The sequence below is a fragment of the Ectothiorhodospira magna genome (genome assembly GCF_900110965.1).
In the GTDB taxonomy this organism is placed as follows: Bacteria; Pseudomonadota; Gammaproteobacteria; order Ectothiorhodospirales; family Ectothiorhodospiraceae; genus Ectothiorhodospira; species Ectothiorhodospira magna.
Map to the genome: position 1 here is coordinate 1 of NZ_FOFO01000007.1, position 57671 is coordinate 57671.

General features: G+C 61.1%; 52 protein-coding genes, 2 tRNA genes and 3 pseudogenes (1 of these 57 running past the window's edge). 7 read left to right on the top strand and 50 right to left on the bottom strand.

Annotation, left to right across the window (positions count from 1 at the left end; genetic code table 11):
- Positions 1-420 precede the first annotated feature (420 nt).
- The 11 genes and pseudogenes from BMX62_RS03940 to BMX62_RS03985 form a co-directional block, all read right to left on the bottom strand.
- Entirely contained in the window at positions 421-5577 is a 5157-nt protein-coding gene (locus BMX62_RS03940; RefSeq protein WP_090204589.1) for a RecQ family ATP-dependent DNA helicase, read from the bottom strand.
- Positions 5568-5804, bottom strand: a complete 237-nt coding sequence (locus BMX62_RS03945) for a hypothetical protein (RefSeq protein ID WP_090204592.1) — start codon at positions 5802-5804, stop codon at positions 5568-5570. The genes BMX62_RS03940 and BMX62_RS03945 overlap by 10 nt, the downstream gene beginning before the upstream one ends.
- A gap of 139 nt (positions 5805-5943) precedes the next feature.
- Complete coding sequence (locus tag BMX62_RS12810; protein ID WP_156055372.1) at positions 5944-6504, bottom strand: hypothetical protein; 561 nt, start codon at positions 6502-6504, stop codon at positions 5944-5946.
- Between the two features lie 202 nt (positions 6505-6706).
- Positions 6707-7558 carry an Abi family protein gene (locus BMX62_RS03955; protein ID WP_202906197.1) on the bottom strand — a complete coding sequence of 284 codons (852 nt, stop codon included), beginning with the start codon at positions 7556-7558 and terminating at the stop codon, positions 6707-6709.
- A 136-nt stretch (positions 7559-7694) separates the two neighbouring features.
- A pseudogene (locus tag BMX62_RS13055) lies at positions 7695-7910 on the bottom strand (SAM-dependent DNA methyltransferase); the annotation flags it as partial.
- 105 nt (positions 7911-8015) lie between these two features.
- Positions 8016-8342 (bottom strand): annotated as a pseudogene (locus tag BMX62_RS13230) (Hpt domain-containing protein); the annotation flags it as partial.
- 92 nt (positions 8343-8434) lie between these two features.
- Positions 8435-8707: pseudogene (locus BMX62_RS13355) on the bottom strand (response regulator); the annotation flags it as partial.
- Positions 8708-9184: 477 nt separating this feature from the next.
- Positions 9185-10477 carry an arsenic transporter gene (locus tag BMX62_RS03970; RefSeq protein ID WP_090204602.1) on the bottom strand — a complete coding sequence of 431 codons (1293 nt, stop codon included), beginning with the start codon at positions 10475-10477 and terminating at the stop codon, positions 9185-9187.
- A gap of 36 nt (positions 10478-10513) precedes the next feature.
- On the bottom strand, positions 10514-10999 hold the full coding sequence (locus BMX62_RS03975) for a CBS domain-containing protein (RefSeq protein ID WP_090204605.1): 486 nt from the start codon (positions 10997-10999) through the stop codon (positions 10514-10516).
- Positions 11000-11019: 20 nt separating this feature from the next.
- Positions 11020-11256 (bottom strand): thioredoxin family protein, encoded by a 237-nt coding sequence (locus BMX62_RS03980; RefSeq protein ID WP_090204610.1) that lies wholly within the window; start codon positions 11254-11256, stop codon positions 11020-11022.
- Positions 11257-11298: 42 nt separating this feature from the next.
- Entirely contained in the window at positions 11299-12297 is a 999-nt protein-coding gene (locus tag BMX62_RS03985) for a permease (protein WP_090204614.1), read from the bottom strand.
- A 99-nt stretch (positions 12298-12396) separates the two neighbouring features.
- Here BMX62_RS03985 and arsC point away from each other — a divergent pair, with 99 nt between their 5' ends.
- Complete coding sequence (gene arsC / locus BMX62_RS03990) at positions 12397-12828, top strand: arsenate reductase (thioredoxin) (protein WP_090204617.1); 432 nt, start codon at positions 12397-12399, stop codon at positions 12826-12828.
- Positions 12829-12892: 64 nt separating this feature from the next.
- Here arsC and BMX62_RS03995 read toward each other — a convergent pair.
- The 23 genes from BMX62_RS03995 to rlmE all read right to left on the bottom strand — a co-directional run bounded on the left by BMX62_RS03995 (position 12893) and on the right by rlmE (position 34722).
- Positions 12893-12969: transfer RNA gene (locus BMX62_RS03995), tRNA-Met, on the bottom strand.
- 67 nt (positions 12970-13036) lie between these two features.
- Positions 13037-13363, bottom strand: a complete 327-nt coding sequence (locus BMX62_RS04000) for a DUF2818 family protein (RefSeq protein WP_090204622.1) — start codon at positions 13361-13363, stop codon at positions 13037-13039.
- A gap of 10 nt (positions 13364-13373) precedes the next feature.
- Positions 13374-14810, bottom strand: coding sequence for an NADH-quinone oxidoreductase subunit NuoN (nuoN, locus tag BMX62_RS04005; RefSeq protein WP_090204627.1), 1437 nt, complete (start codon positions 14808-14810; stop codon positions 13374-13376).
- An 18-nt stretch (positions 14811-14828) separates the two neighbouring features.
- Entirely contained in the window at positions 14829-16343 is a 1515-nt protein-coding gene (locus BMX62_RS04010; RefSeq protein ID WP_090204630.1) for an NADH-quinone oxidoreductase subunit M, read from the bottom strand.
- Between the two features lie 57 nt (positions 16344-16400).
- Complete coding sequence (gene nuoL, locus BMX62_RS04015; protein WP_090204633.1) at positions 16401-18401, bottom strand: NADH-quinone oxidoreductase subunit L; 2001 nt, start codon at positions 18399-18401, stop codon at positions 16401-16403.
- Between the two features lie 3 nt (positions 18402-18404).
- Positions 18405-18710: an NADH-quinone oxidoreductase subunit NuoK gene (gene nuoK, locus BMX62_RS04020; protein ID WP_090204636.1), complete on the bottom strand. Its 306-nt coding sequence runs from the start codon at positions 18708-18710 to the stop codon at positions 18405-18407.
- A 149-nt stretch (positions 18711-18859) separates the two neighbouring features.
- Entirely contained in the window at positions 18860-19453 is a 594-nt protein-coding gene (locus BMX62_RS04025) for an NADH-quinone oxidoreductase subunit J (protein ID WP_090204639.1), read from the bottom strand.
- Positions 19454-19471: 18 nt separating this feature from the next.
- Positions 19472-19963: an NADH-quinone oxidoreductase subunit NuoI gene (gene nuoI, locus BMX62_RS04030; protein ID WP_090204644.1), complete on the bottom strand. Its 492-nt coding sequence runs from the start codon at positions 19961-19963 to the stop codon at positions 19472-19474.
- Between the two features lie 15 nt (positions 19964-19978).
- On the bottom strand, positions 19979-21031 hold the full coding sequence (gene nuoH, locus BMX62_RS04035) for an NADH-quinone oxidoreductase subunit NuoH (RefSeq protein ID WP_420795804.1): 1053 nt from the start codon (positions 21029-21031) through the stop codon (positions 19979-19981).
- Positions 21032-21058: 27 nt separating this feature from the next.
- Complete coding sequence (gene nuoG / locus BMX62_RS04040; protein ID WP_090204653.1) at positions 21059-23443, bottom strand: NADH-quinone oxidoreductase subunit NuoG; 2385 nt, start codon at positions 23441-23443, stop codon at positions 21059-21061.
- Positions 23444-23475: 32 nt separating this feature from the next.
- A complete protein-coding gene (gene nuoF, locus BMX62_RS04045; RefSeq protein WP_090204657.1) occupies positions 23476-24756 on the bottom strand; it encodes an NADH-quinone oxidoreductase subunit NuoF in 1281 nt (426 codons plus the stop codon).
- 6 nt (positions 24757-24762) lie between these two features.
- Positions 24763-25269 (bottom strand): NADH-quinone oxidoreductase subunit NuoE family protein, encoded by a 507-nt coding sequence (locus BMX62_RS04050; RefSeq protein WP_008931999.1) that lies wholly within the window; start codon positions 25267-25269, stop codon positions 24763-24765.
- Positions 25269-26522, bottom strand: coding sequence for an NADH-quinone oxidoreductase subunit D (locus tag BMX62_RS04055; protein WP_090204660.1), 1254 nt, complete (start codon positions 26520-26522; stop codon positions 25269-25271). The genes BMX62_RS04050 and BMX62_RS04055 overlap by 1 nt, the downstream gene beginning before the upstream one ends.
- Positions 26515-27240, bottom strand: coding sequence for an NADH-quinone oxidoreductase subunit C (locus tag BMX62_RS04060; RefSeq protein WP_090204663.1), 726 nt, complete (start codon positions 27238-27240; stop codon positions 26515-26517). Before BMX62_RS04060 ends, BMX62_RS04055 begins: the two co-directional genes overlap by 8 nt.
- 27 nt (positions 27241-27267) lie before the next feature.
- Positions 27268-27744: a NuoB/complex I 20 kDa subunit family protein gene (locus tag BMX62_RS04065; protein WP_090204666.1), complete on the bottom strand. Its 477-nt coding sequence runs from the start codon at positions 27742-27744 to the stop codon at positions 27268-27270.
- On the bottom strand, positions 27735-28091 hold the full coding sequence (locus tag BMX62_RS04070; RefSeq protein WP_008931995.1) for an NADH-quinone oxidoreductase subunit A: 357 nt from the start codon (positions 28089-28091) through the stop codon (positions 27735-27737). Before BMX62_RS04070 ends, BMX62_RS04065 begins: the two co-directional genes overlap by 10 nt.
- A gap of 354 nt (positions 28092-28445) precedes the next feature.
- A tRNA-Leu gene (locus BMX62_RS04075) sits at positions 28446-28530 on the bottom strand.
- Between the two features lie 108 nt (positions 28531-28638).
- The gene (gene secG / locus BMX62_RS04080) at positions 28639-28989 is read right to left on the bottom strand and encodes a preprotein translocase subunit SecG (RefSeq protein ID WP_090204669.1); all 351 of its coding nucleotides are present in this window, start codon (positions 28987-28989) and stop codon (positions 28639-28641) included.
- Between the two features lie 7 nt (positions 28990-28996).
- Positions 28997-29758: a triose-phosphate isomerase gene (gene tpiA, locus BMX62_RS04085; RefSeq protein ID WP_090204672.1), complete on the bottom strand. Its 762-nt coding sequence runs from the start codon at positions 29756-29758 to the stop codon at positions 28997-28999.
- Between the two features lie 75 nt (positions 29759-29833).
- On the bottom strand, positions 29834-31186 hold the full coding sequence (glmM, locus tag BMX62_RS04090; protein WP_090204675.1) for a phosphoglucosamine mutase: 1353 nt from the start codon (positions 31184-31186) through the stop codon (positions 29834-29836).
- Between the two features lie 4 nt (positions 31187-31190).
- Positions 31191-32045: a dihydropteroate synthase gene (folP, locus tag BMX62_RS04095; RefSeq protein ID WP_202906198.1), complete on the bottom strand. Its 855-nt coding sequence runs from the start codon at positions 32043-32045 to the stop codon at positions 31191-31193.
- 88 nt (positions 32046-32133) lie between these two features.
- Positions 32134-34050 carry an ATP-dependent zinc metalloprotease FtsH gene (gene ftsH, locus BMX62_RS04100; RefSeq protein WP_090204679.1) on the bottom strand — a complete coding sequence of 639 codons (1917 nt, stop codon included), beginning with the start codon at positions 34048-34050 and terminating at the stop codon, positions 32134-32136.
- A gap of 48 nt (positions 34051-34098) precedes the next feature.
- Positions 34099-34722 carry a 23S rRNA (uridine(2552)-2'-O)-methyltransferase RlmE gene (gene rlmE / locus BMX62_RS04105; RefSeq protein WP_090204683.1) on the bottom strand — a complete coding sequence of 208 codons (624 nt, stop codon included), beginning with the start codon at positions 34720-34722 and terminating at the stop codon, positions 34099-34101.
- Between the two features lie 186 nt (positions 34723-34908).
- Here rlmE and yhbY point away from each other — a divergent pair, with 186 nt between their 5' ends.
- Positions 34909-35199, top strand: a complete 291-nt coding sequence (gene yhbY / locus BMX62_RS04110; RefSeq protein WP_090204686.1) for a ribosome assembly RNA-binding protein YhbY — start codon at positions 34909-34911, stop codon at positions 35197-35199.
- Positions 35200-35246: 47 nt separating this feature from the next.
- Here yhbY and greA read toward each other — a convergent pair whose 3' ends face one another.
- The 8 genes from greA to hrcA all read right to left on the bottom strand — a co-directional run bounded on the left by greA (position 35247) and on the right by hrcA (position 46163).
- Positions 35247-35723 (bottom strand): transcription elongation factor GreA, encoded by a 477-nt coding sequence (gene greA / locus BMX62_RS04115; RefSeq protein WP_090204690.1) that lies wholly within the window; start codon positions 35721-35723, stop codon positions 35247-35249.
- Positions 35720-38941 (bottom strand): carbamoyl-phosphate synthase large subunit, encoded by a 3222-nt coding sequence (gene carB, locus BMX62_RS04120; RefSeq protein ID WP_090204692.1) that lies wholly within the window; start codon positions 38939-38941, stop codon positions 35720-35722. The genes greA and carB overlap by 4 nt, the downstream gene beginning before the upstream one ends.
- Before the next feature lie 83 nt (positions 38942-39024).
- Positions 39025-40167 (bottom strand): glutamine-hydrolyzing carbamoyl-phosphate synthase small subunit, encoded by a 1143-nt coding sequence (gene carA, locus BMX62_RS04125; RefSeq protein WP_090204695.1) that lies wholly within the window; start codon positions 40165-40167, stop codon positions 39025-39027.
- Between the two features lie 142 nt (positions 40168-40309).
- On the bottom strand, positions 40310-41122 hold the full coding sequence (dapB, locus tag BMX62_RS04130) for a 4-hydroxy-tetrahydrodipicolinate reductase (protein ID WP_090204698.1): 813 nt from the start codon (positions 41120-41122) through the stop codon (positions 40310-40312).
- On the bottom strand, positions 41119-42264 hold the full coding sequence (gene dnaJ / locus BMX62_RS04135) for a molecular chaperone DnaJ (RefSeq protein WP_090204702.1): 1146 nt from the start codon (positions 42262-42264) through the stop codon (positions 41119-41121). The genes dapB and dnaJ overlap by 4 nt, the downstream gene beginning before the upstream one ends.
- Before the next feature lie 125 nt (positions 42265-42389).
- Positions 42390-44324 carry a molecular chaperone DnaK gene (gene dnaK, locus BMX62_RS04140; protein WP_090204706.1) on the bottom strand — a complete coding sequence of 645 codons (1935 nt, stop codon included), beginning with the start codon at positions 44322-44324 and terminating at the stop codon, positions 42390-42392.
- Between the two features lie 115 nt (positions 44325-44439).
- Positions 44440-45006, bottom strand: coding sequence for a nucleotide exchange factor GrpE (gene grpE, locus BMX62_RS04145; RefSeq protein ID WP_090204711.1), 567 nt, complete (start codon positions 45004-45006; stop codon positions 44440-44442).
- A 98-nt stretch (positions 45007-45104) separates the two neighbouring features.
- Complete coding sequence (hrcA, locus tag BMX62_RS04150; protein ID WP_090204714.1) at positions 45105-46163, bottom strand: heat-inducible transcriptional repressor HrcA; 1059 nt, start codon at positions 46161-46163, stop codon at positions 45105-45107.
- A 116-nt stretch (positions 46164-46279) separates the two neighbouring features.
- Between hrcA and BMX62_RS04155 the strand changes: the two genes are divergently transcribed.
- Both BMX62_RS04155 and recN read left to right on the top strand, forming a co-directional pair.
- The gene (locus BMX62_RS04155; RefSeq protein ID WP_090204717.1) at positions 46280-47161 is read left to right on the top strand and encodes an NAD(+) kinase; all 882 of its coding nucleotides are present in this window, start codon (positions 46280-46282) and stop codon (positions 47159-47161) included.
- A gap of 93 nt (positions 47162-47254) precedes the next feature.
- Positions 47255-48925: a DNA repair protein RecN gene (gene recN, locus BMX62_RS04160; RefSeq protein WP_090204720.1), complete on the top strand. Its 1671-nt coding sequence runs from the start codon at positions 47255-47257 to the stop codon at positions 48923-48925.
- On the opposite strand, the gene fur is transcribed toward recN, so the two are convergent.
- On the bottom strand, positions 48926-49360 hold the full coding sequence (fur, locus tag BMX62_RS04165) for a ferric iron uptake transcriptional regulator (protein ID WP_090204725.1): 435 nt from the start codon (positions 49358-49360) through the stop codon (positions 48926-48928).
- A gap of 110 nt (positions 49361-49470) precedes the next feature.
- Here fur and BMX62_RS04170 point away from each other — a divergent pair, with 110 nt between their 5' ends.
- Complete coding sequence (locus BMX62_RS04170) at positions 49471-49806, top strand: outer membrane protein assembly factor BamE (RefSeq protein WP_090204728.1); 336 nt, start codon at positions 49471-49473, stop codon at positions 49804-49806.
- Between the two features lie 3 nt (positions 49807-49809).
- Here the strand turns inward: BMX62_RS04170 and BMX62_RS04175 are convergent, their stop codons facing one another.
- From BMX62_RS04175 to BMX62_RS04185, 3 genes are read right to left on the bottom strand one after another with little or no spacing between them, the layout of a single operon-like run.
- Positions 49810-50109 (bottom strand): RnfH family protein, encoded by a 300-nt coding sequence (locus BMX62_RS04175; protein ID WP_090204731.1) that lies wholly within the window; start codon positions 50107-50109, stop codon positions 49810-49812.
- Complete coding sequence (locus BMX62_RS04180) at positions 50099-50536, bottom strand: type II toxin-antitoxin system RatA family toxin (RefSeq protein WP_090204734.1); 438 nt, start codon at positions 50534-50536, stop codon at positions 50099-50101. Before BMX62_RS04180 ends, BMX62_RS04175 begins: the two co-directional genes overlap by 11 nt.
- Positions 50537-50552: 16 nt before the next feature.
- Positions 50553-51944: a sodium-dependent transporter gene (locus BMX62_RS04185; protein WP_090204738.1), complete on the bottom strand. Its 1392-nt coding sequence runs from the start codon at positions 51942-51944 to the stop codon at positions 50553-50555.
- Between the two features lie 221 nt (positions 51945-52165).
- Between BMX62_RS04185 and smpB the strand changes: the two genes are divergently transcribed.
- Positions 52166-52648, top strand: coding sequence for an SsrA-binding protein SmpB (gene smpB, locus BMX62_RS04190; RefSeq protein ID WP_090204741.1), 483 nt, complete (start codon positions 52166-52168; stop codon positions 52646-52648).
- A gap of 8 nt (positions 52649-52656) precedes the next feature.
- Here smpB and dnaQ read toward each other — a convergent pair whose 3' ends face one another.
- Genes dnaQ through BMX62_RS04205 form a run of 3 tightly spaced genes read right to left on the bottom strand, consistent with a single transcriptional unit; the run spans position 52657 to position 54584 of the window.
- Positions 52657-53376: a DNA polymerase III subunit epsilon gene (dnaQ, locus tag BMX62_RS04195; RefSeq protein WP_090204744.1), complete on the bottom strand. Its 720-nt coding sequence runs from the start codon at positions 53374-53376 to the stop codon at positions 52657-52659.
- Positions 53377-53383: 7 nt separating this feature from the next.
- Positions 53384-53833 carry a ribonuclease HI gene (gene rnhA, locus BMX62_RS04200; protein WP_202906199.1) on the bottom strand — a complete coding sequence of 150 codons (450 nt, stop codon included), beginning with the start codon at positions 53831-53833 and terminating at the stop codon, positions 53384-53386.
- Positions 53826-54584, bottom strand: a complete 759-nt coding sequence (locus tag BMX62_RS04205; RefSeq protein ID WP_090204749.1) for a class I SAM-dependent methyltransferase — start codon at positions 54582-54584, stop codon at positions 53826-53828. Before BMX62_RS04205 ends, rnhA begins: the two co-directional genes overlap by 8 nt.
- Before the next feature lie 113 nt (positions 54585-54697).
- Between BMX62_RS04205 and BMX62_RS04210 the strand changes: the two genes are divergently transcribed.
- Entirely contained in the window at positions 54698-56341 is a 1644-nt protein-coding gene (locus tag BMX62_RS04210; RefSeq protein ID WP_238375847.1) for a LysM peptidoglycan-binding domain-containing protein, read from the top strand.
- Between the two features lie 47 nt (positions 56342-56388).
- Here BMX62_RS04210 and BMX62_RS04215 read toward each other — a convergent pair whose 3' ends face one another.
- A protein-coding gene (locus BMX62_RS04215) for an ABC transporter ATP-binding protein (RefSeq protein ID WP_090204872.1) crosses the window boundary here: on the bottom strand, positions 56389-57671 show its 3' portion. The gene runs 406 nt beyond the window's last position; 1283 of the gene's 1689 nt are visible here — the last part of the coding sequence; its start codon lies off the right edge, out of view — the gene reads right to left on this strand; it ends in the stop codon at positions 56389-56391.

Sequence of the window (57671 nt, forward strand, 5' to 3'; positions counted from 1 at the left end):
GCTCAGGGGCAGAAGACACCAGAATAGGGCCGCTTGCGCGGCCCCCGCTGACCTCCCCGCCCGAGTGGGCGAGGGTTCACGCGGGTTTTTGCTGAGCAAGCAGCAGCAGGGAGCTTCGACGCCATCCCGGACAAGTTCAAGCTTCGGCATATCCGGTTGATGGTGGGACCCAAAGAGCCAAAGAGTCGAACGTCGGTGATGGGGAAGGTATATTCGGCAGTCGAGTCTAACCCGGGCATCACAGGCGAGGAGCTGTTGCGATTGCTACAGAACGAGGATTTCACCGACAACAAGTCGGCATACACGCAATCTGGGCAAGTCTGCGCTGCTTGGCTCGTGGGCTACATCGACGGTGCCTGCTTCCATCCACGTGCGCGGCATATCCAGCCGCACAACGATCTGAGCTGATCTTCTCCTTACTCAGATCTCGCCATCCCGCCTTCGAGCGTTTTCCCTCCACCGCAGCCGTGGCACGACCACTTCCCACTGCTCGCATCGTACACTGGCGCGAAATGCCGGCTCGCTGTCCTCTTGGTAGCGTGTCACAATACCGGCGACCTCACAGGCCTCGGGCGCGTATGCTCCCTTGAATGCTTTCGCGGTCCGTCCTACCTTGCGGCCATCCCCATCGAATAGCGCATAGCGATCCCCGTCCACTCGCCATTCCAGAGGATCACCGGGTTCGAGTCTGCGTATTGCCTCATGCACCGGTGCATCCGGGGCCTGCCGGCCGGCCCAGCCGATGTCGACCTCACCGAGGGAGAGCGTTTGGTAACGGGTCTCCAGTGCCTGATCATGCTGCCCCTCAAAGCAGCGAGACTGCACACGGTCACCAAGTGATCTCACAAAGGCATTGCCCGGTTCAAAATCACACAGCGTCAGCGTTTCCTCGGCGCGCGTCATCCCCACATAGTACAGTCGTCGGGCCTCCTCCACCGATTCGCGGGATACCTCCCAGCATCCATCCAGCAACACGACGTGACAGAACTCGAGCCCCTTGGCCGCATGAACCGTGCCGAGGAACAACCCCGGCCGCGCTTGCTGCCGGATCTCCCGGGTATAGTCGTAGAGCCACCCAATCACGGTCTCAGGGGAGAAATGGCAATCGCCATACTCACCGGACAGTTGCTCGAAGGCCGTATCGAAGAAGCTGCGCCAGACCGGATCCAAAGCCAGGTTTTTGACCATATCCACCACCCTGGCCGCGGTGAGCCAGGACTCAGCAGTCTCGCGAAGATGGGCAACAAGCGTCACGAACGGGCGCTGACGTGTCAGCGGCAGGGTGCCCTGCTTATCCGACGCCATGAAGTAGGCGATCCCATCGCGCTCACATAACGCCTGTACCGGCCACAGGTAACGGTGGCTCCGTGCAAGCACGGCAAGACCCTGCCAGTCGTGCCGTGGCGCCAGATCATTGAGACGCCGCAGTTCCGCGATGGCCGCTTGAGCCTGCAGGTTGCCGCATGATCGGTCTGTTGCCGGCAAGGTGATTCTCAGGACACACCCCTGCCGCTGTGCGTCCCTCCCCTCCCATTCTCCCCCCAGCGACTCATTGGCCCGCGCCTGGTTGATGCGAATCGGATGGTCGGCCTTCAGCCGCGCGGTATGGGTCTCGATCAACCGGTTGGCGGCAAGAATAATCGCTCCGCTGGATCGGTAGTTCTCGACCAGATAACTGACTGCCGCGCCATACTCCTCGCAAAACCGCTCGATATGCCGGTTGCTGCCGCCGCGCCACTGGTAGATGTTTTGATCGTCGTCGCCCACGGCCAGAATGCACAGGTCGCCCTCCTGGTCCTCATGCCGCTTCGACAGCGCGCTGACCAGGCGGTACTGGCGGTCGTCGATGTCCTGATACTCATCCACCAGGATGTAGCGATACCCCCGCAACAACCGTTCGCGCAGATCATCCTCACCCTCGACAGACGCACGCCCCTCAAGCAGATCCGCCGCGCGATCCAGGATGGCCTCAAGTTCCCCGGATTCCACCGCGTCCCGGCGGTCAAAGCTCGTGCCGGTGAGTCGCATTGCCATGGCATGATAGGTGAGCACGGTGAGCCCAATGGCGTCGTGACCCACCAGGGCGAGCAGTCGTTGCCGAATCTCATTGGCCGCATGTCGGTTGAAGGTGAGCGCGATGATGGCCGACGCGGGCACGCGCCGCACGCGTAGTAAATAGGCAATGCGATGGACCACTAACCGCGTCTTGCCCGAGCCAGGCCCCGCCAGGACCAGCCGGTTGTGATCCTGATGGTCGGTAACAATGGCCTTTTGGGTGGCGTTGAGTGTGTCAATGATCGACCTCCAGGAACACTCGCTGGTGGACAGCTGGAGGATATCTTCCCTGCCCGCGAAGTACTGCCGTAGAAAATCGTCCTTGGTCTGCGTGAAGTAATGCATGACCAGGCGGAGCGCATCGGCCATCTCCTTGAGGGCCACTTCGGCATACTCGCGCATCACGTGCACCTGAATACGCCGCTCGCGATAGTGTTCGTCCAGCCATCGGTAGTCGTCCTTGAGATAGCGCTGCCCCTGCTTTTCGGGGTTGATATCGATGGTCATTGCCCTGCGCATCACCGTCATGCCGTGGTTGAGGGTCAGCACTTCCTGGTTGTGCAGGTACAGCAGGACATGCTCGATGGCCTTTTGCCGCTGCTCGGGCTTGATGGTGGCGGCCAGACGCGTCCCGTCTCTGAACAGCTGCAACAACTCACCGAAGGTGGTCTGAACCAGTAAATCCTTGCCGCGTTGCCCGGACGGCAGCTTGGCGAGCACAAAGGGCAAGAGAACCGCCGCGATGTCACGGCGTTTTTCACCCAGCCCCTCGATTTGCGACCAGCGGTATCCACCGCGAATGCGCAGTTTGAGATAGTCACGGTTGATCTGCTTGAGCTCGAAGCTGCTGCGTTGTTGGCTGTCGCCATCACGGTCGAGCGCGAGGCTGTGTAGCAGGCGGGTCACATGCAGTGGCAGCAAATTCGGCTGGCCGCATTGCTCGCGTAACAGCGTCGTCAGTGGTTGCAGGTTCAGATCCTGCCAACTGCCATCTTCGGCATCTGGCGCCAGTTCCCGCAACGTCTTGAACAGGCCTTTTTCCAGAGCCAGGCAGCGATTGAGACGTTCACTGGACGCACCCGCGATGCCATGGCGCAGATAGAGGGTGAGTTGTGAATCGTTCTCCAACAAGCCCAAGGCTTCGAGCTGCCTGAGTGCGCCAGTCACCTCCTCGTTGGTCTGCCCAGTGAGCCGCATCAACTGGTCCGTGTTGATACGCTCATCGGCGTCAGCCGCGTACAGATACCGCAGGAGCGCAAGAAATTCCTCTTGCCTGCGCTGTGGCAGCTGTGCGCGTTTTAGCCGGTTTTCGGCCTCCTCCGCGGTCAGGCGCAACTTGGCGGGAAAGACCCTGGTATGGTTTTCCTCACGGCGCAGGAACTGTCTGCGTTCCAGCCAGGCAATGGCGGTGACCACCTTGGTTTCGGCATCCCGGTCGTCCGCCTCAAAGCTGGTGTGTACCCCTTCGTCCTGCAGAATCTCGCCGGCGGTGATCACCACATGCCCGCCCTTTCGCCGAGCCGCCTCATGGCGCAGCTTCTTGAGGATTTGCTGGATATCCCTGAAGCCGAGCTGTGAGCGCTCGCTGAGCCCGAACTGGGTTTCGATATCCTGCGGATCGTAGAGCAGCACACAGCGTGCGTCTTCCTGATCTCGTCCGGCGCGGCCGGCCTCCTGCAGGTAGTTTTCCAGTGAGCCAGGGATGTCCGCGTGGATCACCACGCGCACATCCGATTTATCAACCCCCATCCCGAAGGCGTTGGTGGCCACGATCGCCTGTAAATCCCCCCGGATGAAATCGTCCTGGATATCCTTCTTCTCGTGGGGCTGCAAACCGGCGTGAAAATGCTTGCAGGTCCATCCCTGGCCTATCAGAAAATCGGCCAGTGCCTCGGCTTTCTTCCGGCTGGAGACAAACACCACCGCGCCACCCCCGCGGCCTCTTAACTCCTCGGTGAGCAGTTGATGCGTGCGCGCAAACTTTTCACCTGCCTGCACTGGAAAAACCTCGAAATGCAGGTTCGAGCGTTCGGGTGTGCCAATAAACGAGGTGAAGTGGATGCCCAGCTCCGTCAGGAAATGGGTGCGGATATCGTCCAGCACATCCTGCTTGGCGGTCGCGGTGAAACACCCAATCGGCGCAAGCGCACCGCCCCCGGTAAATTCCCGGATGAAGCGGGCCGCGTACAGATAATCCGGCCGAAAGTCATTGCCCCACTTCGACAGGCAGTGCGCTTCATCAAAGATCCAGGCGCCAACCTGCCGATTGGCGATCGCCTTGCGAAAAGCCATATTCCGGAATTGCTCGGGTGACACCAGCAACATGCCCACATCACCCAGCTGGATCTTCTCCAACACATCCGAGCGCTCTGGCATGGTCAGCAGCCCATTCAATGCCGCGGCGCACTGCACGTTGCGGGCAAGCAAGCCATCCACTTGGTCCTTCATCAGTGACTGCAGCGGAGAAATAATGACCGTCAGACTCCCATTACGGTGGTAGCGACTGAGGGCCGGTAGCTGGTAGCAGAGGGATTTCCCACCCCCGGTGGCCAACACCGCCAGCACGGACTGACCACGCATCCCAGCCAGCACAATGTCATGCTGCATGCTTTGACCGCTTGCCTCGTAACGGAAATCGTCGAAACCGAAGTAGCGCTTGAGCGCCTGTCGAGGGTCATGTGTTGTGCGGCAGTAACTGCAGGACGGATCATCGCAGGGTTGATCGCGCAACTCGGCAATCAGCTGACCCACCACCGGAAACTGGTAGCGCACCCAGGGCGCGAGCACTGAATTGCCACCTGATACCCTTAGCCAGGCCAGTACATAGGCAATCGGCCAGTGGAGTTCTGGCCGGTGCAGATTCTGTTCAACCAATGTCGTCAGACGAACTCGGCAAACCTTGAGCTGACGATCTAATCCCGGGTCGGTTTCAGCCAACAACGTCGGCAGGGATGAGGCTACTGTCTCAATGGATCTCGGCGCCTGCCGGGTCAGAGAAAAGAAAAAATTACCCAGGCCGGGCCCTGGCCGCGGTGCGATCAAGGCTTGGTAGCAGAGCAATTCTTCGGCATTGGCCTGAAAAAGCCTTTCGAAGGCCACTTTCTGGTCGGTAAAGAGCGTCAGCGTTGAACGGCAATCCGACAGGGGCGAATTGAGGCTGTCACGGATCAGCTTGTAATCCTTGATCAGTCGATGGTAGGGGTTTTGTGGAAATGCCAACGGCGACAGGCGCAACGTGTCGATGACCGGTCGCCGCAACAATGCCAGATCGGGCGCCACCTCACGCAGCAACGGCAGGTCATGGGCCAGGACATTGTGACCCAGCACGAAGCTGGCACCGGCACACATCGCATCCAGTCGTGCGAGCGCGGCCTCGAGTCGGGTGCCTGTATTCAGCTCCAGTGTTTCGCCGGTATCGGGCCTCAGGGCGCCGATCTTGATGACTTTTGGATTATCACCGTCCTGATGCGGAACGGTTTCCAAATCGAAGATCAGGCATTTAGGCTGCGGTGTCAGTGCCATCCTGTCGTCTTTCGTGCCCCCAATCTTGCGGCGCCCTTGCTCTGAACCGACGACCCTTTTGCGTCCAGCCGCGGGTGGATGTGCTCGATCACGCCATCACGGCTGACCACAATCGCCGTACCGGTTTGCGCGGCGAGTTCCCGTGCCCGCCGTGCGGCGCGCTGCATGGCTTGCGGCGACAGGCGCAGGTCGGCATCGCGGGCGGTTTCGATGGGTTGTTTGTTCACGGTTTTTCGCTCCAATCCAGCAGCACCGGTTGTTGGCCGGAATTGTTGTACAAAGCCCACGCATCCACCAAAAATTCGGCGCGGGTGCTCCCACCATAGCCCATCGGGCCTGGTGGGAGGGGAAGCGCCGTCTCTTGCTTTAGACATAAGTGTAACCGTCACTCCGCTGCTGCACGATCAAGTCGCGGGGGTGAATCCCGTCTATTCTGTTAATCGCCTGCTGCAGTACGAAACAGGGCCGGAATCGGATGGAGGCCCGGCCAGCACATCCTTTCGCCTTGCCGGCTACGGCTTTGACCTGATCGCCAGTGCGAAAGCCGCGATAGGAGCGCGCCTGCGGCTTATGGCCCCGAGGGAATCCGAACCGGTTGAGTCGCGCATGCTGGCGCTTGCCATGGCCAGTGGCTTTGATGGTGAGAGGGCGCTGTTCCGGGTTCAGCCGGACGACTTCTCCGGACGCTCCAAGACAAGCCGCGTCAATCCAGTGGCCCTTCGGGTAACCGAGCTGGGTCCGGTTGTACTTGGTCTGACCGCAGGTACCATACTCGACCGGTAGGCCGGTGGCTTGCATCCGCTCGGCCAGGGTGTTGCGCGTGGCATTGATGGCTGCTGTGTCCTTGAGGCTGGGCCGCTGTCCTGCCTGCACAGCTTCGGCGAGTGTGTCCAGACTCCAGTTTAGCGAAATAGCGAACTTTACCAAAATCCCAATGCGCCGGCACCTCCCCCAACCACTCAACGCCGGAGTCCTTGTACTCTGGATACATTGGAAAACTCATGACCCCACTCCCTGTCTCGCATTAGTGACCGCATCTCGCCAGAAAGGCTCCGTGTCCCAGTGGCCTGGGAAACCCATGTGCGGGCGTGAAACCTGGGGATACTGGTCCAGCAACATCACAAGTCGTTCAGACCATTGGTCTGCCGGGTGATACAACCCGCATCAGGGATTCAATCACAATCAGCTGCAGGTAAAGCCGACGCCGGGGATCAAGACGCTGCTCTGGATGCTCACGAGAACCTGTTGTAATAGCGGTGGGGATGTCGGGCCAGTCAATCTGAACCTTCTTCGGCATCTCAGGACGACTGCCGAATTCGCGGTTCCATACGCGACCGTGGTGAGCGCAGACGTTGCGCAGATCGGAGAGGCTGCGGAACCAAGAACGCAACACCGGCATCTTCCAGCCAAAGTGACGTTCGATGCGCTGGGTGTCTTTGGGAAGCCGTAGATTCGCAAATAGCGTCGAGGCCTCTTTGAAGGTCAGCAGTTCGACTGCCATCCAGATGGGTGGTTGACTGGGTGCCTTATGGTAGGTCTTGCGGTAATGGTCCAGGAAGGACTCAATCTCGCGCCCTTGACTGACTTTTTCCAGCCTTTCCAGTAGCCAGCCATGCTTGTAGCGGGTGTCGAAAAGATCTGGATTCAGGTAACCATGCGGACCATGATGCTCGGCGAGGGTATTGCCTAACTGGGCGCGGAGAGCAACTTCCAGCCGCTCAATGGCGTCCAGCAGCAACAGACGCAATTCGCGATCGAAGACGTACAGCTGCAGCACATCGTCGAAGCTGACCCCCTCTATGAATCGGTGTTTCTGGAGGCCGGGTTGATAGAAGGGGCGCGTATAGGCCGACAGACGGAAATAGCTGATATTAGACAGGTAATGATGTGCCCGATCTTGGTCGGGTATCACTAAGCCGCGTTTGCGCAGGGTTTCAATCTGCTCCTTTATGCTGTGTGCTGGCTTGCAGAAGTCGTTCATGAACGACCTCCGGGCACAAAAAACCCGCCAAAGTGTGCTTCAACGAGAGGCATGGCGGGTGCGTTAACCACCATGCTATGCAATGTCCCACCCACTGTCAACGATTGTGGCCGAAAACCCGTTTCAAACCCATGCCTCACGCCGACAACGCCTCAATCATCCGCTTGATCCGATCCGTGCAAGCCTTCAGATCCGCATCGATCTCTTCCAGCGGGCGGGGCGGGGTGAACGTGTAAAAATGCCGGTTGAAGGGAATCTCAAAGCCAACAATGCCGATTTCTCCGTCCAGCGGGTCGCGCTTGCCCTCGTCGATCCAGGCATCGGGGATGTGGGGCTTCACCTCCTCCAGGTAGCCTCGCAATTGCAGCAGTATCGACGTCAGATCCTCGGACGACGAGGATGGAATGGCCACAGGGTCAGGGGTTACCAGAATGCCCTGAAGGGCATCCACGAGCGCCTGCAGCTGTTCGTCCAACTGGGCCAGCAGCAGGGTGCACTGTCCTGCTTCATCCCCCCTGCGGGCGGCCTTCTCCAGCGCACCAGCCAGAGACTGAATCCGGATGGCCCCCAGGGTACCGCTCGCCCCCTTGAGGCTGTGGGCCTGACAGGCCAGACCAGGTAGATCTTCGCATTCCACCGATTGCCACATGTCCAGGGCATCATCGCCGTGCAGTTCGATGAACTGCCGGAGCAGTCCCTGATAGCGCTGACCATCGCCGCGCAGCATGCGCAGCCCCACCCCAGTGTCCAGCCCCTCCACTTCAGCCAAGCGGGCCAGCACCATGCCCTGAGCAGGCTTTCCAGCATGGCGGTATTCATGTCACGGGCCGGTGATGGCCCGGTATTGCTGCAGAGCAGGGTGCCCAGTGCATCCTGCAGGGAGGAACGGGTGACGGGTTTGGGCAGCACCAGGTTGATGCCCGCCGAAGTGGTTTCCTCGTGGGTGAGGTCGCTGCCGTAGGCGGTGACCATGAGGAAGTCCGGTCGATGCTTCAGATCCAGGGCCTGGATCTTCTGGACCGTGGTCAGGCCGTCCATGGCGGGCATGCGCCAGTCCACGATCACCAAGTCATAAGCCCTGTCCTGGTCATCGGCCTTGCAGATGGCTTCCACCCCGGCTTCTCCAGAATCGAGGCTGTCCAACTTCATATTCTCTCCGCAAGGAAACCCGCGATTTCAATCGTGGGAGGAATTGCGGCTGCGGACTGCAGTCGCCGAAAAAGGGTGTGGGCCTTTCACCCACAGGGCCGCAAAGCTCTGCCCCGTAAAGGGCACCAGTGACGCAGGGCTTTGGCCCTGTCTCCCCTCGCCAATGTCTGCAACCGGCTCCCGCCTTGCGGCGGCGACTGGAACCTTCGGCGCTTTACCTTTCGCCAGCATGATCCCAACCTTCCAGAGCGGCGGACTGAGGAAGCATCCGCCGGTGGGTCTTGACGACCTGTTACAAACGTAGCCCCTTTCGAGCGTCCTGCTCAGGCGGGCTCAGGCTGGTCAACCCAGCTTGCTTTCACAAGCCCCCGACTTCAGTCGGGGGTAGTTGACCAGATAGCCGATGAACAGCAAAAGCGCCGAAAGGATCTTGGACCAAAGGATTGTACCTCGCTCAATCTCTGCCTGCCGGGTTGATCAGCGAATCAACGACAGCCACCCGGCCAGGGCCAGCAGCGTGACCAGCAGCACCGGCGGCGTGATCAGGATGCCGATCCTGAAATACTGCCCCCAGGTGATCTTGATGCCGCGCCGTGCCAGCACATGCAGCCACAACAGGGTGGCCAGACTGCCGATGGGGGTGATCTTCGGCCCCAGGTCGGAACCGATGATGTTGGCATAGATCATTGCCTCCTTGACCACGCCGGTCACATTGGCCTCGTCGATGGACAGGGCCACCACCATCACCCCGGGCATGTTGTTCATGATGGAGGAAAAGAAGGCGGCGATGAAGCCGGTCCCCACCGCCGCCGCCGTCACGCCATACTGGCCGATCCAGTCCAGGACAAGGGCGATGTCCGCCGTCAGCCCGGCATTGCGCAGGCCGTAGACCACCAGATACATGCCCACGGAGAAAATCACGATCTGCCAGGGGGCACTGACGAAGATCCGGCGGGTGGAAATCACATGTCCCCGGGCGGCCACGGCCAGCAGGATGGCGGCACCCAGACCCACCATGGCGGAAATGGGCACGCCCATGGGCTCGATCACCAGAAAGCAGAACAGCAGCAGGGCCAGCACGCCCCAGCCCGCCTTGAACACGGCCGGGTCCTTGATGGCCTGTTCGGGCCTGCGCAGGCCATCCAGGCTGTAGGTGCGGGGGATCTGTTTGCGGAAGAACAGATACAGGATAGCCAACGAGGCGGTCACCGAGACGGCGTTGACCGCCATCATCACGGCGGCGTACTCGCGGAAGTTGATGCCGAAGAAGTCCGCCGAGACGATGTTCACCAGATTGGAGGTGACCAGAGGCAGGCTGGCGGTGTCGGCGATGAAGCCCGCGGCAATGACGAAGGCAAAGGCCGCCCCGGCGGTGAAGCCCAGGGCCAGGAGCATCTCCAGCACAATGGGGGTGAGCATGAGGGCGGCGCCGTCGTTGGCGAACATGGCGGCCACCACTGCGCCCAGCAGGATGATGAAACAATACAGGCGCAGGCCGCTCCCCCTGCCCCAGCGGGCCACATGCAGGGCCGCCCATTCAAAGAAACCGGCCTCGTCCAGGATCAGGGAGATGATGATGATGAAGACAAAGGTGAGCGTGGCGTTCCAGACGATATCCACCACAATGGGTACGTCGGAAAACTGCACCACCCCCGTGGCCAGGGCCAGGGTCGCGCCCCCCAGGGCACTCCAGCCGATGCCCAGCCCCTTGGGCTGCCAGATGACAAGGGTGATGGTGACGATGAAGATCGTCAGGGCGGTCAACAGCATGGAGGTGTCCTGGGATCGGGTTGGGTGGTTACGGGGTCAGGTATCGGCACGAAACGGATTGCAGCAGCCGGGGTCATCCGCCAGGCATTTGAGCAGATCAAAGCGGGATACGATGCCCACCAGCCGCCCCTCCACCACCACCGGCAGCGCCTGGATACCGTGGTTGATGAACAATCGGGCGGCCACGCTCATGTCATCTTCCGGTTGCAGGGTGAGTAGCTGCCGGGTCATCACCTCGCCCGCGGTCCGACCGCCGATGCGGTTGGGGTCGTCGCTGGAGGCATCCCCCAGGGGAGAACGGTACAGGGACTCCTTCCACCAAGCCGTCCGCGTCTCCACTCGCGCATCCGCCATGCGGTGGGTCAGGTCGCCGGAGGTAATGATGCCCACCAGCACATCGCCTTCATCCACCACGGGCAGGCTGTTGACGCGGTGCTTCACCAGCAGGCGGGCCACCCGCTGAATGGGAGTATCCGGTCTGACACCGAGCGGGTCCGGCGTCATCAGATCCTGTATGCGCATGGTTGCCTCCTCGGTCTGGATCAGTCAGAAAACCACTGCCGCACCTGTTCGGCTTTCGGCATGGAACCGCTGTGTATCAGGGTATCGTCGATCACCACGGCCGGGGTGGACATCACTTTGTATTCCACCAGGGCCTCGGGACGGGTGTCCTTGGTGACCCGAGCTTCCACGCCCATCTCCCCCACCACCTGCTCGATGAGCCGGGCGGTATCCTGACAGCGGGCGCAGCCGATGCCCAACACCTTGATCTCTTTCATGATTCACCTCCAGTCATTGAAAAAATGGCCTGTCCCCTGGGGCTACATCATGCCCGACAGCAGCGGCCCCAGGGCATTGAGAATCCACCCGATCAGGGTGAAGGACACCAGCAACATGGCGAACACGATCACCAGCAACCGCCACTGCATCACCTGTTTGAGCAGCACAAACTCGGGGAAACTGGCCGCCACCGTGCTCATGCAGAAAGCCAGCGTGGTGCCGATGGGCAGGCCCTTGAGCAACAGACTCTCCATCACCGGCACCACACCGGTGATATTGGTATACAGTGGAATCCCCATCAACACCGCCAGGGGCACCTGCCACCAGGCCCCATCCGCCAGGTGGGTCTCCACCCAGTCGTCGGGGACAAAACCGTATAAGGCCGCCCCCAGACCCACGCCGATGAACACCCATTTCCAGACCCGCCGCAGGATCTCCAGGGTTTCATCGCGGGCGAACTCATGACGTTGCTTCAGGCTCAGACGACGACGCTCCGGTGCCTCCACGTTATCCGTCGAAGCCTCGGCGTAAGCCTTGGCCAGAAACGGCTGCAGCCATCGTTCGGCACGAATGGCATCGAGAAAGGCCCCGCCCAACATGCCCACGGCAAACCCCACCGCCACATACAGCAGGGTGATCTGCCAGCCCAACAGCCCCCAGAGCAGGACGATAGCCACCTGATTGATCATGGGCGAGGTGATCAAAAAGGACATGGTGATGCCGATGGGAATCCTCGCGGTGGTAAAACCGATGAAGACCGGCACACTGGAGCAGGAGCAGAAAGGGGTGATCGCCCCGAAGGTGGAACCCATCAGGTAACCGAAAAAGCGGTTGCGTCCGGCCAGGAAGGCTCGCATGCGTTCCAGGTCCAGGGAGGCACGCAGCAGGGCCAGCACGTAGATGAGCACCAGCAGCAGGGCGAAGATCTTGGTGACGCTGGCAACAAAAAAATGGGCCGCGACGCCCAGGGCCGTCGAGGGATCCAGGCCCGCCAGCGTGAAGACCAGAAGGGTGGCCAGTTGATTGAAGATTTCCAGCATGCCCTCTCTTAGGTCATTCTCGAGTCATGGAGACAAGATATGCTTCATACCACATATTCGCAATAACAAATATCCAGCCATCCACCAGAGTCCCTGTCCATGACTTCATCCAACACGCCCAGCATCCTGTTTCTCTGCACCGGCAACGCCTGCCGCTCCCAGATGGCCGAAGGCTTTGCCCGCCACCTGGGTGGTGACGCCTTCCGGATCCAGTCGGCAGGGATCGAGGCCCACGGCAAGAACCCCCGGGCCATTCTGGCCATGGCGGAACTGGGGATCGACATCAGCGGCCAGGAATCCACCCGTGTCACCGATGCCATGCTGGCGGAAGTGGATCTGGTGGTGACGGTCTGCGGGCACGCGGACGAACATTGCCCCCTGCTGCCCCCGGGCACCCGTCGTCTGCACTGGCCCCTGACGGACCCGGCCAAGGCCACCGGTACTGAAGAAGACATCACCCTGGCCTTCAGACAGATACGGGACGAGATCCAGGCCCGGGTGAGCGCCCTGCTGGCGGATCTGAAGCGCTGAAGAAGCTGAAACGAAAAAACCCGCGCCTAGATAACCGGACGCGGGTTTTTTCTTACTTCGAATGTGGTAGCGGGGGCAGGATTCGAACCTGCGACCTTCGGGTTATGAGCCCGACGAGCTGCCAGACTGCTCCACCCCGCAACTGAGGCTGTGTATATTAATGACCTTGCCCGGATAATGCAAGGGTTTTATCTCATTTTTTTGCAACTCATGCACCACGGTGGATCAGGTGCCGGCGCAGATCGTGCCGATAGATGAATCCGGGCATGGCAAACACGGCAAACATGGACAGGGTGATGGCATAGAACTGCCAGCCCTGAGCATGGATCGTGCCGGTGACCAGGCGCTCCAGCCCGAGGCCAATGGCCACCACCACGACGTAGAGTACCCCCCATTCCAGAAAACGGATGAAGGCCGGCTTTTCATTCCCTCGCGGCGTCAGGACAAACAACACCCGCTCGTTGAGCCACGGCAGGTTGGCCGCCACCAGGGCAATGAGAAGATAAAGCCATACAGTCACCTGCAAGAGATCCATACCCCCTCCCCTATCGAGCCGCTGCGGCAAGAGACATCAGGATGCCAGGAAAGATCCCCAGTCCCAGCATCAACAGACCGTTGACCGACAGCACTACGTTCACATCCATGCCCCGGGACAGCGGGGTCTGGTCTTCCGGCTTGTCGAAGTACATGAACTTGATGATGCGCAGGTAGTAGAAGGCGCCGATCACCGACATCAGCACGGCGAACACGGCCACCCAGATGAAGCCCACCTGCACCACGGCCTGGAGCACCGCCAGCTTGGCATAGAAGCCCAGGGTGGGCGGCAGACCCGCCATGGACGCCATCAGCAGTAGCATGATGAAGGCAAACCAGGGACTGCGCTCATTGAGGCCACGGAAATCCTGGATATTGTCTGCCTCAAGGCCCTGGCGGGAGAGATACAGCACCATGCCAAAACCGCCAGCGGCCATCAGGGCATAGGCGATCACGTAGAACAGGGCTGCCGCGTTCCCCTCCGTGGTCCCGGCCATGACCGCCAGCAGGACGAACCCCACATGGGAAATGGTGGAGTAGGCGAACATGCGCTTGATATTGGTCTGGGCGATGGCCACCACGTTGCCCACCGCCAGGGACAGCACCGCCAGGATCAGCAGCATGCCCTGCCAGTCCGCGTGCAATGGCCCCAGGCCATCCACCAACAGGCGCATGACGATGGCCAGACCGGCGATCTTGGGGGCCGTGCCGATGAAGAGGGTCACCGGCGTGGGGGCGCCGTGGTATACGTCCGGCAACCACATGTGGAAAGGCACCGCCCCCAGCTTGAAGGCCAGGGCCACCACCACGAAGGCCAGGGCAAACACCAGGGCCATGTTGAATTCACCGGAGGCGGTGAGGATGCCTGCCGTCACGCCGGCGATGTCCAGGGTGCCCGTGATGCCATAGAGCATGGACATGCCGTAGAGCAGCACCCCCGAGGCGATGGAACCGAGCACGAAATACTTCATGGCCGACTCCGCCGCCTGGGTGGAATCCCGGTTGAAGGCCACCAGGGCATAGAGGCACAGGGAAAGCAGTTCAAGCCCCAGATAGAGGGTGATGAGATTGTTGGCCGAGATCATCACCATCATGCCCAACACACCGAACAGCCCCAATACATAGAACTCACCCTGATATAAACCCCGGGTCATCAGGTAGGGCCGGGCGTAGAGAAACACCATCGCCGAGATCAGCAACACCACCGACTTGAGCAGATCCGACATGGGATCGGCCACGAAGGTGCCGGACATGGTGATGCGCACCTCCGGCGCGGCCAGCCACAGGGTCAGCATCAGGGTGCCCAGCAGGGTGAACTGGGTCAGTCCGTAGGTGATGTCCCGACGGGCCTGGGGGATGAACAGATCCGCCACCAGGATGAAGCAGGCCATGCCCAGCAGGAAAAGCTCGGGAATGACGGGGATGAAATCCGGAATCTCAAAGGTCATATCGGCATCCAGGAGAGCTTAGAGCTTGGAAACGGCGATATGCCGCACCAGGTTGTCCACGGTGGCGTCCAGCACATCCAGCAGGGGCGCCGGCCAGACCCCCAGAAGGAGCACGGCAAAGGCCAGCACGCCCAGCACCCAGAACTCACGCCGGTTCACATCCGTCAGTTTGGCCACGTTGTCATTGGCCACCTCGCCGTAGACCACCCGCTTCACCAGCCACAGGGTATAGGCCGCGGCCAGGATCAGGGTGGTGGCGGCCAGCAGGGCAATCCAGAAGTCGGCGCGGAAGGCGGCCAGGATCACCATGAACTCGCCCACGAACCCCGAGGTACCCGGCAGTCCCGTGTTGGCCATGGCAAACAGAACGAAGAAGGCGGCAAACCAGGGCATGGTGTTGGCCACGCCGCCGTAATCGGCGATCTGGCGGCTGTGCATGCGGTCATAGAGCACCCCCACACTCAGGAACATGGCTGCGGAAATCAGGCCGTGGGAGATCATCTGCACCATGCCGCCGCTGATCCCCAGGGCAGCCCCCTGCCAGGAACCGGTGTTGTTGTAGATCATGAAGACGATGAAGAAGCCCAGGGTCACAAACCCCATGTGGGCGATGGAAGAGTAGGCGATCAGTTTCTTCATGTCCTGCTGCATCAGGGCCACCAGGCCGATGTAAACCACGGCGATCAGGGACAGGGTGACCATCAGCCAGTCCAGGGCCATGGCCGCGTCCGGGGCGATGGGCAGGGAGAAGCGCAAAAATCCGTAGCCACCGATCTTGAGCATGATCGCCGCCAGGATCACCGACCCCCCGGTGGGGGCCTCCACATGGGCATCCGGCAACCAGGTATGGACCGGGAACATGGGAATCTTCACCCCGAAGGCCAGCAGCATGCCCAGGAAGATCAGCATCTGGGCGGTCATGCCCAGGGGCAGATGGTGGAAGTCCAGGATGGCGAAGCTGCCGGACTGGGTGTACAGATAGATCAGGCCGATGAGCAGAAACACCGAGCCCAGGAAAGTGTAGAGGAAGAACTTGAGGGTGGCGTAGATCCGGTTGGGGCCGCCCCAGATGCCGATCACCAGGAACATGGGGATCAGCATGGCCTCGAAGAAGACGTAGAACAGCACCGCGTCCAGGGCCGAGAAGACCCCGTTCATCAGGCCCTCCATGATCAGGAAGGCAGCCAGGTACTGGGACACCCGATGCTGTATCACTTCCCAGGCGGCAATGACCACCAGCACCGTGATGAAGGTGGTGAGCAGGATCAATGGCATGGAGATCCCGTCCACGCCCAGGTGGTAATGGATGTTGAAGGTGCTGATCCAGGGGATCATCTCCACGAATTGCATCTCGTGGGTGCCGCGGTCGAACTGGGTGAACAACGGGATGCTCACCAGGAAGGTCAGCACCGCGAAGGCCAGGCCCACGCGCCGGGATGCCTCGGGCATCCGGTCACCCATGGTCAGGACGATCAGGCCGCCGAGAATCGGCGTCCATATCACAAGAGAGAGCAGTGGCCAGTCAGCGAACATTATTTCTTCCCAGTGGAATCCTGCGTTGATCCTGTCGTTGCACTCAGCACGACCGCGCTAGAAGGCAAACGCCATGATGAGCACCAGCAGACCGATGATCATGGCGAAGGCGTAGTGATACACATAGCCCGTCTGCACATGACGCACCTGCCGGGACAACCAGCCCACCGTCCTGGCACTGCCGTTGACGATGGCCGTATCGATCACCAGGGTGTCACCAAAGCGCCACAACCACTGCCCCAGGCGTTGGGTGCCCCTGGCGAACACCACGTCATTGAACTGGTCAAAGCCATAGCTCCGGCTGAGCAGGTTGTAGGCCCAGGGGGCACGGCGACGGGCGCTGTCAGCCAGGTCCGGGCGTTTCATATAGATGAACCAGGCCGTGGCCAGACCCGCCATCGCCAGCCAGAAGGGGGGCATCACCAGGCCGTGGGCGATGAAGCCCATGACGCCGGTATAACCCTCGCCCAGAAGGGCCAGTACATCCCGGGTCTCGTCCACATGAATCACCCCGGCAAAGACATCGCCAAACAACAGGGGACCGACGAAGTAGCCCGCCAGCACCGAGGGGATCGCCAGCAGGATCAGGGGCACGGTGACCACCCAGGGTGACTCCTTCGGATCTCCCTTGAGGCCGTGACCATGGCCCTCGTGATCATGTCCATGATCGTGGTTGGTGCCGGGTGCCCCATGGCGGAAACGCTCCTCGCCGTGGAATACCAGGAAGAACATGCGGAAGGTGTACAGGGCGGTGACGAACACCCCCAGCAATATCAGCACGTAGGCAATACCCGCCCCCGGAATCTCCGACAGGGACACGGCCTCGATGATGCCGTCCTTGGAGAAGAAGCCGGCCAGCCCCGGGAAACCGATCAGCGCCAGGGAACCGATCAGGGCGGTGGCATAGGTGATGGGCATGTACTTGCGCAGCCCACCCATGCGACGGATGTCCTGCTCATGATGCATGGCCATGATCACCGAACCGGCGGCCAGGAACAGAAGGGCCTTGAAGAAGGCATGGGTCATGAGGTGGAAGATGCCCGCCGCATAGGCGGAGGCGCCCAGGGCCACCGTCATGTAGCCGAGCTGGGATAGGGTGGAATAGGCCACCACCCGCTTGATGTCGTTCTGCACCAGCCCCACCAGCCCCATGAAGAAGGCGGTAATGGCACCGATGATGAGCACGAAGCTCAGGGCGGTCACGGAGAATTCGTACAGGGGCGACATGCGCGCCACCATGAAGATCCCCGCCGTCACCATGGTGGCGGCATGGATCAAGGCCGAGATGGGGGTGGGGCCTTCCATGGAGTCGGGCAGCCACACATGCAGGGGCACCTGGGCCGACTTGGCCATGGCACCGATGAACAGCAGGATGCAGGCCACGGTCAGCAGGGACCATTCAGTACCCGGCAGCACCCTGATGGTGGCCTGGGACATGCCTTCGGCCTGACCGAAGACGGTGGCGTAGTCCAGGCTGCCGGTGTAGAAGACGATGGCGGCAATCCCGAGCACGAAGGCAAAGTCCCCCACCCGGTTGACGATGAAGGCCTTGAGGTTGGCATGGATGGCGGTGGGCCGCTTGAACCAGAAGCCGATGAGCAGGTAGGACACCAGGCCCACGGCCTCCCAGCCGAAGAACAGCTGCATGAAGTTGTTGGCCATCACCAGCATCAACATGGAGAAGGTGAACAGGGAAATCAGGGCGAAGAAACGCTGATAGCCTGGGTCCTCACGCATGTAGCCGATGGTGTAGATGTGCACCATGAGGGAAACGAAGGTCACCACCAGCATCATCAGAGCGGTGAGATTGTCCACCAGGAACCCCACCTCGAAGCGGATGCCGTCACTGACCAGCCAGGTGTAGACGGTCTCGTTGTAGACCTCGGCCCCGCCGATCATGTGGTGCCAGAACACCACCAGCGAGAGCAGGAAGGAGACGGCCACCCCGGCGATGGTGGCGGTATGCGCCCCGGTCCGCCCGAGCTGCTGGCCGAACAGACCGGCGGCGATGGCCCCGAACAGGGGGGCGAGTACGATGAGCAGATAGATAGTATCCATGCCCTACCCCTTCATCTCGTCCAGATCCTGGACGTTGATGGTCTGTCGATTACGGAACACCAGCACCAGGATGGCCAGGCCGATGGCCGCCTCCGCCGCTGCCACGGTGAGGATGAAGAACACGAAGATCTGCCCCGCCAGATCCCCCAGGTAATGGGAGAAGGCAATGAAGTTCATGTTCACCGCCAGCAACATGAGCTCGATGCACATGAGCAGGAGGATCAGGTTTTTCCTGTTCAGGAAGATCCCGGTGACGCTCAGCGCGAACAGGATCGCCCCAAGGATGAGGTAATGCGACAGAGGAATCATGCTTGGTCCCGTTTTTGGCCCAGCGCAGGTCTCGCCACGGCGCCCGCTTGGGTGTTTTCGTTCAGCCCTGTAGATTCAGTCCTGAAATCCGCCCGCCATGCCGATCCGGCCATGACAACAGGATCCAGGGTCCATCGGCCCATGTGACGCTACTTCTTTTCCGCTTCCATCTTGATCAGGCGCACCCGATCCTTTCGCTGCACCTTGATCTGCTCCGCCGGGTCCATGTAAAGGCTGTCGGGCCGGCGCCGCAAGGTCAGGGTGATGGCGGCGATGATGGCCACCAGCAGGATCACGGCGGCAATCTCAAAGGGATAGACATATTCGGTATAGAGCAACTCACCGATGGCCTTGGTGTTGCTGTAGTCCCCATCGGCGCGGCCGGGGGATTCCACCTGGAACACCCTGGCCCCCACCACCATGGCCATCACCACCATCATGCCCACGGCCACCACCAGTCCCACCGGCAGCAACCGGACAAAGCCTTCCCTGACCCTGGCCACGTTGATGTCCAGCATCATGACCACGAACAGGAACAGCACCATCACCGCCCCCACGTACACCAGCACCAGCAGGATGCCGAGGAACTCCGCCTCCAGCATGATCCAGTGGGCGGCGCTGGTGAAAAAGGCCAGCACCAGGAACAGGGCCGCGTGCACCGGGTTGCGCACCGTGATCATGGCCACGGCCGCCCCCACCAGAACGACGGAGAAGAAGTAGAACAAAAACTGTTCGAAACTCATGAAAGGCAGTCCCCCTGATCAGCGGTAGGGCGCATCGACGGCACGGGCGGCGGCAATCTGGGCCTCGTATTTGTCACCGATGGCCAGCAGCTTGTCCTTGGTCATGATCTGCTCGCCACGGTTTTCGAAGTGGTAGTGCATGATGTGGGTCTCGACGATGGAATCCACCGGGCAGGCCTCCTCGCAGAAGCCGCAGAAGATGCACTTGAACAGATCGATGTCGTAACGGGTGGTGCGGCGGGTGCCGTCGTCCCGCGCTTCCGACTCGATGGTGATGGCCAGCGCCGGGCACACCGCCTCGCACAGCTTGCAGGCGATGCAGCGCTCTTCCCCGTTGGGATAGCGGCGCAGGGCATGCAGGCCGCGAAAACGGGGCGAGATCGGCGTGGTCTCGTCCGGATACTGGATGGTGATCTTGCGGGAGAACAGATGCCGTCCCGTCAGTTTCAGGCCCAGCAGCAGTTCCCACAGCAGGAAGGTCTTGAAGAACTGGCGAATCGCCGTGCTCATGATGAAATGCCTCCCTTACGCGAACCAGGGGCCGATGCCCAGGGCAACCGCCACGCCCAGCACAAACAGCCACAGGATGGTCACGGGAATCAGCACCTTCCAGCCCAGCCGCATGATGTGGTCATAGCGGTAGCGCGGGAAGGTGGCGCGGAACCAGAGGAAACAGAACAGGAAGAAGGCGGTCTTGATCAGCAGCCAGTGAATGCCGCTGCCCAGCAGCCAGCCGATCACCGGCAGGGCAAAGACACTCTCGGGCAGGATGCCTTCAAAAGGCGACAGCCAGCCCCCCAGGAACAGCAGGGCGGTCAGTGCCGAGATCAGGATCATGTTGGCGTATTCGGCCAGGAAGAAGATGGCAAAGGCCATGCCGGAGTATTCCACATGGAAACCGGCCACGATCTCCGACTCCCCTTCCGCCACGTCGAATGGGGCACGGTTGGTCTCTGCCACCCCGGAGATCAGGTAGACCAGAAACAGGGGGAACAGGGGCAGCAGGAACCAGTGATAGACACTGCCCTGCTGGGCCATGACGATCTCACCCAGATTCAGACTGCCGGCGGCCATCACCACCCCCACCAGGGCAAACCCCATGGCAATCTCGTAGGACACGATCTGGGCGGCGGATCGCATCCCCCCCAGCAGGGCGTAACGGGAGTTGGAGGCCCAGCCGGCGATGATGATGCCGTAGACACCCACCGAACTCAGGGCCAGCAGATACAGCAGGCCGGCGTTGATGTCGGCCAGCACCATGCCATCATCGAAGGGGATCACCGCCCAGACCGCCAGGGCCGGGGCAATGGCCAGTACCGGGGCGATCAGGAACAGGTACTTGTCCGAGTTGGTGGGGATGATGACTTCCTTGAGCAGCAGCTTGAGGGAGTCGGCGATGGGCTGCAGCCAGCCCCGCGGCCCCACCCGGTTGGGGCCAACCCGCACCTGCATGTAGCCGATCACCTTGCGCTCGGCGAAGGTGGTGTAGGCCACCACCAGCAACAGGGGGCCGACGATCATCATGATCTTGGTCATGATCTGCATGATCACTGGCAACCCGTCCCAGAATTCCATCATGGCTTGCTGCATGCTCGGACCCCGACCTTAAACCTTGTGCAGTTCCACCGGCCCGTATGCGGGGCCGAGGGTGCTTGTTTCCGTGATGCCACCCGGCAGCCAGACACAGCCAGCGGGTACCGTATCGTCGATCACCAGCCTCATGCGGGCCGTCAGCTTGCCCTGGCGCACCACCACTTCCTCGGCCCCCAGCAGTTCCAGGCCACGGGCCTCGGCCTCGCTGATGTGGGCCGCCCGATCCAGGGCCTCCGGCGTCTGCTGCAGAGGCAGGGACCGGCGCACCAGGCTGTCCACCCCATACATGGCGGTGGCGGAAACCCGTTGCAGCCCGGCGGGCCTGGGCGGGAGGGCCAGGGTACGGCCCTCCAGGGACACCCGGTTGTCGAAACCGGAGATGCCCGCCTCGGTCAGGCGGGCCTTGAGTTCATCCCTCACCTCTTCCGAGGACAGGTATTCAAATCCGGCCAGATCGCTCATGTTGCCCAGTACCCGCAACACCTTCCAGGCGGAACGGGTGTCCCCCGGCGGGGTGGCGGCGCCGGGCACGCTCTGCCAGCGGCCCTCCCCATTGATCCAGGTGCCGGAGGTCTCGGCAAAGGTGGCAATGGGCAGCAGCACATGGGCATGGCGACGCAGGGTCTCGGTGACGAACGGTGTCATGGCCACCACGAACGCTGCCCCCTGCAGGGCCTGCAGGGCCTGGGCAGGATTGTCGCAATCCAGGTCCGGCTCCACGTTCAGCAGGACACAGCCCTTGATCCCGTTGGCCAGCAAGTCCTGTATATGACGGCCCTGAGTCTGCAGACCCACCCCGGCCACGCCCCGGTGAGGCACCGCGCCCGCCAGCCAGGCACCGGCGGCATTGCCGCCTTCGGGCAGGTATCCCAGGCGGGCACCGGTGACCTCGCACAGGGCACCCGCCAGCGCGCGCAGCAGGGCAAACCGGGGATGGTGCATGGCCTGGGTACCCAGCAGCACCTGCCCCCGCGCCCCGGCCTGGGCCAGCATCCCGGCCATGGCGGTATCGACGGCATCGGGCTTGATGTCTCTGAGCACCTCGGCCAGGGCGGTCGGGGCAGATTGTCCCGCGCCGGCCAGGGCCGCTTGCAATACCCCGGCCAGGGCCGTGAGCATACCGTGAGGGTCAGTGACCCGCTGGTGCGCGAGGGGGAAGTGAAAATCGAAATCCCGGGAATTGATGGCCATCACTGGCTGTCCCGCCAGGGCCGCCTTGCGCAGACGATGGGCCAGCATGGGCTGTTCCCTGCGGACATCCCCACCCACCAGTAACACACCTCCGGTCTGCTCCAGATCCTCCAGGCTGCTGCCCAGATAGGGGAACAGGGGCGCCTGATCCTGATCCGAAAAATCCGTCTGCCGCAGGCGATGATCCACCGACTGAATCCCCATGCCCCGCAACCACTGCTGGGCCAGATAGAGTTCTTCCAGACTGGACTGGGGGGACAACAGGGCGCCACATTCGGCAGCCGGCTGCGCCCGTAGCCCGTCAATGACCTGGGTCATGGCCGTTTCCCAATCGGTGCGCACCCACTCGCCCCGTTCGCGGATCATGGGGGTGGTGAGGCGATCCTGGGACTGTAGACCGGCATAGCTGAAGCGGTCACGGTCGGCAATCCAGGTTTCGTTCACGCCGTCATTGCGGCGGGGCACCACCCGTTTGGCCTGGCCGTTGTAGGTGTGCAAAAACAGGTTGGAACCCACGCAGTCATGGGGAGACACGGTGGGATGCTGGATCACTTCCCAGGCCCGGTAGGTGAAACGGGACGGCTTGGCGGTCAATGCCCCCACCGGACACAGGTCGATGACATTGCCCGAAAGCTCGGACATCACGGTACGCTGGACAAAGGTCCCGATCTCCACCCGCTCGCCACGGCCGGTGGCCCCCAGTTCCCGCATGCCGGCGATCTCCTCACCGAAACGCACACAGCGGGTGCAGTGAATGCAGCGGGTCATCTCGGTGGCGATCAGGGGACCGATGTCCTTGTCCCTGACCACGCGCTTGGCCTCGCTGTAGCGGGACAGGTCCTCGCCATAGCCCATGGAGACATCCTGCAGTTCGCACTCCCCGCCCTGGTCACAGACCGGGCAGTCCAGGGGGTGATTGATGAGCAGGAATTCCATCACCGCCTTCTGGGCGGCCAGGGCCTTGGGCGACCGGGTGTAGACCTTCATGCCCTCGGCCACCGGGGTGGCGCAGGCCGGCATGGGCTTGGGCGCCCGCTCCACCTCCACCAGGCACATGCGGCAGTTGGCCGCCACCGACAGCTTCTCGTGGTAGCAGAAGCGCGGGATACGGATACCGGCGGCATCCGTCGCGGCGATCAACAGGCTCCCCTTCCTGGCTTGCAGGGGGATGCCGTTGACCTCGAAGTTGACCAGATCGTCACTCATGCTTCACTTCCCGTTGCCCCGTTCCGCACCCGTCAGGCCGCGTCCGCCACCAGGCTGCGACCGTGCTGAATGTAGTGTTCGAACTCGTGTCTGAAGTGCTTGACAAAACTGCGCACCGGCATGGCGGCGGCATCGCCCAGGGCGCAGATGGTGCGGCCCTCGATCTTGGCGGCCACGTCGTCCAGCCGCGCCAGGTCTTCCATGCGCCCCTGACCTTCCACAATGCGCGTGACCATGCGATAGAGCCATCCCGTGCCCTCGCGGCAGGGCGTGCACTGGCCGCAGGACTCGGCAAAATAGAAGCGGGAGATACGCTGCAGCACCTTGACCATGTCGGTGGTCTCGTCCATGACGATGACGGCACCGGAACCCAGCATGGAACCCACCTTGGTCACGCCGTCATAGTCCATGGTGGCGGTCATCATCAGATCCCCCGGCACCACCGGCACGGAGGAGCCCCCAGGGATCACCGCCTTGAGCTTGCGCCCCTTCCAGACCCCGCCGGCCATGGCCAAAAGATCGGCAAACGGCGTGCCCATGGGCACCTCGTAGTTACCGGGGCGTTCCACGTGCCCGGACACCGAAAACAGCTTCTCGCCGCCGGAGCGTTCCACCCCCAGGGCGGCAAACCACTGGCCGCCCTCGCGGATAATGGCGGGCACCGAAGACAGGGTCTCGGTGTTGTTGATGGTGGTGGGCCGGCCGTAGAGACCGAAGTTGGCCGGAAACGGCGGCTTGAACCGGGGCATGCCCTTCTTGCCTTCCAGGGATTCCAGCAGGGCGGTTTCCTCGCCGCAGATGTAGGCGCCGGCGCCCAGGGTGGGATACAGATCGAAATCAATGCCGCTGCCCTTGATGTTCCGCCCCAGCCAGCCGTGGTCATAGGCTTCCTTCACCGCCTGGCTGAAGCGCTGATAGGGCTCGTCCATGAATTCGCCGCGCATGTAGTTGTAGCCGACGGTGGCGCCGATGGAATAACCGGCGATGATCATGCCTTCCACCAGGGCGTGGGGATTGAAGCGCAGGATGTCCCGGTCCTTGCAGGTGCCCGGCTCGGATTCATCCGAATTGCACACCACGTACTTCTGGCCCGGCGCCGTGCGCGGCATGAAGCTCCACTTGAGACCCGCGGGGAACCCGGCCCCGCCGCGGCCCCGCAGATTGGATGCCTTCACCTCTTCGATGACCTGGTCCGGGGTCATCTTCTCGGCGATGATCTTTTCCAGGGCCTTGTACCCGCCCACCTTGAGGTAGTTCTCATAGGTCCAGGGTTCATCGAACTGGCGGGTGATGAAGCAGATGCGGTTGGTCATGGGCGTCTACTCCAGCTTGTCCAGGATCTCATCCACCTTCTCGGGGGTGAGATGCTCATGATAGACGTGGTTCACCTGCATCATGGGGGCGCCGCAGCACCCCGCCAGACACTCCTCTTCCTTCTTGAGGAAGAAGCGGCCATCGGGGGTGGACTCCCCCAGCTTGATGCCCAGCTTGTTTTCCACGTGGTCGAGGATCTTGTCGGCGCCGCGCAGCATGCAGGAGACATTGGTGCAGACGGAGATGCTGTGACGCCCCACCGGCTCCAGCTCGAACATGGAGTAGAAGCTGGCCACCTCGTAGACGGCGATCTCGGGCATGCCGATGTACTCGGCCACCGCATCCATCATCTCGGTACTCAGGTGCCCCTGCTCATGCTGGACGGCCCGCAAGGCCCCCAGCACCGCGGAGCGGCGCCGGTCTTCCGGATAGCGGGCCAACCACTGATCGATTTCCTCGCGCAGATGCGCATTGAGCAGGCTGGCCTTCCCCTTGGTCTGGTTGGCTGACATCAGCGGTCAATCTCCCCGAACACGATATCCAGGCTGCCGATGAGGGTGACCACGTCGGCGAGCATGTGACCCCGGGACATTTCATCCAGGGCTGACAGATGGACAAATCCCGGTGGCCGGACCTTGACCCGGTAGGGCTTGTTGGCCCCATCGGAGATCAGATACACCGCAAACTCCCCCTTGGGATGCTCCACGGCGGAATACACCTCGCCCTCGGGCACACAGTAACCCTCGGTGAAGAGCTTGAAGTGATGGATCAGGGACTCCATGTCCGCCTTCATTTCCTCCCGGGGCGGCGGTGCGACCTTGTGGTCGTCGATCATCACCGGACCCGGATTGGCCTTGAGCCAGTCCACACATTGACGAATGATGCGGTTGGACTGACGCATTTCCTCGATCCGGACCAGATAGCGGTCATAGCTGTCGCCGTTGACCCCCACCGGAATATCAAAATCCATACGGTCATAGACCGCATAAGGCTGTTTTTTGCGCAGATCCCAGGCCACCCCCGAGCCGCGCAACATGGGACCGGTCAGACCCAGCTGGAGGGCACGCTCCGGGCTGACCACACCGATGCCCACGGTACGCTGTTTCCAGATACGATTCTCCGTGAGCAGGGTTTCATATTCGTCCACACGGGTGGGAAACCGGCCAGTGAAGTCCTCGATGAAATCCAGCAAGGTACCGGAGCGACTGGCATTGAGGCGTTGCACATCTGCCGGGGTCTTCCAGCGGGAAGGCTCGTACTGGGCCATGGTGCCGGGCAGATCCCGATGAACACCGCCAGGACGATAATAAGTGGCATGCATGCGGGAGCCACTGACGGCCTCGTAGCAGTCCAGCAAATCCTCCCGTTCCCGGAAACAATACAGGAACATGGTCATGGCACCCACATCCAGGGCGTGGGTACCCAGCCATAGCAGATGGTTCAGGATCCGCGTGATTTCGTCGAACATGACCCGGATGTACTGGGCGCGCAGGGGCGGTTCGATCCCCAGCAGCCGTTCGATGGCCTTCACATAGCCATGTTCGTTGACCATCATGGACATGTAGTCCAGACGATCCATGTAGCCGATACTCTGGTTGTATGGCTTGCTCTCGGCCAGTTTCTCCGACCCCCGGTGCAACAACCCGATATGGGGGTCGGCACGCTGAACCACCTCCCCATCCATCTCCAGCACCAGCCGCAGCACCCCGTGGGCAGCCGGGTGCTGGGGGCCGAAGTTAAGCGTGTAGTTGCGAATCTCAGGCATCGGTGGACTTCTCCTCGGCGGCATCGTCCAGGTAGCGATGGTCCTTGCGGATGACCCTGGGCACCAGCACCCGTGGGGTGATGGTCACAGGCTGGTAGATCACACGGCGCTGTTCCGGGTCGTAGCGCATCTCCACATGGCCCACCAGGGGGAAATCCTTGCGGAAGGGATGGCCGACAAAGCCATAGTCGGTGAGGATGCGACGCAGGTCCGGATGACCATTGAAAACGATGCCGAACAGGTCAAAGGCCTCCCGCTCAAACCAGTTGGCACTGTTCCAGACCTCCACCAAGGAGGGCATGGTGGGAAACTCGTCATCCTCGCAGTACACCCGAATCCGCAGGCGGTGATTATGGGCCACCGAAAGCAGATGGTAGACCACGGCGAAACGGGGACCGGAGCGGCCAGAGGCCGGTGGGGCTTCGTCGAAGGTGAAGCGTCCAAAGGTAGCCTGTTCCACCCCGCGGCCAAAACCCTCGGCGGTGGAGGACTCGGTGGCCCATTCTGTCACCCCGTAGGCGGAATAGTCCACCCCGCAGACATCCACCAGCATGTCGAACCCCAGTTCCGGGTCCTGGCGCAAGATTCCGGCAATATCCAGCAAGTCCCCGGCGGAGATGTCCAGGGTCAGCTCATCACAGGCCCGATGCAGGCGCCTGATCCGGCCCTTGATCTTTTCTTCCAGGCACGCGGCCAGTCTGTCGAGTTTCTCGCTCATCGTGAAATCCAGGCTGGGGACCACCGGCTAACGGGCAATGGTCTGAGTGCGACGAATCTTGTTCTGCAACTGCAAAATGCCGTACAGCAGGGCTTCCGCGGTGGGAGGACATCCGGGGACGTAGACATCCACCGGCACAATGCGGTCACAGCCACGCACCACCGAGTAGGAGTAGTGATAGTACCCTCCCCCGTTGGCGCAGGACCCCATGGAAATGACCCAGCGGGGCTCGGCCATCTGGTCGTAGACCTTGCGCAGGGCGGGGGCCATCTTGTTGCACAGGGTACCGGCCACCACCATGACATCGGACTGGCGCGGACTGGGACGGAAGATCACCCCCAGCCGGTCCATGTCGTAACGGGCGGCACCGGCATGCATCATCTCGATGGCGCAGCAGGCCAGGCCGAAGGTCATCGGCCAGAGCGATCCGGTCCGTGCCCAGTTGATGAGCTTGTCCGCAGAGGTGGTGACAAAGCCCTTTTCCAGGACGCCTTCTATTCCCATTCCAAGGCCCCCTTCTTCCACTCGTAAATGAAGCCGATCACCAGGATGCCGAGAAACATGGCCATGGCGAGCAGGCCGAACATGCCGATCTCATCCAGGGCCACGGCCCAGGGGAAAAGAAATGCAATTTCCAGATCGAAGATGATGAAGAGAATGGCCACCAGGTAGAACCTGATGTCGAATTTCATGCGGGAGTCTTCAAAGGCCTCAAAGCCGCACTCATAGGGTGAGTCCTTGGCACTATCGGGCTTGCGTGGCCCCACGGCCATGCCAATGGCCAGGGGAATGACGCCGACAAGCAATCCGATGCCAATGAACACCAGTATTGGCAGGTAGTTTTCCAGCATTGTCCTCTCCTCCTGACCTGGCGCTGAATGACCCAGGGCAGGACTTGGTGATTTTCGTGTGCCCGTGCGTTGAAATCCAGGCACATCTTTTTATTAGTTATTTGAGCCGGCGTAAAGTGCCAATGCTTTAAAAGTCCGGGCGAGTCTAGGACACCCATAAAAAAAGTGTCAAGCTCCCAATAAAACTAATGCATTGATAAAACAGCGAATTATTTTGACAAATCGCAATTTTAACCGCCCATTCAGGCAGACAGAACCCGATGAAAACCCATCGGACACGACCAAGGCCGGTCCAGGGCAAGGGGTCCGGCATATGATCATGACTTGAATTCGGTACGAATAAACGGATAAGGATGGTGCAGATGGTCGGACTCGAACCGACACGGCTTTCGCCACCGCCCCCTCAAGACGGCGTGTCTACCAATTCCACCACATCTGCAATGCCTGAAATCGAGGTGCCGGCAGCCTGCACATTGAATCAGCCTGCTGCCGGGACCGGCATTCTAACAGAAACTCAGATAAAACCAACCCTGAATCTGCACCCAGATCAGTTGGGTACGTCGGCGGGCACATCAGGCGCAGGATCAACAGGTGCCAGGTCTGCCGGCTGTTCGATGATCCGGGGCGCTGTTTCAATCAGATCGATCACACTGGGGGCTTCAGGGCGATTGGCCACCAGATAGGCCAAGGCCAGACTGTTGACAAAAAAGGCCGTGGCAGTGATGGCGGTGGCGCGACTGAGGGCATTGGCAGACCCTCTGGCACCAAATACGGTGGCCGAGGCACCACTGCCAAAAGCCGCTCCTGCGTCCGCTCCCTTGCCATGCTGCAGCAGGATCAGCGCAATCAGTCCAATGGCCAGAATGACCTGAATAACGAGCAAAATGCCATACAGCATGACGGTTTTAACCTGCTTGTTCTGCGGCCTTGCAGATTGCCAGAAAATCCGAGGCCTTGAGTGAGGCGCCGCCGATCAGGCCGCCATCGATGTCGGGTTGTGTAAACAATTCGGCGGCGTTATCGGCTTTGACGCTGCCGCCATACACAATGCGTATCTTCTGTGCCACAGCCGGATTCTGGTGCTCCAGCCGGGTACGAATAAAGGCATGTACCGCCTGAGCCTGCTGAGGCGTAGCGGTTTTGCCGGTGCCGATGGCCCAGACGGGTTCGTAAGCAATCACGGCCTCAGCCAGGGCCTCAATGCCCTCCAGCGCCAGTACCGCATCCAGCTGACGGGCAACCACGGACTCGGTGATTCCTTCTTCACGCTCCCAGAACTGTTCACCCACACATAAAATGGGGATGAGTCCATGCTGCCGGGCAGCCGCAAACTTGCGTGCCGTGAAGGTGTCATCCTCGCCGTACAGGGTGCGGCGCTCGGAATGCCCCACAATCACATAGGTACAGCCCATTTCCCGCAGCATGTCGGCAGCCACTTCGCCGGTGTAGGCACCACGGTCCTGGTCCGATACATCCTGGGCACCCAGGGCAATGGATCCACCGTGGCACAGCTTGGCCACCTGGTCCAGATAGACAAAGGGCGGGCATATGGCCACGTCCACCCGGCCCAGCTCGCCCACAGGCCCCATCAGATCTGTGATCAGGGTTTGATTGGCGGCATACGAGCCATTGGACTTCCAGTTACCGGCTACCAGGGGCTTGCGCATCAGTCTGCTCCTGAGTTCGCACTGCGTATTGTATGGAGCCGGGAATCCTACCTTCACAACAAGGATAAATCAATTTTAACAAGTCCCCGCCACCCGGCGTACAGCCTCCGCCAGTTCCTGGGCGATCCGTGCAACCTGGCGCAAATCGGTCCCTTCCACCATGACACGCACCAGGGGCTCGGTACCCGAAGGACGCAGTAGCACTCGTCCCCGATCGGCCAAAGCCGCTTCGGCTGCCTTGAGAGCCGTAATAATCCCCTGATGTTCGAGTAAATTTTGCCGGGACAAGGCGGCATTGATGGGCACATTGACCAGGGTCTGGGGGTATTTTTCCATCACCGCCCTCAGCTGGGACAATGATTGACCCGTGGTGCGCATGACCTCCAGGATCTGCAAGGCTGCCACAATGCCGTCTCCGGTACTGGTGCGATCCAGGCAAATCAGGTGACCGGAGGACTCCCCACCCAAAAGCCAGCCTTCGGTCTGCAGGGCTTCCATCACATAGCGATCCCCCACGGCGGCCCGGCGAAACGGTATGCCCTTGCTCAACAGGGCCTGTTCCAGCCCCAGATTGCTCATCAGGGTACCCACCACCCCCCCTCGCAGCGTGCCGTCCGCCTGTCGGGCCAGGGCAATGATGCACAGGGCCTGATCCCCGTCCACCACCTCACCCCGTTCGTCCACCAGAATCAGACGGTCCCCATCGCCATCCAGGGCAATGCCCAGATCGGCCTGCTGGGACAAAACGGCCGCCTGCAGGGCACGGGGATGCAGGGAACCGCAGCCCTCATTGATATTGAACCCATCCGGTTCCACCCCCAGGGCAACCACCTCCGCACCCAGCTCCTCGAATACATGGGGAGCCACTGCATAGGTGGCCCCGTGGCCACAATCCACCACAATCTTCAAACCCCGCAGGGTAGTGCCTGTGGGAATGGTCCCCTTGCAAAATTCGATATAGCGGCCAGCGGCATCCACCACCCGTTCCACTTTGCCCAGATCAGCAGAGTCCACCGTTTCCATCGGTTTTTCCAGTTCGGCTTCGATGGCCTGTTCCACCCCATCGGGCAGTTTGTTGCCGCCGCTGGAAAAAAACTTGAACCCGTTGTCATAGTAGGGATTATGGGATGCGCTGATGACAATCCCTGCAGCAGCGCGAAAGGTGCGGGTCAAATAGGCCACAGCCGGGGTGGGCATGGGACCGAGTAAACGAATGTCCACCCCGGCAGCGGATAAACCTGCCTCCAGGGCTGATTCAAACATGTAGCCCGATACCCGGGTATCCTTGCCGATGAGCACCAGCCCCTTACCCTCTGCCGCCAATACCCGGCCTGTGGCCCAACCCAGTCGCAGGGCAAAATCCGGGGTCATGGGATGACGTCCGACACGGCCACGGATGCCATCGGTACCAAAATATTTTCTTTCCATGAGATTACCCGTCGGGATGCAATGAATCTGTCGATGACCCTGGCCAATCCAGGGCCGCCAATACCTTGAGGGCGTCCCTGGTGGCCGCCACGTCGTGTACCCGCAGGATCCGGGCACCGCGCCGGGCCGCCAGTAGAGCGGCCGCCACGCTCCCCATGACCCGGGCTTTTGGGGGACGGTCATCCCCCAGGATATTGCCGATCATGCGCTTGCGGGACACCCCCACCAGCAGCGGCAATCCATGCACCGCCAATGCCCCCAGATGGCGAAACAGGGCAAGATTATGGGCCTGGGTTTTGCCAAAACCAAACCCCGGGTCCAGCACCAGACGCTCCTGGGGAATCCCGGCAGCAACACAGGCAGCGACACGGGCCGCCAGAAAATCTCTCACCTCGGCTACCACATCGTCGTAACAGGGATGATGCTGCATATCCCTGGGGGTACCCTGCATGTGCATCAAACAGACCGGCACCCCGGCGCGGGCCGCCACCGACAGGGCATCGGGCGCCTGCAGGGCAAACACATCATTGATCATGCCCGCACCGGCGGCACAGGCTTCGGCCATGACTTCCGGCTTGCTGGTATCCACCGAAATCAAGACATCCACCCGTGTGGCCAAAGCCTCTATCACCGGAATGACCCGATCCAGCTCTTGCTGCAGGGATACTCCGGTGGAGCCAGGACGGGTAGATTCACCGCCGATATCAATAATGTCCGCACCGTCTTCCACCATCTCCAGCGCCCGGGCCAGCGCCTGACGGGGTGCCAGAAAACGGCCACCATCGGAAAATGAGTCGGGGGTGACATTGAGAATGCCCATGATCCGGGGCAATGGAAAAGGATGAGCGCTGTCTTGCATCCGGCAGTCCTGAAAAAGAGGAAGCCGCCCGTGACGGGCGGCTCTCCCAACAGGCCACGGAACAGTGGCCGTTACTTGGGGGCAAACATCAGGTCTGACTGGCAGGACCGCCGATCACACCCTGGCTGTCACCCTTTTCCTGGTCGTGCCCGGTGGTACCGCCACCAGATTCACCGCCGCCGGTCCAGCCATCAGGCTCCCGGGGTTCACGCCCTTCCATGATGTCATTGATCTGGTCCACATCGATGGTCTCGAACTTGATCAGGGCATCGGCCATGACGTGCAGTTTGTCCATATTGGCCTCAAGAATGGCCTTGGCCCGCTCATAGCTCATGTCGATGACCCGACGAATTTCTTCATCAATGGCATGTGCGGTTTCGTCAGACATCTGCTTGCGCTGGGTCATCTGGCGACCGAGGAACACCTCACCCTCTTCCTCGCCGTAGGACAGGGGGCCAAGGCGGTCGGAAAGACCCCACTTGGTCACCATGTTGCGGGCAATGGCCGTGGCCCGTTCGATGTCGTTGGAGGCCCCCGTGGTCACCTTGTCGGCACCAAAGATGATCTCTTCGGCAATACGACCACCAAACAGGGAGCAGATCTGGCTCTCCAGCCGGGTCTTGCTGTGGCTGTAGCGGTCTTCATCGGGCAGGAACATGGTCACGCCCAGGGCCCGGCCCCGGGGGATGATGCTCACCTTGTAGACTGGATCATGCTCGGGCACCAGACGACCCACAATGGCATGGCCGGCCTCGTGATAGGCGGTCAGCTTTTTCTCGTCGTCGCTCATCACCATGGACTTGCGCTCGGCGCCCATCATGATCTTGTCCTTGGCCCGCTCGAAATCGAGCATTTCCACCAGCCGCTTGTTGGAGCGTGCAGCAAACAGGGCCGCCTCGTTGACCAGATTGGCCAGATCGGCACCGGAAAAACCGGGGGTGCCGCGGGCGATCAGGTCGGCACGGACGTTCTCGGACAGGGGCACCTTGCGCATGTGAACCTTGAGGATTTGCTCCCGTCCCCGCACGTCCGGCAGAGGCACCACCACCTGACGGTCGAAACGGCCGGGACGCAGCAGCGCAGGGTCCAGCACATCGGGACGGTTGGTGGCGGCGATGACAATGATGCCCTCGCTACCCTCAAAACCATCCATTTCCACCAACAACTGGTTCAGGGTCTGTTCGCGCTCATCGTGACCACCCCCCAGACCAGCACCACGGTGACGACCCACGGCATCGATTTCATCGATGAAGATGATGCAAGGGGCGTGTTTTTTGGCCTGCTCGAACATATCCCGGACCCGGGAGGCACCCACCCCGACGAACATCTCTACAAAATCGGAACCGGAGATGCTGAAGAAGGGCACCTTGGCCTCGCCGGCAATGGCCTTGGCCAGCAGGGTCTTGCCGGTGCCGGGGGAACCCACCATCAGCACACCCCGGGGAATCTTGCCGCCCAGTTTCTGGAATTTGCCGGGGTCGCGCAAAAAATCCACCAGTTCGGAGACATCTTCCTTGGCCTCGTCGCAACCTGCCACATCACCAAAGGTCACCTTGATCTGGTCTTCACCCATCATGCGGGCGCGGCTCTTGCCAAAGGACATGGCACCCCGACCTCCGGCACCGCCCTGCATCTGGCGCATGAAGTAAATCCAGACCGCAATCAGCAACAGCATGGGGAACCAGCTGATGAGAATATCGGTCAGCAGGGAACGCTGGGCCGGCTCTTCCACGCGGATTTCCACGTTGCTCGACAGCAAATCGCCGATCAGGCCAGGGTCATTGGGGGCAAAGGTGGTGAAACGCTCGCCACCGATGGTGCGCCCGTGGATGGTCTTGTCCTCGATGAAGACACTGTTGATGCGCCCGGCCTTAACCTCGTTGATGAACTCCGAATAGGACCAGGCCTGGGGCTGCGGTTGGGTCGGGCTGAAGCTGTTGAACACCGACATCAGCACGATGGCGATAACCGCCCAGATAATCAGGTTTTTTACCAGCTCGTTCAAGGGTGTACCTCGACTTTGTTCGTCGTGCGCTCAGGGTTTTGGATGACCTTACACCAGTTTGACGCCTCTGGCCAATGCATAGACCTCACGGGATCTGGGGCGCGATGCCTCGGGCTTGCGGATCTGGACCTTGTGAAACTGCCCACGCAGAGTCTTTATATACTCGTCAAAACCCGCACCGTGAAACAGTTTGACCAAAAAATCCCCACCCGGTTTCAGCACCCGAATGGCGGTATCCAGGGCCAGTTCCGACAAATACATGGAGCGGGGTTGATCCACCGCATCCACACCACTGGTATTGGGGGCCATGTCGCAAATCACAAGGTCTGCCGGCGCATCCCCCAAAGCGGCAAGGATGGCCACAAGCACCTCTTCCTCATGAAAATCCCCCTGGATGAATGTCACCCCCTCGATGGGGTCCATGGGCAGGATATCCGAAGCAATCACCCGCCCCTTGCGCCCCACCTCACCGACGACAAACTGGGTCCAGCCACCGGGGGCGGCCCCCAGGTCCAGCACCCGCATGCCGGGCCGGATGATCCGGTCACGGGCCTGAATTTCCTGTAACTTGTAGACGGCGCGGGAGCGCCAACCTTCCTGCTGTGCCTTCTGGACGAAGGGATCGCTAAAATGTTCCCTGAGCCAGCGGTGGCTGGTCTTGCTGCGTGCCATGGATCAAAGTTTCCGGGGTTGCCTGTCTGAAACGGGAGCCAACGGGCAAGATGACCCAGGCCGGACTCCTGCAACGGGTGTGTACATGCTAGACTCGGCGGCCAGGGTAAGGTCCGTATGTGCGACCTTCCCGTCACCTTGCAGGCTGCGCCCGCAGCCTGATGATTCTTGCGGATTTTCCCTGACATGCCCATCGAAAGACATATCAAGCACCTGCGTGCCCTGGCGCACTCCCGTAAACCTGTGGTCAGCATAGGCCGCAATGGCCTCACCGACCCGGTCATGGAGGAGATTTGCAAGGCACTGGACCACCATGAGCTGATCAAGGTCAAGGTGGCCATCGGCGACCGGGAACAGCGGGACGCCGCCATTGATCAAATCCAGGAACAGACCGGGGCGGAACTGGTACAGCGGGTGGGATTCATTGCCACCCTGTTCCGGCGCAACCGGGACAAGCCGGTGATCACATTGCCCTGAACACGTGCCCTGCCGCCCATAAGGGCAGCAGGGCACGATCCCCGCCATCAGCGGTAATGCACCGCCAGAATCTCGAAATGCTTTTCTCCACCTGGGGCGCTAAAGTGGATGTCATCCCCCTCATGCTTGCCGATCAAGGCCCGGGCAATGGGTGAGTTCACGGAAATCAGCCCCTGCTTGATGTCCGCTTCATCGTCACCCACGATCTGATACGTCACTTCTGTGTCCGAGTCCAGGTCCATCAATTCCACGGTGGCGCCAAAAACCACCTTGCCACCGGCGTTGAGGCTGGTCACATCAATGATCTGGGCATTGGAGAGCTTGGCCTCCAGTTCCTTGATGCGCCCCTCAATGAAACCCTGCTGCTCACGGGCAGCATGGTATTCGGCATTTTCCTTGAGATCACCGTGGGCACGGGCCTCGGCGATGGCCGCAATCACCTGCGGCCGATCCTCACTTTTGAGGCGCTGCAGTTCCGCCTTGAGCAATTCGGCCCCACGGACCGTTAAAGGTGTCTTGTTCACGGACGGGCCTCCTTATGCATCTCCTGCAGGCAGTACACCCGGTCACTGTCCAGGTATTCCAGCGCCTGAACCGTGGCATGGGCGCCGGCCAGGGTGGTGGTATAGGTCACCTTGTGCTGCAAAGCCTCCCGACGGATGGTGAAGGAGTCGGCAATGGCCTGCTTGCCCTCGGTGGTGTTGATGATCAGACTGATCTCGTCGTTCTTGATCATATCGACAATATGGGGCCGTCCCTCAGTCACCTTGTTGATGCGCTGACAGGTGACTCCGGCAGCTTCCAGTACCTGGGCAGTGCCTTGGGTTGCGATCAATTCAAACCCCCGGGCCGCCAGATCCCTGGCCAACGGAATAATGCCAGGCTTGTCCACCTCCCGCACACTGATAAAGGCCTTGCCGGTCTCGGGCAGCTTGACGCCGGCACCCAGCTGGCTCTTGGCAAAGGCCTCGGGGAAACTGCGACCCATGCCCATGACCTCGCCGGTGGACTTCATCTCAGGGCCGAGGATGGGGTCCACGCCGGGGAACTTGATGAAGGGGAAGACCGCTTCCTTCACCGAGTAGTAGTCGGGCACCACGGTTTGGGTGGCCCCCTGCTCCACCAGGGAGCGGCCAGCCATGCAGCGGGCGGCGATCTTGGCCAGGGGCATGCCGATGGCCTTGGACACGAAGGGCACGGTACGGGAGGCGCGGGGATTCACCTCCAGCACGAAGATACGATCCCGCTGAATAGCAAACTGGGTGTTCATCAGTCCCACCACCCCCAGGCCCAGGGCCATCTTGCGCACCTGTTCGATGATCTGTTCCTGCAGCGCCATGCTCAGGCTGTAGGGCGGCAGGGAACAGGCGGAGTCACCAGAATGGACGCCGGCCTGCTCGATATGCTGCATGATGCCGCCAATGAGCACGTCCTTGCCGTCGCAGATGGCATCCACGTCCACCTCCACCGCATCGTCCAGGAAGCGATCCAGCAGCACCGGGGCATCATTGGACACCTTCACCGCGTCGCGCATGTAGCGGCGCAGGTCGGTTTCGTTATAGACGATCTCCATGGCGCGACCACCCAGCACGTAGGAAGGACGTACCACCACCGGATAGCCGATGGCCTCCGCGTGGCGTACCGCCTCGTCCACGCTGCGGGCGGTGCGGTTGGGGGGCTGAACCAGTTCCAGCTTCTCGATCAGCTGCTGGAAGCGTTCCCGGTCCTCCGCCAGGTCGATGCAGTCCGGGGTGGTGCCGATCACCGGCGCGCCGGCGGCCTCCAGGTCCCGGGCCAGCTTGAGCGGAGTCTGACCGCCGAACTGGATGATGATGCCCTTGGGTTTTTCCAGGTGCACGATCTCCAGCACATCCTCCAGGGTCAGCGGCTCGAAGAACAGCCGGTCGGAGGTGTCGTAGTCGGTGGAGACGGTCTCCGGATTACAGTTGACCATGATGGTTTCATAACCATCCTCGCGCATGGCCAGGGCGGCATGGACACAGCAATAGTCGAACTCGATCCCTTGCCCGATCCGGTTGGGGCCGCCGCCCAGGACCATGATCTTCTCGCGGCTGGAGGGATTGGCCTCGCACTCCTCCTCATAGGTGGAGTACATGTAGTCGGTGGTGGAGGCAAACTCAGCGGCACAGGTGTCCACCCGCTTGTAGACCGGATGGATGCCCAGTTCATGGCGGTAGGCCCGCACGGTCCGCTCGGTCTCGTCCAGCAGACGGGCCAGACGGCGGTCGGAGAACCCGTACTGCTTGAGGGTGAACAGGGTCCGGCGATCCAGATCCTTCAGGGACCGGGTCTTGAGGTCCCGCTCGATGTCCACCAGTTCCTGAATCTGGGCCAGGAACCAGGGATCGATGTGGCTGATGTCATGCACCTGCGCCAGGGTCAGGCCGAAGCGGAAGGCATCGGCCACGTACCAGATGCGCTCGGGGCCGGCATCGGCCAGTTCGCCGCGGATGATGGATTCGGCATCTTCCCCGTTCAGATCCACCATCTCGTTGAGGCCGTCACTGCCGGTTTCCAGGCTGCGCAGGGCCTTCTGGAAGGATTCCTGGAAGGTGCGGCCAATGGCCATGGCCTCGCCCACGGACTTCATCTGGGTGGTCAGTCTGGCCTTGGCGGAGGGGAATTTCTCGAAGGTGAACCGGGGAATCTTGGTCACCACGTAGTCGATGGACGGCTCGAAGGAGGCCGGGGTCACGCCACCGGTGATCTCGTTGCGCAGTTCGTCCAGGGTGAAGCCCACCGCCAGCTTGGCCGCCACCTTGGCAATGGGGAAGCCGGTGGCCTTGGAGGCCAGGGCCGAGGAACGGGATACCCTGGGGTTCATCTCGATGATCACCAGACGGCCATCCTCCGGGTTGACCGCAAACTGCACGTTGGAGCCACCGGTGTCCACGCCGATCTTGCGCAGTACCGCCAGGGAGGCGTTGCGCATGATCTGGTATTCCTTGTCCGTCAGGGTCTGGGCCGGGGCCACGGTGATGGAATCACCGGTATGCACCCCCATGGGGTCCAGGTTCTCGATGGAGCAGATGATGATGCAGTTGTCCGCCCGGTCGCGCACCACCTCCATCTCGTACTCCTTCCAGCCCAGCACGGATTCCTCCACCTGTACCTCGTTGACCGGAGACAGGTCCAGGCCGCGCTTGACGATTTCTTCGTATTCTTCCCGGTTGTAGGCAATGCCGCCACCGCTGCCGCCCATGGTGAAGGAGGGGCGGATGATGATGGGATAGCCGATCTCCGGCTGCACCCGTTGGGCCTCTTCCCAGCTGTTGACCATAAAGGCCTTGGGCGAGTCCAGGCCGATCTCGTCCATGGCTTGACGGAAGCGCTCCCGGTCCTCGGCCATGTCGATGGCGTCCTCGGTGGCGCCGATCAGTGCCACGCCGAACTTTTCCAGTACGCCATTGCGGGCCAGATCCAGGGCACAGTTGAGGGCGGTCTGTCCGCCCATGGTGGGCAGCACCGCGTCCGGGCGCTCCCGCTCGATGATGCGGGCAACGGTCTTCCACTCCACCGGCTCGATGTAGACCGCATCGGCCATCTCCGGGTCGGTCATGATGGTGGCGGGGTTGGAGTTGACCAGGATGACCCGGTACCCCTCTTCGCGCAGGGCCTTGCAGGCCTGGGCGCCAGAGTAGTCGAATTCACAGGCCTGGCCGATGACGATGGGGCCGGCGCCTATGATGAGGATGCTCTGGATGTCGGTTCTCTTTGGCATGGATGTCCTACCGTGAACAGCCCGACGCCGTTGACGGCGCCGGCGGGCAAAATGGGGAGCGGTCTTTCAATGCAGAACCAGGACTAGACGCCGGAACTCCGACGGGCAGTCATCATCTCGATGAATCGGCCAAACTGTGGGGCCACATCTTCAGGCCCGGGACTGGCCTCGGGATGCCCCTGGAAACTCACGGCGGGCCGGTCGGTCAGTTCGATGCCCTGCAGGGTACCGTCGAACAGGGAACGATGACTGGTCCGGGCATTGGCCGGCAATGTCTTTTCATCGATGGCAAAACCGTGGTTCTGGCTGGAAATCATCACCTTGCCGGTGGCCAGATCCTGAACCGGATGGTTCGCGCCATGATGACCGAATTTCATTTTCATGGACTGAGCGCCCACGGACAATCCCAGCAGCTGATGTCCCAGGCAGATCCCGTACAGGGGAATATTGTTATCCAGCAATCCCTGAATACCCCGGATGGCATAATCGCAGGGCGCCGGATCACCGGGACCATTGGACAGCAGAACCCCGTCCGGATTCAGGGCCAGAATCTCCTCGGCGGTGCTGGTGGCGGGCACCACGGTGACCCGGCACCCCCGATCCACCAGCAAGCGCAGCATGTTGCGCTTGACGCCGAAGTCGTAACAGACCACGTGGAAAGGCGCCTCGGCGCCCCCCTGACGATAGCCTTTATCCAGACACCACCCTCCTTCGGTCCACTCAAAGGGGGTATCGGTGGTCACGGTCCGGGCCAGATCCATACCGCTGATACCAGGAAAGGCGCGGGCGGCTTCCAGGGCCTTGGCCTCGTCCACCTGACCGGCCATGATACAGCCGTTCTGGGCGCCCTTTTCCCGCAGCAGACGGGTCAGGCGACGGGTATCCACGCCGGTGATGGCGACGATGCCGTGGCGCTTGAGGTAATCGGGCAGGGTTTCGGTGGCCCGCCAGTTGGACATGCGCTCGGGCACATGGCGGACGATCAGTCCGGCGGCCTGGGGGCCGTCGGCTTCCTCGTCCTCGGGATTGATGCCGGTGTTGCCGATGTGGGGATAGGTGAGCGTCACCATCTGACGGGAATAGGAAGGATCCGTGAGGATTTCCTGATAACCGGTCATGGATGTATTGAACACGACTTCACCCACGGTGGTTCCTTCCGCACCCAGGGCGTAACCGTGAAACAGACTGCCATCTTCCAAAGCCAGCAAGGCGGGTGTGGTTCTCAAGGAGTCCTCCGGCACATATGGAAACAGGGCAGGTTGGGAGATCCAACCAGCCCTGTCAGGGGTTTCAAGACCTGTCGAATGGCGCAAATTCTAGCGGATCAGGGCCATGTCGTCCAATAAAGCCCCGGTACAGGACGCTGTTTCACCCAGACAGTCCCAGCACATCCTGCATGTCATACAGCCCGGCGGGACGCCCATTGAGCCAGGCTGCAGCGCGCATGGCGCCCTTGGCAAAGGTCATGCGGCTGGAGGCTTTATGGGTGATTTCCACCCGCTCCCCCAGACCGGCAAACATCACCGTATGCTCCCCCACAATGTCGCCGGCCCGGATGGTCTCAAAGCCGATGGTCTGCCGATCCCGTTCCCCCGTCACCCCTTCACGACCATAGACGGCACAGGTTTTAAGATCACGGCCCAGGGCATCGGCCACCACTTCTCCCATGCGCAGGGCGGTGCCGGAAGGGGCATCCACCTTATGCCGGTGATGGGCCTCGACGATTTCGATATCCACCTCGTCCCCCAGAACCCTGGCTGCCAGGTCCAGGAGTTTGAAACACAGGTTGACCCCCACGCTCATGTTGGGTGCAAAGACCACGGGGATGTCTTCGGCGGCCTGGCGAATCACGGCCTTTTGATCGTCGGTGAATCCGGTGGTCCCGATCACCATGGCCTTGCCTGCCCGACGACAGATATCCAGATGGACCAGGCTGCCTTCTGGACGGGTGAAGTCCACCAGCACATCGAATCGGTCTGTCGCTGCCGCCGGGTCTGCCTCCAGGGTCACCCCCAGACGCCCCAGACCCGCCAGCTCACCGGCATCGGCCCCCAGCAGGCTGCTGGAAGGCATCTCGGTGGCTACGGTGGGTTCCAGCCCCGGGGCCATAACCGCCGCTTCGATCAGGGTGCGCCCCATGCGTCCGCCGGCACCGACAATGGCTACACGTACCGCAGTCATGGTTTTCTCCAGAACTTGAGATCGTCAAAGAAGCCCTTTACCCCGTCCAGCCAACCCTGATGCTGGGGACTGTGTTTCTGCCCCCCCGCAGTCATGGCCGCATCGAACTGTTCCAGTAACGCCTTCTGCTCTTTGGTGAGATTGATGGGGGTTTCCACCCGAACGCTGCAAATCAAATCCCCCTCGGCCCCTCCATGCACCGACTTGACCCCCTTGCCCCGCAACCGGAACAAACGACCCGACTGGGTCTCAGCAGGAATCTTCAGCGCCACCCGCCCCTTGAGGGTGGGAATCTCCAGGTCACCTCCCAGGGTGGCGGTGGCAAAGCTGATGGGCACCTCACAGTACAAATCGCTGCCCTTGCGGGTGAACAGCTTATGGGGTTTGACATGAACCTGGACATACAGGTCCCCTGACGGACCACCGTTGACACCCGCTTCCCCTTCTCCGGACAGCCGGATACGGTCGCCGCTGTCCACGCCGGCGGGAATGGCCACGCTCAGGGTGCGACGCTCCTCCACCCGCCCCTGCCCCCGGCAGCTCCCGCAGGGCTTGGCAATGATCTTGCCGGTACCGCGACAGCGAGGGCAGGTCTGCTGCACCGAAAAGAACCCCTGCTGCATGCGCACCCGCCCCACCCCGTTACAGGTGGGACAGGTTTCCGGGCTGGTGCCTGGTTCGGCGCCGGAGCCGTGACAAGCCTTGCAGGTCACCAGGGTGGGGACGCGAATCTTCACCTCGGTACCGAAAACTGCTTCCTCAAGACTCATTTCCAGGTTGTACTGCAAGTCTGCGCCACGGAAAGCATTGCTGCCGCCGCGACCACCGGCCCCGCCGAAGATGTCGCCGAACAGATCCTCGAAAATATCGCTGAAGCTGGCGCCCCCCGGTCCTCCACGGCCAGCACCAGCGGCCCCCTCCACACCGGCGTGACCAAACTGGTCATACGCCGCCCGCTTGCGCGCATCAGCCAGCACTTCATAGGCCTCCTTGGCCTCCTTGAAGCGTTCTTCCGCCTGTTTATCGCCAGGGTTGCGATCGGGGTGATATTTCATGGCCAACCGGCGGAAGGCCTTTTTGAGTGCGTCCTCGCTGGCGTTCTTCGCCACCCCCAGGACTTCGTAATAGTCGCGTTTTGCCATGATTACCGTGGGTCTTGCAGAAACGTGAAAGCCCGTGGACCGACATCTGCCCTGGTTGGGGGCACCTGCCGGTCAACGGACCCGGATGCAGTGGAAAAGGCCCGTCCTGGGACGGGCCTTGGCCGTTACTTTTTCTTATCGTCTACTTCTTCGAACTCGGCGTCTACCACATCGTCCTGGGCAGCCTTGGTGCCAGCCGGGCCCTGGGCATCACCGACCCCTCCGGGGGCGGCCCCTTCGGCCTGCTGGGCATACATGCGCTCTGCCAGTTTGCCGGAGGCTTCGGCCAGCTTCTGGGTACGATCCTCAATGGTGGCCTTGTCATCTCCCTGCATGGCCTCCCGCAGGGCGTTGATGGCAGATTCAATGGCACTTTTCTCGCCGGCTTCCACCTTGTCCCCCATGTCCTTGAGGGTTTTTTCCACCGAATGAATCAGGTTGTCTGCCTGGTTGCGCACCCCCACCAACTCCTGGAAGCGCTTGTCTTCCTCGGCATGGGCCTCGGCATCTTTTACCATGCGCTCGATCTCGTCATCGTTCAGACCGGAAGAGGCCTTGATGACAATGGATTGCTGCTTGCCGGTGGCCTTGTCCTTGGCAGACACGTTGAGGATGCCGTTGGCGTCGATGTCGAACATCACCTCGATCTGGGGCACACCACGGGGTGCCGGCGGAATATCCGCCAGATCGAAACGACCCAGAGATTTGTTGGCATGGGCCACGTCCCGCTCACCCTGGAGCACATGCACCGTCACTGCAGTTTGATTGTCGTCGGCAGTGGAGAAAACCTGGGAAGCCTTGGTGGGGATGGTGGTGTTCTTTTCGATCAGCTTGGTCATCACGCCACCCAGGGTCTCGATGCCCAGGGACAGGGGGGTGACATCCAGCAGCAGCACGTCCTTGACATCGCCGCCCAGCACACCGCCCTGGATTGCAGCGCCCACCGCCACGGCTTCATCGGGGTTGACGTCACGACGGGGTTCCTTGCCGAAGAAGTCCTTCACCGCCTCCTGCACCTTGGGCATGCGGGTCTGGCCGCCCACCAGGATCACGTCGTCGATCTGGGACACGGACAGGCCGGCATCCTTCAGGGCCACCTTGCAGGGTTCGATGGTGCGCTTGACCAGTTCTTCCACCAGGGCTTCCAGCTTGGCGCGGGACACCTTGATGTTCAGATGCTTGGGTCCGGTGTTGTCGGCGGTGATGTAGGGCAGGTTGACGTCGGTCTGCTGGCTGGAGGACAGCTCGATCTTGGCCTTCTCGGCGGCCTCCTTCAGGCGCTGCATGGCCAGCGGGTCGCCGGTCAGGTCGATGCCCTGTTCCTTCTTGAACTCGGCCGCCAGATATTCGATCAGGCGGGAGTCAAAATCCTCGCCCCCCAGGAAGGTGTCGCCGTTGGTGGCCAGCACCTCGAACTGGTGCTCGCCGTCCACTTCGGCAATCTCGATGATGGAGATGTCGAAGGTGCCGCCGCCCAGGTCATAGACCGCCACCTTGCTGTCACCGCGCTTCTTGTCCAGGCCGTAGGCCAGGGCCGCGGCGGTGGGCTCGTTGATGATGCGACGGACTTCCAGGCCGGCGATCTTGCCGGCGTCCTTGGTGGCCTGACGCTGGGAGTCGTTGAAGTAGGCCGGCACCGTAATCACCGCCTCGGTGACCGGCTCGCCCAGGTAGTCCTCGGCGGTCTTCTTCATCTTCTGCAGCACCCGGGCGGAGATTTCCGGGGCAGCCATCTTCTTGCCGCGCACGTCCACCCAGGCGTCACCGTTGTCCGCCTTGACGATCTTGTAGGGCACCAGCTTGATGTCCTTTTGCACTTCGGGTTCTTCGAAGCGGCGCCCGATCAGACGCTTGACCGCAAACAGGGTGTTCTGGGGGTTGGTCACCGCCTGGCGCTTGGCGGACTGGCCCACCAGCACCTCACCGTCCTCGGCGAAGGCCACGATGGAGGGGGTGGTACGACCGCCCTCGGCGTTTTCAATGACCTTGGCATTGCCACCTTCCATCAGGGCGATACAGGAATTGGTGGTGCCCAGGTCGATACCGATGATCTTGCCCATCTTGTGTCTCCAAAAAATATTGAATGTTCGTCAATGCCGTGAATCCGGAATTACCCGCTTGATGGGGGTGCCGCCGGGCCTTTTCAAGCCCCGGCAAAAAATCTGTTTTCCCGGATCACGGACTATCGCTGGCCGGAGCCTTGCTGACGATCACCATGGCAGGACGCAGCAATCGGTCATTGAGAAGGTAGCCCTTTTGCAGCACCGTCATGACGGTATTGGGTTCCAGTTCCGCCTGCTCCTGCAAAGACATGGCCTGATGGCGTTCCGGATCAAAACGCTGACCGGTGGGGTCCACCGTTTCAATGCCGTGCTTGGCCATAGCCTGTTCCAGCATCTTCAAGGTCAGCGCCGTACCCTCGCGGATCTTGCTCAGGTCTGCCTCGCCCTGGGCAGCCTCCAGCCCCATTTCCAGGCTGTCCTTCACCGGCAGCAGCTCACCGGCGAAACGCTCCAGGGCATATTTATGGGCATTTTCCACATCCCGGCTCATGCGCTTGCGCAGGTTATCCAGCTCCGCCTGGGCGCGTACCAGCTTGTCCCAGTGGTCCTGGGCCTGTTTTTGCGCCTCTTCGAGCTGTTTGAGCAATGCTCCGGGGCTAAATTCCGGCGTTGCCTCGTCGGGGGGCAAAGGCGCCTGATCATGAGATTGGGTATTCTGGACTTGTTCCTCGTTCGCCATGGAAAGCTCCGATCCGCTCAATGTCTTGGTGTGTTCCGGCAAAGACAGCCACCCGCCGACAGTAGGCCGACGGGCATATTCCTTTGCCATGTGGGGTTTCAGTTGCGGGAATTCAAGGCCGCGCCCAGCAGCCGGGCAGTGATGTCCACCACCGGGATGACCCGCTCGTAGGCCATGCGGGTCGGGCCGATCACCCCCAGCACGCCCACAATCCGGCCACCCACACTATAGGGGGCTGTCACCACGCTGCAGTCATCGAGCACCTGATGACCCGATTCCTGGCCGATGAAAATTTGGACCCCTTCGGCGTTGATGCAGTTGTCCAGCAGGGTGAGTAACTGGCGTTTTTCCGTGAAGGCCTCAAACAGGCTGCGCAGCTTCTCTACGCTGGACAGTTCTGCGTAGTCCATCAGATGGGTCTGACCGGCAAAAATCAGGTCATCACCACCTTCATCATCACAACAGGCCCGCTCCCCCAGTTCGATGGCCGCCAGCATCAGGGTATTCATATGCTCGCGTACCGCCTTCATTTCCTTGAGAATCTGCTCCCGGGCCTGGCGCAGGTTGCGTCCGGCCAGATGCTGGTTGAGATAGTTGGCCATCTGCTGCAGTTCGGCATGGGAATATTCCCGATCCAGTTCCAGAATGCGGTTTTGCACTTCCCGCTTGTTCATGACCAGAATCGCCAGCACCTGGCGACCCGATAGCCGCAGAAATTCGATTTGACTCAAGGCAGCATGATCGGGGCGGGGGACTCGCACCATCCCGGCCATCTGGGTCACTGCAGATAACAGGTCCGAGGCAGATTCCACCAGCGCCTTGGTGTCCATATCCGGGGTCAGGCGCTGCTTGAGGGTGCGTACCTCAGCGCTGTCCAGGGGCCGCACCTCCAGCAGGGAATCCACAAACAGCCGATAGCCCAGGGGCGTGGGCACCCGGCCCGCCGAGGCATGGGGAGAGCTGATCAAGCCCAAATCTTCCAGATCCGCCATCACATTGCGAATGGATGCCGGACTCAGATCCAGTCCGGCAGTGCGGGCCAAGGTTCGGGAGCCTACCGGCTGGCCGTCACGGACGTAGTTTTCCACCAGCGCCCGCAGCAGTAATCGGGCACGTTCGGAAAGGGTCGATGATGGCGTTGTCGAAGATGTTTTCATGGTCCACCCTGGCACTCGTTGAATGTGAGTGCCAGAAGCTGCATGTTACTCAAGGAAACTGCAGGTGGCTAGTCGGCACTCGCCACCTGCCACGCATTTCCACCATAATCTGCTGCATGAATCCTTCTTTCCACACCATCGGCATCATTGCCAAGACCCAGGAACAGCGCCTGGGGCATATTCTAAGCGCCCTGATCGGGCATTTGCGCCACCATCGGCGTCGTATTCTGCTGGACGACACCGTACTGCCCTGGCTCGGAGACGCCGCTGATTCGCTGCCGGTGCCCCGATCACAGATGGCCGCCGAGGCGGATCTGGTCATTGTGGTGGGAGGGGACGGCACCTTTTTGGGCGCTGCCCGCACCCTGGTGGATGCAAAAGTCCCCCTGTTGGGTATCAATGCAGGTCGCCTGGGGTTTTTGGTGGATGTATCTCCCCACGAGATGCTGGGGCGGCTGGATGAAATCCTCTCCGGCCTCTATGTGGAAGACCAGCGCAGTATGCTCCACGCCCGATTGCTGCGGGGAGATGACGTGGTGGCGGCTCAGGATGCGCTCAACGATGTGGTGATGCATATCCGCGACGCGGTGCGCATGATCGAGTTCGACACCTGGATCAATGGCCGGTTCGTCAACACCCAGCGGGCTGATGGCATGGTGGTGGCGACACCCACCGGTTCCACTGCCTATGCCCTGTCCGGCGGCGGCCCCATCCTCTCCCCTTGCCTGGAGGCGGTGGTGATGGTGCCGATCTGTCCCCACGGACTGAGTAATCGCCCCTTGGTGGTTCCTGCCTCAAGCCGGATCGAAATTGCCGTCAATGAACATAGCCGCACCCTGGCCCAGGTGGCCTTTGATGGCCAGGACACCTTTGACATGGAACCCCTGGACCGGATCGTGATCGAACCCAAGCCCTGCAAGCTGCGCCTGATCCACCCCATTGGCCATGACTACCTGCAAATCCTGAGGGTCAAGCTGGGATGGGGTGAGCAACCCTGACCCCTTCCTTCGGCGCCATCAAATCTTTAACCTTCTCCCGCCCGGGCTGCCTGACGGCATCGACCCTCCAACCTGCCACTGCGAATCCCGACCGTGCTGACCCAACTCCAGATCCGAGATTTCGCCATTGTGAACGAACTGTCCCTGGACCTGTCCGGCGGACTGATCGCCCTGACCGGAGAAACCGGGGCTGGTAAATCCATCCTGGTGGATGCTCTGGGCCTGGTACTGGGGGATCGGGCCAATAGCAGCACCATTCGTCATGGTACGGAACGGGCCGAGATCAGCGCCCATTTCGACATCAGTCAGGAATCACAGGCCAGGGCATGGCTGGCGGATCAGGGGCTGGAGACAGCAGACTGTCTGATTCGCCGGGTGATCAACCGGGATGGCAAGAACCGGGCCTGGATCAACGGGTCACCGGTCACCCTGCAATCACTCAAGACCCTGGGGGAGATGCTGGTGGATATTCACGGCCAGCACGCCCATCAATCCCTGCTACGCCGGGAGGTACAGCGGTGCATCCTGGACGACTATGCCGATCATCCCCCATTGCTGGCAGCCATGGCCCAGGCCCATGATGTCTGGCGTAAGGCCGCCCGCCGACTGGCGGAAATCACCGAGCAGCGGGAAACCAGGGAAGCCCGTCGGGAATTGCTGCGGTTTCAGACCGCCGAGCTGCAAGCCCTGAATCTGACCGCAGGAGAACTGGAACATATCGAACAGGAACACGCCCGCCTGGCCCATGCCGGGCGCTTGCTGGAAACCACCGAGGCGGCCTACCACGGTCTGTACGCTGCCGATCACAGCGCTGAATCGGTGGTGGGCCGTTGCCTGAGTGATATCGAGCACCTGCAGTCTCTGGACCCGCGACTGACAGAACCCCGGGAACTGCTGGCGGCAGCCCAGATCCAGCTTCGGGAAGCCGCCGACTGGCTGCGCTACTATGCAGATGGCCTGGAAATGGATCCGGCCCGGCTGGATTTTCTTGAATCCCGGCTGGCGGCCATTCAGAGCCTGGCCCGCAAACATCGGGTGCCTCCCGCCGACCTGCCGCATCTGCTGCACACCCTGGAGGCAGAACTGCATCAACTGGAAACCGACGACGAAAATCTGGAAGCCCTGGCGGATACCGTAGCCTGCGCCCTGGAAACCTGTCGGCACCGGGCAGCAGCACTGTCTGAAGCCCGGTGTCAGGCGGCCACCCGGCTGTCCGAGGCCGTGACCCAGGCCATGCAAGGTCTGGGGATGGAAGGGGGGCACTTTGTCTGCACCGTAGCGGCAGATGCCAGGGCACAGCCCTCGGCCCACGGCACGGATCGGGTGGAATTTCTGGTCAGTGCCAATCCAGGGCAACCTGCCCAGCCTCTGGCCAGGGTCGCCTCCGGCGGCGAACTTTCCCGCATCAGTCTGGCCATCCAGATGATCGCAGCCCACGCCCTGCCCATCGCCACACTGGTGTTTGATGAGGTGGACACCGGCATCGGGGGCGGCGTGGCCGAAGTGGTGGGCCGGCAACTCCGCAGCCTGGGTGAGCGCCGGCAGGTACTCTGTGTGACCCATTTACCCCAGGTGGCGGCCCAGGCCCATCATCATCTGCGGATAAAAAAACGCAAAGAACGACGGTACACCAGCACCAGCATTGAACAGCTCAGCAACGAACAGCGGGCCAGGGAACTGGCCAGAATGCTGGGTGGTCTGGAAATCACCGAACAAAGCCTGGCGCACGCCAGGGAGATGATGGCACGGGCAGCATCCCGTTGATCAGCTGTCCATGGGCTGTTTTTTGGGACAAACGCCCTGGCTGCACTCACCATAGATGATCAGGGCATGGTCCTGAATGGTATATCCCAGCTTGTCGGCAATGGCTTTTTGGCGCTCTTCAATGATCGGGTCCACAAATTCGTCCACCCGGCCACATTTGACACAAACGATATGATCATGGTGACGACCCCGCTCCAGTTCAAAGACAGCCTGATTGCCCTCAAAATGGTGCCGGCTCACCAACCCGGCCGCCTCAAACTGGGTCAACACCCGGTACACCGTGGCCAGACCGATCTCCTCTCCCGCCGCCAGCAGCTGGCGATAGATGGTCTCGGCACTCATATGATGCTCTTCTGCGGTTTCCAGAATCTGCAGGATCTTCACGCGAGGCAGGGTAATTTTGAGTCCGGCCTTTTTGAGCTCTTGGGTTTCCATGGGATTTTGATCTCCATGCGAGATGATCCGACACCTGGTGTAGAATCCCGCGCTGTTGGTTTTCGGAACAAGCGGCCCATCTTGCAACTCACGGCCCACAGGACGCAATTATGGCAAGACTGATTCTTTATTCTATCCTCATTGTCGGATTACTGCAGGGCTGCAGCAGCGGACTGTTATCAGTCCACCGGCCTGACGTGCAACAGGGTAATGCCATCAAGGACAGTGCACTGGCCCAGGTGCAACCGGGCATGACCCAGCGGCAGGTGCGTTTTCTACTGGGAGAACCCGTGCTTCGGGACCCCTTTCATGGGGAACGGCGCTGGGACTATGTCTATTATTTCAGGCCAGGGGATGGACCAGCCACCCATCGCAGGGTCACCATTTTCTTTGAGGCAGGACAGGTGACCCAAATCGAGGACAGTGGCCTGGCATCGATACAATAGGCATCAGGCGGCCCCTCCGGCAGCCTTGGCGGCCCGCTTTTTGCGGACCTGTCTGGGATCGGCAATCAATGGCCGGTAAATCTCCACCCGATCCCGCGGACGTAGCGGTGCATCCAGCTTGGCCAGCTTGCCATAGATACCCACCTTGTTCACGGCCAGGTCGATCTCGGGCACCTGGTCCAGGATGCCGGATCGACGAATGGCATCCTCTACCGTGGCCCCTGGAGACAAAGACACTTCCAGCACCCACTGCCGGTCAGTACGGGCATAGGTCACTTCTACCCGCAATGGCTCATCGGACACCGTAGACCTCCCTGGCCCGCTTGACAAAGGAATCCACCAGAGTATTGGCCACCTGATGAAACACCGGGCCAAAGGCCATGCTCATCAGGCGGTTGGAAAATTCAAATTCCAGATCCAAAGAGACACGGCTGGCGGTGTCGCTCATGGCATCAAAGCGCCAGAAACCTTCCAGATGCCGGAACGGCCCCTCCACCAGGCGCATTTCAATCATTTTGTTGCGCTGCAAACGATTACAGGTGGTAAACGACTTGCGCACGGCCCCTTTGGCCAGTTCAATGCTGGCCCGCACCTCGTCCTCATTGGCCGACAGCACTGCCGAACCGCGACAACCCGGTAAAAAACGTGGATAGGCGGCCACGTCATTGACCAAATCAAACATTTCCTTGGGCGTATAGGGCACCAGCGCATGGCGACTTATGGAAGGCATGAAGCTCCCCTGGTTATCAGATGAGATTGACCGCCTTGAGGAAGATCAGCAGGATGCCGATCGGAGCGGCAAAGCGCAGAACATGATACCACGCCTTGAAAAACACCCGACTACGCAGACCCAACTCCTCCTCCACAGAACGCCGGTTCATCCGCCAGCCCACAAACAGGGCGATCAGCAGCCCTCCCAGGGGTAGCATGATGTTGGAGGTCAGGTAATCAGCCATGTCAAAGAGGGTACCGCCGATGAACAGGGATTCCCCCCCCAGGGTCAGATTAAAGCCAATGGGGTTGGACCAAAGACTAAAGGACAATATGGTACCGATACCCAGGAACCAGGCAATGCCACCCACGATCATGGCTGCCAGGGGCCGGTCAAGCCCCCGGTTTTCCACCAGCCAGGCCACCGCCGGTTCCATCAGGGAAATGGAAGACGTCCAGGCGGCGGTCACCAGTAACAGGAAGAACAAGGTGCCAAACAGCAGCCCTCCGGTCATCTCGCCAAAGGCCATGGGCAAGGTGATGAAGATCAGTCCAGGACCGGCACCTGGCTCCAGACCACTGGCAAAAACGATGGGAAAGATAGCCAGCCCCGCCAACAAGGCCACGGCGGTGTCTGCAGAAACCACGGTGGCGGAGGTCTTGAAGATGGAAGCCCTGGAACTGAGATAGGAGCCGTAGATCATGATGGCCCCCATTCCCAGGCTCAAAGTGAAGAATGCCTGTCCCATGGCCAGCAGGATGGTATCTCCAGTGACCTGGCTGAAATCGGGCCTGAACATGAAGGCGAAGCCTTGCATAAAATGCCCCTGGGTCATGGCATAACCCACCAGGATCAGCAACATGCCCAGCAGGGCTGGCATGAGGAACTTGACTGCTTTCTCAAGGCCGGATCGTACCCCCCTGGCCACCACCAGGATGTTCATGAGCATGAACAGGGTATGCCAGGCCAATAGCCGTTCCGGGTCGCTCACCAACCCTTCAAACAGGTTCTTGACCCCTTCCCCATCCAGACCGGCAAAAGCACCGCTTGCCGCCCTGAACACATAGGACAAGGACCAGCCGGCAATCACGCTATAGTAGGACAGGATAATGAAACCGGCAGTCACCCCCAGCCATCCCACCAGCCCCCAGGCCCGATGCAGACCTTCCTCCCTGGCCAGGGTGGCCATGGTATTGATGGGGCTTTGCCGGCCACGCCGCCCCAGGGCAATTTCTGCCATCATGATGGGCAGACCAATAAGCAGGATACAGGCCAGGTAGATGAGCACGAAAGCCCCGCCACCGTTCTCTCCGGCAATGTAGGGAAAGCGCCAGATGTTACCCAGACCGACAGCAGAACCGGTGGCCGCCAGCACGAAAACCAGCTTTGAGGACCACTGGCCATGAATCGAGCTTTCTCTTCTCATTGTCGCCCCCCAGGCGATCACCGGCATTGCGCAAGAGGCCCCCGGCCCGATGGATGGAACCAAGGGGGAGACATTCCCCCCCGAAGGCGGCATGGGTCTGTTATTTTTTGCCGCCGACATGGTACTACCAAGACCAACTTCAACACAAAGCGATCAGTCACCCCCACGCCAGTGCCTGCCGTGGATGTTCGTGGCCGCCATTGGAAAGGTATAATCCATCGATGAGCAAAAAATCCAAACCTGCCCAGGGCAGCAGCACCATTGCCCTGAACAAGAAGGCCAAGCACGAATATTTCATCCAGGAGCGATTCGAGGCTGGCCTGGCCCTGCAGGGCTGGGAGGCCAAAAGTCTGCGGGCCGGTCGTGTACAGTTAAGCGAAAGCTATGTCCTGATCAAAAGCGGGGAAGCCTGGCTGTTTGGCGCCCACCTCACCCCGCTGGCCACCGCCTCCACCCATATTCACCCAGACCCCATGCGCAGCCGCAAGCTGTTGCTGCACCGGGCCGAACTCAACAAGCTCATCGGTCAGGTGGAACGCAAGGGATACACCCTGGTGCCCTTGGCCCTGTACTGGAAACGGGGCCGGGCCAAACTGGAAATCGGTCTGGCCAAGGGCAAGAAGGAACACGACAAGCGGGCTGTTTCCAAGGAGCGGGACTGGCAGCGGGAAAAGGCCCGGACCATCAAGACCGTGACCCGTTAAACGGGGTATCACCAGTTGGGCATCTCGCCACCCCCCGCCAGCACCTTGAGATAAGCACCATGGGCCTGCAGTTCCTCCGGGTCCGGCTGGATCACCGGCAGGGGCGGACGGTCGGCAGGAAGCCGACGAATGGCGGTATCGGCACCGGGATTTCCCTGCACCTCTGATGTCATCCCCAGGGAAAGACTTTTCTGGCCGCCGGTCATGGCCAGGTAGACTTCCGCCAGGATGCGGGCGTCCAGCAAGGCGCCGTGGAGCTCCCGGCCCGAATTGTCGATCTGGTAGCGCTTGCACAGGGCATCCAGGCTGTTGCGTTGTCCAGGATGCATCTTGCGCGCCAGCACCAGGGAGTCGGTGATGGTGCAGTGATCCTCCAACTGGCCCCAGTCCCCACCGAGCCGGGCCAGTTCGTGGTTGATGAACCCCACATCAAAGGGGGCATTGTGGATGATCAGTTCTGCACCACGAACAAACTCGATGAACGCTTCGGCCACCTCGGCAAAACGGGGCTTGTCCGCCAAAAATTCGTTGGTTATACCGTGTATTTCCACTGCTCCGGCGTCCACTTCCCGATCCGGGTGCAGGTATTGATGAAAACTCCGGGCTGTATGGCGACGCCGCACCATTTCCACACAACCTATTTCGATGATCCGGTGACCCTCTGCCGGGTCCAGGCCGGTGGTTTCCGTATCCAGAATTACAATCCGGTCATGGATCGGCATATTCATGTCACTGTCACTCACGCTCATGACCCAAGGCATCAATGGCTTCATTGGCCAACCGGTCGGCCAGTTCGTTTTCCGGGTGCCCGCTATGGCCCCGTACCCAGTGCCAGCGCACCTGATGGCGGGAGGCGGCTTCATCCAGGCGCTGCCATAGGTCCTGATTTTTGACCGGCTGGCCGGCGGCGGTAAGCCATCCCCGACGCTTCCAGTTGGGCAACCATTGATGAATGCCGTTTTTGACATACTGGGAATCGGTGGTCAAATCCACCACACAAGGGCGCTTGAGCTGTTCCAGGGCTGCGATGGCCGCCATCAATTCCATCCGGTTATTGGTGGTCAGGGATTCACTGCCCTTGAGTTGTTTTTCATGGCCACCAAAGCGCAGCAACGCGCCCCAGCCACCGGGACCGGGGTTTCCTCGACAGGCGCCATCGGTAAAAATTTCTACCACGTCAGTCACGATCCGTCCTCCGACAAAAGGGGCTGGCCAGTCTGCCGGGGGCCATTTTGCCAGATGACCGCCAGCGGGCAGACAAAGGCATCATATTGGCCACCCGCTTGCGGGCCAGGATCACATAAGCGCCCCCCAGATAGGGCAAATGACGCCCCCCCAGACATTCCACCACTGGCCGCCGCCCGCCCGATGGGCGGTTCTCATTCCGGGGATAAAAACCGGCGTAGGCACAGGCCAAAACCTCAAAACCCAGCAAAGTCAGCCAATCCCCGACCCGGGCCGTACTGTAAACATGGCCGGCCTGGGTTTTCCCGCCGGGGCGTCTTGGCAACATGCGCCATAGCCCGGTCGGACTAAAGGGATTAAAGCCGATGATCAGAACATGCCCTTCAGGCACTAAGATACGCTCCGTTTCCCGCAGCACCAGACAAGGGTCTGGTGATGACTCCAGACAGTGATTCAGCAACACCAGATCCATACTGTCGGACAGCACGGGCAGGGCCTCCGCCAGAGCAGTGATATGTCCCTGTCCCGGCTCACATGCCAGCTGCATCCGGTTATGAATCCGGCTGGCCGTCAGCAGATCATGCTCTGGATCCGTATGTCCAATCTGCAGGGCATGATAACCAAACAGCCGGGGCACGAAGCGGTCCAGATGGGCCTGCAGGGCGCCCTGCAGGACGCGCCCCGATGGGGTTGCGTACCAGGTGCGCAAGGACGCCTGGTACTGGGCACATGAGATTCTGGGTGACGGCATGGTCTGAGCATAGAGTCTTCCGGGGGGCCATGACCAGTCCTATGGCAACGAATCGCTGACAGCCTGGGGGGAATATGCCCAAGGAAGTATTCACCGGGGTTGAGGGCAGGTGAATGGCCCGCTATTCTACCGACCTCATGAGAAAAAATACGCCGCAAATGCTCCGGGGATCGGTATTGGGAGCGGTATCGTTACTGCTCCTGTCCGCGTGTGCCACTCTGGACGGACCGGGGTCGGTCTCCGATGATCCCAGGTCAGGCGGTGATGCCCATGCCGATATCCTGAGGGATACAGCCGAGGCCACCGCCGGGCATCCTCCGAGCCAGCGTCGTGCCCCTGCCCCCCGCCCCCTTGACGCTCAGCCAGTCAGTGCCGATGAGGCTTTCTGGCTTCGGGTCCGTCAGGGACTGGCCATGCCGGACAAGCGGAACAATGACCGCGTCCTCCACTACATTCGCTGGCACCAGCAACATTCCGATTACCTGGGACAGGTGCTGGCCCGTGCAGAACCCTACCTTCACTACATTCTGGAGGAAATCGAGGCCAGGGATCTGCCAGCAGAACTTCTGCTGCTGCCCGTAGTGGAAAGCGCCTACCGCAGTGATGTGTACTCCTCGGGGCAGGCCGCCGGGATCTGGCAGTTCATTCCCTCCACCGGTCGCCATTTCGGACTACACCAAAACTGGTGGTACGATGGCCGCAAGGACATTCACGCATCCACCCAGGCGGCCCTGAATTATCTGGCCCAATTAAATCAACGCTTCGATGGCGACTGGCTGCTGGCCCTGGCCGCCTACAATGCCGGTCAGGGCACCGTGGGCCGGGCCATCGCCCGCAACGCCTCCCTGGGGCGGCCAACCGACTACTGGAACCTGGATCTGCCCAGGGAAACCCAGCACTATGTCCCCAGATTGCTGGCGCTACAGGTCATCGTATCCGACCCCAAACGCTATGGTGTGGGCCTGTGGCCGGTGCCCGATGAACCCCGTCTTGGGCTGGTGGAACTGGAAGGACAGATGGCACTGAGTGTGGCCGCAGACCTGGCGGACCTCTCCCTGGATGATATCATGCAACTCAATCCGGGGTTTCAACGCTGGGCCACCCCCCCGGACGGCCCTCACCACCTGTTGCTTCCTCTGGACCGGGTGGCCCCCTTTCAGGCCGCCCTGGCCACCCTGCCCCCGGATCAACATATCTCCTGGGTAAGACATCAGGTGCAGCCCGGAGAGACCCTCGGTCATATTGCCGAGCGTTACGACACCACCATTGCCCAGGTACAGCAGGCCAACAATCTGCGCGGCCATATCATCCGGGCCGGGGCTGACCTGATGATCCCTGTCCCTAAAGACAATACCCAGTCCCGATCGGATCATGGCAGCCAATCCGCCCCGGCTTCCTATCATCGGGTTCATCATCAGGTTCAACCGGGAGATACCCTCTGGGCATTATCCAGAACCCACGGAGTGCCGGTACAATCCCTGGCGGCATGGAACCGCATTGCCCATGACGCTCCCCTGCGTCCCGGCCAGAACCTGATCATTCACCAGACCTTAACGACAACCCCGGCCAGCGCCTCTGGTTACCCTTCAAATACAAAGACTTACATTGTTCAGCCAGGTGATTCCCTGTCCTCCATTTCCCGGCGCTTCGGGGTGCGGGTCAGCGACATTCAGCAATGGAACCAGTTACCGGATCACCGGATCTGGCCCGGCCAATCGCTCCAGCTTCACCTGGATGTCCAGGCGCGGGGCAACTGATCTTGAGCGGGGTGCCCGACGTCCTGCGGGCCCATCCCAAGCGCAGATCATTGGCCAATGAGGACAGCACCAGCATCCGTTGGGTCCGCTTCACCAACCACCACCCGTGGCACCGCCGCCAGCAATTTTTGGGTGTATTCATGCTCAGGCGCCCGACAGATCCGGCGCGCCTCCCCCTGTTCCACCACCCGACCCTGATACATCACCGCCATGGTGTCCGCCAGGTATTCCACCACCCCGATGTTATGGGTGATGAACAACAGGGTCAGCCCCCGCTCCCGGGTCAGCGTGCTCAGGATCTGCAGCACCTCCGCCTGCACCGAGACATCCAGGGCGCTGGTGACTTCGTCACAAACGATGAAAGCCGGGTCCAGCACCAGGGCCCGGGCAATGCCGATACGCTGGCGCTGCCCCCCGGAGAACTCATGGGGATAACGCCACAGGCTGTCCGCCGGTAACTGCACCTGCGCCAATACCTGAGTTGCCAGGGCCAGCCGCTCATCCCGATCCTTGCCGATCCCGTGCACGGCCATGGGCTCGGTCAGGGTGGCCGCCACGGTCAGGCGGGGGTTCAGGGATGACATGGGGTCCTGGAAAATGATCTGCATGCGCCGACGATAGGGCTGCATGTCCCTGGCCGGCAGGCGGGTGATATCCTCGCCGGCAAACAAGATGCGCCCGCCGGTAGGCTCCAGCAACCGGATGATGGCCCGGCCCAGGGTAGTCTTGCCGCAACCGGACTCCCCCACCAGGGCCATGACCTGCCCCCTGGGGATATCCAGGCTCACCCCATCCACCGCCCGCACATGGTCCACCACCCGGCGCATGAGTCCCTTGCGCACCGGAAAATGGATCTGCAGGTTCTGCAAACGGATCAACGGTGCCTCCTGGGGAGCTGGCCCAGCCACCTCCCGGCGACGGCTCAGATTCTCCGGCAGGGCATCAATGAGCTGCCGGGTATAGGGATGCTCCGGACGCCGCAGCACCTGCCCCACGGCCCCCTCCTCCACCAGTTTCCCCAGGCGCATCACCCCCAGGCGGTGCCCCATCCGGGCCACCACGCCGAAATCGTGGGTGATGAAGAGGATGGCCATGCCGTTACGGTCCTGCAGTTCCCGCATCAGACGCAGGATCTCCGCCTGTACCGTCACGTCCAGGGCCGTGGTGGGCTCGTCGGCGATCAGCAGATCCGGTTCGCAGGCCATGGCCATGGCGATCATCACCCGCTGGCGTTGCCCGCCGGAGAGACGATGGGGAAATTCATCCGCCCGTTCGGCGGGATGGGGAATCCGCACCTGGGCCAGGGCCTCGATGGTCCGCTCCCGGATCT

Coding starts and splice junctions, on each gene's coding strand:
- nuoH (WP_420795804.1), bottom strand. CDS start 21,031: ATGATGGAATTCTGGGACGGGTTGCCAGTGATCATGCAGATCATGACC.
- BMX62_RS03975 (WP_090204605.1), bottom strand. CDS start 10,999: ATGCGCATACAGGATCTGATGACGCCGGACCCGCTCGGTGTCAGACCG.
- BMX62_RS04180 (WP_090204734.1), bottom strand. CDS start 50,536: ATGCCTTCCATAAGTCGCCATGCGCTGGTGCCCTATACGCCCAAGGAA.
- BMX62_RS03970 (WP_090204602.1), bottom strand. CDS start 10,477: ATGCTGTTGACCGCCCTGACGATCTTCATCGTCACCATCACCCTTGTC.
- rlmE (WP_090204683.1), bottom strand. CDS start 34,722: ATGGCACGCAGCAAGACCAGCCACCGCTGGCTCAGGGAACATTTTAGC.
- BMX62_RS04010 (WP_090204630.1), bottom strand. CDS start 16,343: ATGTTCGCTGACTGGCCACTGCTCTCTCTTGTGATATGGACGCCGATT.
- hrcA (WP_090204714.1), bottom strand. CDS start 46,163: ATGAAAACATCTTCGACAACGCCATCATCGACCCTTTCCGAACGTGCC.
- BMX62_RS04055 (WP_090204660.1), bottom strand. CDS start 26,522: ATGCCTGAGATTCGCAACTACACGCTTAACTTCGGCCCCCAGCACCCG.
- BMX62_RS03940 (WP_090204589.1), bottom strand. CDS start 5,577: ATGGCACTGACACCGCAGCCTAAATGCCTGATCTTCGATTTGGAAACC.
- tpiA (WP_090204672.1), bottom strand. CDS start 29,758: ATGCGCAAGCCCCTGGTAGCCGGTAACTGGAAGTCCAATGGCTCGTAT.
- BMX62_RS03980 (WP_090204610.1), bottom strand. CDS start 11,256: ATGAAAGAGATCAAGGTGTTGGGCATCGGCTGCGCCCGCTGTCAGGAT.
- folP (WP_202906198.1), bottom strand. CDS start 32,045: ATGCAAGACAGCGCTCATCCTTTTCCATTGCCCCGGATCATGGGCATT.
- fur (WP_090204725.1), bottom strand. CDS start 49,360: ATGGAAACCCAAGAGCTCAAAAAGGCCGGACTCAAAATTACCCTGCCT.
- BMX62_RS04000 (WP_090204622.1), bottom strand. CDS start 13,363: ATGGATCTCTTGCAGGTGACTGTATGGCTTTATCTTCTCATTGCCCTG.
- nuoG (WP_090204653.1), bottom strand. CDS start 23,443: ATGAGTGACGATCTGGTCAACTTCGAGGTCAACGGCATCCCCCTGCAA.
- nuoI (WP_090204644.1), bottom strand. CDS start 19,963: ATGAGCACGGCGATTCGCCAGTTCTTCAAGACCTTCCTGCTGTGGGAA.
- smpB (WP_090204741.1), top strand. CDS start 52,166: ATGAGCAAAAAATCCAAACCTGCCCAGGGCAGCAGCACCATTGCCCTG.
- dnaJ (WP_090204702.1), bottom strand. CDS start 42,264: ATGGCAAAACGCGACTATTACGAAGTCCTGGGGGTGGCGAAGAACGCC.
- yhbY (WP_090204686.1), top strand. CDS start 34,909: ATGCCCATCGAAAGACATATCAAGCACCTGCGTGCCCTGGCGCACTCC.
- glmM (WP_090204675.1), bottom strand. CDS start 31,186: ATGGAAAGAAAATATTTTGGTACCGATGGCATCCGTGGCCGTGTCGGA.
- BMX62_RS04205 (WP_090204749.1), bottom strand. CDS start 54,584: ATGCCGTCACCCAGAATCTCATGTGCCCAGTACCAGGCGTCCTTGCGC.
- BMX62_RS04170 (WP_090204728.1), top strand. CDS start 49,471: ATGGCAAGACTGATTCTTTATTCTATCCTCATTGTCGGATTACTGCAG.
- BMX62_RS04185 (WP_090204738.1), bottom strand. CDS start 51,944: ATGAGAAGAGAAAGCTCGATTCATGGCCAGTGGTCCTCAAAGCTGGTT.
- BMX62_RS04210 (WP_238375847.1), top strand. CDS start 54,698: ATGGCCCGCTATTCTACCGACCTCATGAGAAAAAATACGCCGCAAATG.
- secG (WP_090204669.1), bottom strand. CDS start 28,989: ATGCTGTATGGCATTTTGCTCGTTATTCAGGTCATTCTGGCCATTGGA.
- grpE (WP_090204711.1), bottom strand. CDS start 45,006: ATGGCGAACGAGGAACAAGTCCAGAATACCCAATCTCATGATCAGGCG.
- BMX62_RS04050 (WP_008931999.1), bottom strand. CDS start 25,269: ATGTCAGCCAACCAGACCAAGGGGAAGGCCAGCCTGCTCAATGCGCAT.
- BMX62_RS04070 (WP_008931995.1), bottom strand. CDS start 28,091: ATGCTGGAAAACTACCTGCCAATACTGGTGTTCATTGGCATCGGATTG.
- nuoF (WP_090204657.1), bottom strand. CDS start 24,756: ATGACCAACCGCATCTGCTTCATCACCCGCCAGTTCGATGAACCCTGG.
- BMX62_RS03985 (WP_090204614.1), bottom strand. CDS start 12,297: ATGCTGGAAATCTTCAATCAACTGGCCACCCTTCTGGTCTTCACGCTG.
- dnaK (WP_090204706.1), bottom strand. CDS start 44,324: ATGGGCAAGATCATCGGTATCGACCTGGGCACCACCAATTCCTGTATC.
- BMX62_RS04060 (WP_090204663.1), bottom strand. CDS start 27,240: ATGAGCGAGAAACTCGACAGACTGGCCGCGTGCCTGGAAGAAAAGATC.
- BMX62_RS04155 (WP_090204717.1), top strand. CDS start 46,280: ATGAATCCTTCTTTCCACACCATCGGCATCATTGCCAAGACCCAGGAA.
- BMX62_RS03955 (WP_202906197.1), bottom strand. CDS start 7,558: ATGAACGACTTCTGCAAGCCAGCACACAGCATAAAGGAGCAGATTGAA.
- dnaQ (WP_090204744.1), bottom strand. CDS start 53,376: ATGAATATGCCGATCCATGACCGGATTGTAATTCTGGATACGGAAACC.
- dapB (WP_090204698.1), bottom strand. CDS start 41,122: ATGACTGCGGTACGTGTAGCCATTGTCGGTGCCGGCGGACGCATGGGG.
- BMX62_RS04025 (WP_090204639.1), bottom strand. CDS start 19,453: ATGAGTTTCGAACAGTTTTTGTTCTACTTCTTCTCCGTCGTTCTGGTG.
- arsC (WP_090204617.1), top strand. CDS start 12,397: ATGACTTCATCCAACACGCCCAGCATCCTGTTTCTCTGCACCGGCAAC.
- nuoL (WP_090204633.1), bottom strand. CDS start 18,401: ATGGATACTATCTATCTGCTCATCGTACTCGCCCCCCTGTTCGGGGCC.
- carB (WP_090204692.1), bottom strand. CDS start 38,941: ATGCCAAAGAGAACCGACATCCAGAGCATCCTCATCATAGGCGCCGGC.
- BMX62_RS04065 (WP_090204666.1), bottom strand. CDS start 27,744: ATGGGAATAGAAGGCGTCCTGGAAAAGGGCTTTGTCACCACCTCTGCG.
- nuoK (WP_090204636.1), bottom strand. CDS start 18,710: ATGATTCCTCTGTCGCATTACCTCATCCTTGGGGCGATCCTGTTCGCG.
- nuoN (WP_090204627.1), bottom strand. CDS start 14,810: ATGACCTTTGAGATTCCGGATTTCATCCCCGTCATTCCCGAGCTTTTC.